61 protein-coding genes, 1 tRNA gene, 3 rRNA genes and 1 other annotated feature (2 of these 66 cut by a window edge) are annotated in these 55541 nt (G+C 54.5%); of the genes, 21 read left to right on the top strand and 44 right to left on the bottom strand.

All coding sequences use genetic code 11. The annotated features are described in order from the left end of the window. From WM95_RS18630 to WM95_RS18550, 17 genes are all read right to left on the bottom strand, one after another. Positions 1-679: the start of a phage tail-collar fiber domain-containing protein gene (locus WM95_RS18630; RefSeq protein ID WP_088544937.1), read on the bottom strand. Its footprint begins 713 nt before the window's first position; 679 of the gene's 1392 nt are visible here — the first part of the coding sequence; it begins with the start codon at positions 677-679; its stop codon lies off the left edge, out of view. Continuing rightward, positions 676-1284: a phage tail protein I gene (locus WM95_RS18625; protein WP_046092422.1), complete on the bottom strand. Its 609-nt coding sequence runs from the start codon at positions 1282-1284 to the stop codon at positions 676-678. Before WM95_RS18625 ends, WM95_RS18630 begins: the two co-directional genes overlap by 4 nt. Next, positions 1277-2185, bottom strand: a complete 909-nt coding sequence (locus tag WM95_RS18620) for a baseplate assembly protein (protein ID WP_088544936.1) — start codon at positions 2183-2185, stop codon at positions 1277-1279. Before WM95_RS18620 ends, WM95_RS18625 begins: the two co-directional genes overlap by 8 nt. Before the next feature lie 6 nt (positions 2186-2191). Next, positions 2192-2539: a GPW/gp25 family protein gene (locus WM95_RS18615; RefSeq protein ID WP_046092420.1), complete on the bottom strand. Its 348-nt coding sequence runs from the start codon at positions 2537-2539 to the stop codon at positions 2192-2194. After that, positions 2536-3177: a phage baseplate assembly protein V gene (locus WM95_RS18610; protein WP_088544935.1), complete on the bottom strand. Its 642-nt coding sequence runs from the start codon at positions 3175-3177 to the stop codon at positions 2536-2538. The genes WM95_RS18615 and WM95_RS18610 overlap by 4 nt, the downstream gene beginning before the upstream one ends. Before the next feature lie 68 nt (positions 3178-3245). Beyond that, positions 3246-3695: a phage virion morphogenesis protein gene (locus WM95_RS18605; RefSeq protein ID WP_088544934.1), complete on the bottom strand. Its 450-nt coding sequence runs from the start codon at positions 3693-3695 to the stop codon at positions 3246-3248. Beyond that, positions 3688-4155: a phage tail protein gene (locus tag WM95_RS18600; protein ID WP_088544933.1), complete on the bottom strand. Its 468-nt coding sequence runs from the start codon at positions 4153-4155 to the stop codon at positions 3688-3690. The genes WM95_RS18605 and WM95_RS18600 overlap by 8 nt, the downstream gene beginning before the upstream one ends. Beyond that, positions 4118-4363: an Rz1-like lysis system protein LysC gene (lysC, locus tag WM95_RS27530; protein WP_229045982.1), complete on the bottom strand. Its 246-nt coding sequence runs from the start codon at positions 4361-4363 to the stop codon at positions 4118-4120. Before lysC ends, WM95_RS18600 begins: the two co-directional genes overlap by 38 nt. Then, positions 4263-4673 carry an Rz-like lysis system protein LysB gene (gene lysB / locus WM95_RS27640; protein ID WP_088544932.1) on the bottom strand — a complete coding sequence of 137 codons (411 nt, stop codon included), beginning with the start codon at positions 4671-4673 and terminating at the stop codon, positions 4263-4265. The genes lysC and lysB overlap by 101 nt, the downstream gene beginning before the upstream one ends. Next, entirely contained in the window at positions 4673-5104 is a 432-nt protein-coding gene (locus WM95_RS18585) for a DNZ54_00345 family protein (RefSeq protein WP_088544931.1), read from the bottom strand. The genes lysB and WM95_RS18585 overlap by 1 nt, the downstream gene beginning before the upstream one ends. Then, positions 5101-5613, bottom strand: coding sequence for a lysozyme (locus tag WM95_RS18580; protein ID WP_088544930.1), 513 nt, complete (start codon positions 5611-5613; stop codon positions 5101-5103). Before WM95_RS18580 ends, WM95_RS18585 begins: the two co-directional genes overlap by 4 nt. After that, positions 5597-5818 carry an HP1 family phage holin gene (locus WM95_RS18575; RefSeq protein ID WP_001437784.1) on the bottom strand — a complete coding sequence of 74 codons (222 nt, stop codon included), beginning with the start codon at positions 5816-5818 and terminating at the stop codon, positions 5597-5599. Before WM95_RS18575 ends, WM95_RS18580 begins: the two co-directional genes overlap by 17 nt. Further along, the gene (locus WM95_RS18570) at positions 5809-6012 is read right to left on the bottom strand and encodes a tail protein X (RefSeq protein WP_088544929.1); all 204 of its coding nucleotides are present in this window, start codon (positions 6010-6012) and stop codon (positions 5809-5811) included. The genes WM95_RS18575 and WM95_RS18570 overlap by 10 nt, the downstream gene beginning before the upstream one ends. Beyond that, complete coding sequence (locus WM95_RS18565; RefSeq protein WP_000214252.1) at positions 6012-6521, bottom strand: head completion/stabilization protein; 510 nt, start codon at positions 6519-6521, stop codon at positions 6012-6014. Before WM95_RS18565 ends, WM95_RS18570 begins: the two co-directional genes overlap by 1 nt. A 93-nt stretch (positions 6522-6614) precedes the next feature. After that, entirely contained in the window at positions 6615-7364 is a 750-nt protein-coding gene (locus WM95_RS18560; RefSeq protein WP_088544928.1) for a phage terminase small subunit, read from the bottom strand. Between the two features lie 4 nt (positions 7365-7368). Beyond that, entirely contained in the window at positions 7369-8436 is a 1068-nt protein-coding gene (locus tag WM95_RS18555) for a phage major capsid protein, P2 family (RefSeq protein ID WP_044068248.1), read from the bottom strand. A gap of 74 nt (positions 8437-8510) precedes the next feature. Continuing rightward, on the bottom strand, positions 8511-9365 hold the full coding sequence (locus tag WM95_RS18550) for a GPO family capsid scaffolding protein (RefSeq protein ID WP_088544927.1): 855 nt from the start codon (positions 9363-9365) through the stop codon (positions 8511-8513). A 165-nt stretch (positions 9366-9530) separates the two neighbouring features. On the opposite strand from WM95_RS18550, the gene WM95_RS18545 reads away from it, so the two are divergent. Both WM95_RS18545 and WM95_RS18540 read left to right on the top strand, forming a co-directional pair. Further along, positions 9531-11300, top strand: coding sequence for a terminase ATPase subunit family protein (locus WM95_RS18545; RefSeq protein ID WP_088544926.1), 1770 nt, complete (start codon positions 9531-9533; stop codon positions 11298-11300). Position 11301: 1 nt separating this feature from the next. After that, positions 11302-12348 carry a phage portal protein gene (locus WM95_RS18540; RefSeq protein ID WP_088544925.1) on the top strand — a complete coding sequence of 349 codons (1047 nt, stop codon included), beginning with the start codon at positions 11302-11304 and terminating at the stop codon, positions 12346-12348. Between the two features lie 477 nt (positions 12349-12825). Here the strand turns inward: WM95_RS18540 and WM95_RS18525 are convergent, their stop codons facing one another. From WM95_RS18525 to WM95_RS18475, 11 genes are all read right to left on the bottom strand, one after another. After that, positions 12826-13059, bottom strand: a complete 234-nt coding sequence (locus tag WM95_RS18525; RefSeq protein ID WP_001222154.1) for a DinI family protein — start codon at positions 13057-13059, stop codon at positions 12826-12828. A 3-nt stretch (positions 13060-13062) separates the two neighbouring features. Beyond that, positions 13063-13245 (bottom strand): hypothetical protein, encoded by a 183-nt coding sequence (locus WM95_RS18520; RefSeq protein ID WP_000232650.1) that lies wholly within the window; start codon positions 13243-13245, stop codon positions 13063-13065. 120 nt (positions 13246-13365) lie between these two features. Next, positions 13366-15582: a replication endonuclease gene (locus WM95_RS18515; RefSeq protein WP_369880868.1), complete on the bottom strand. Its 2217-nt coding sequence runs from the start codon at positions 15580-15582 to the stop codon at positions 13366-13368. Then, positions 15579-16481, bottom strand: a complete 903-nt coding sequence (locus WM95_RS18510; RefSeq protein ID WP_088544922.1) for a DNA cytosine methyltransferase — start codon at positions 16479-16481, stop codon at positions 15579-15581. The genes WM95_RS18515 and WM95_RS18510 overlap by 4 nt, the downstream gene beginning before the upstream one ends. Further along, positions 16478-16750 carry a DUF5405 family protein gene (locus WM95_RS18505; protein WP_088544921.1) on the bottom strand — a complete coding sequence of 91 codons (273 nt, stop codon included), beginning with the start codon at positions 16748-16750 and terminating at the stop codon, positions 16478-16480. The genes WM95_RS18510 and WM95_RS18505 overlap by 4 nt, the downstream gene beginning before the upstream one ends. Then, on the bottom strand, positions 16751-16972 hold the full coding sequence (locus WM95_RS18500; RefSeq protein ID WP_088544920.1) for a TraR/DksA family transcriptional regulator: 222 nt from the start codon (positions 16970-16972) through the stop codon (positions 16751-16753). Further along, positions 16972-17199 (bottom strand): DUF2732 domain-containing protein, encoded by a 228-nt coding sequence (locus WM95_RS18495; protein WP_088544919.1) that lies wholly within the window; start codon positions 17197-17199, stop codon positions 16972-16974. The genes WM95_RS18500 and WM95_RS18495 overlap by 1 nt, the downstream gene beginning before the upstream one ends. A gap of 67 nt (positions 17200-17266) precedes the next feature. Then, complete coding sequence (locus WM95_RS18490; RefSeq protein ID WP_023209089.1) at positions 17267-17605, bottom strand: DUF5347 domain-containing protein; 339 nt, start codon at positions 17603-17605, stop codon at positions 17267-17269. After that, on the bottom strand, positions 17569-17769 hold the full coding sequence (locus WM95_RS18485) for a phage filamentation protein Fil family protein (protein ID WP_088545049.1): 201 nt from the start codon (positions 17767-17769) through the stop codon (positions 17569-17571). Before WM95_RS18485 ends, WM95_RS18490 begins: the two co-directional genes overlap by 37 nt. A gap of 7 nt (positions 17770-17776) precedes the next feature. Then, the gene (locus WM95_RS18480; RefSeq protein ID WP_023333087.1) at positions 17777-18286 is read right to left on the bottom strand and encodes a phage regulatory CII family protein; all 510 of its coding nucleotides are present in this window, start codon (positions 18284-18286) and stop codon (positions 17777-17779) included. Between the two features lie 32 nt (positions 18287-18318). Continuing rightward, on the bottom strand, positions 18319-18690 hold the full coding sequence (locus tag WM95_RS18475) for a Cro/Cl family transcriptional regulator (RefSeq protein ID WP_088544918.1): 372 nt from the start codon (positions 18688-18690) through the stop codon (positions 18319-18321). Between the two features lie 113 nt (positions 18691-18803). On the opposite strand from WM95_RS18475, the gene WM95_RS18470 reads away from it, so the two are divergent. The 5 genes from WM95_RS18470 (at position 18804) to WM95_RS18450 (ending at position 23109) form a co-directional block, all read left to right on the top strand. Then, positions 18804-19646 (top strand): phage repressor protein CI, encoded by an 843-nt coding sequence (locus WM95_RS18470; RefSeq protein WP_088544917.1) that lies wholly within the window; start codon positions 18804-18806, stop codon positions 19644-19646. An 8-nt stretch (positions 19647-19654) separates the two neighbouring features. Beyond that, positions 19655-19993 (top strand): DUF2511 domain-containing protein, encoded by a 339-nt coding sequence (locus tag WM95_RS18465; protein ID WP_088544916.1) that lies wholly within the window; start codon positions 19655-19657, stop codon positions 19991-19993. A 24-nt stretch (positions 19994-20017) separates the two neighbouring features. Beyond that, a complete protein-coding gene (locus WM95_RS18460; RefSeq protein ID WP_088544915.1) occupies positions 20018-21067 on the top strand; it encodes a site-specific integrase in 1050 nt (349 codons plus the stop codon). A gap of 227 nt (positions 21068-21294) precedes the next feature. Then, a complete protein-coding gene (locus WM95_RS18455; RefSeq protein ID WP_063408308.1) occupies positions 21295-21714 on the top strand; it encodes a DUF2946 domain-containing protein in 420 nt (139 codons plus the stop codon). A gap of 24 nt (positions 21715-21738) precedes the next feature. Next, on the top strand, positions 21739-23109 hold the full coding sequence (locus WM95_RS18450; RefSeq protein WP_063408307.1) for a PepSY-associated TM helix domain-containing protein: 1371 nt from the start codon (positions 21739-21741) through the stop codon (positions 23107-23109). 2 nt (positions 23110-23111) lie between these two features. Here WM95_RS18450 and WM95_RS18445 read toward each other — a convergent pair whose 3' ends face one another. The 4 genes from WM95_RS18445 to WM95_RS18430 form a co-directional block, all read right to left on the bottom strand. Next, positions 23112-23597, bottom strand: coding sequence for an OmpA family protein (locus WM95_RS18445; protein ID WP_029741023.1), 486 nt, complete (start codon positions 23595-23597; stop codon positions 23112-23114). A 12-nt stretch (positions 23598-23609) separates the two neighbouring features. Beyond that, entirely contained in the window at positions 23610-24830 is a 1221-nt protein-coding gene (gene dgcN / locus WM95_RS18440) for a diguanylate cyclase DgcN (protein ID WP_063408306.1), read from the bottom strand. Next, positions 24823-25359 (bottom strand): YfiR family protein, encoded by a 537-nt coding sequence (locus tag WM95_RS18435; protein WP_171843737.1) that lies wholly within the window; start codon positions 25357-25359, stop codon positions 24823-24825. Before WM95_RS18435 ends, dgcN begins: the two co-directional genes overlap by 8 nt. Before the next feature lie 152 nt (positions 25360-25511). Next, positions 25512-25886 (bottom strand): DUF2799 domain-containing protein, encoded by a 375-nt coding sequence (locus WM95_RS18430; RefSeq protein ID WP_023308872.1) that lies wholly within the window; start codon positions 25884-25886, stop codon positions 25512-25514. 214 nt (positions 25887-26100) lie between these two features. On the opposite strand from WM95_RS18430, the gene aroF reads away from it, so the two are divergent. From aroF to WM95_RS18415, 3 genes are read left to right on the top strand one after another with little or no spacing between them, the layout of a single operon-like run. Beyond that, on the top strand, positions 26101-27171 hold the full coding sequence (aroF, locus tag WM95_RS18425; protein ID WP_023308871.1) for a 3-deoxy-7-phosphoheptulonate synthase AroF: 1071 nt from the start codon (positions 26101-26103) through the stop codon (positions 27169-27171). Between the two features lie 10 nt (positions 27172-27181). Next, positions 27182-28303, top strand: coding sequence for a bifunctional chorismate mutase/prephenate dehydrogenase (tyrA, locus tag WM95_RS18420; protein ID WP_023308870.1), 1122 nt, complete (start codon positions 27182-27184; stop codon positions 28301-28303). Between the two features lie 60 nt (positions 28304-28363). After that, positions 28364-29236, top strand: a complete 873-nt coding sequence (locus WM95_RS18415; RefSeq protein ID WP_063408305.1) for an SMP-30/gluconolactonase/LRE family protein — start codon at positions 28364-28366, stop codon at positions 29234-29236. On the opposite strand, the gene pheA is transcribed toward WM95_RS18415, so the two are convergent. From pheA to bamD, 4 genes are all read right to left on the bottom strand, one after another. After that, the gene (gene pheA / locus WM95_RS18410) at positions 29233-30393 is read right to left on the bottom strand and encodes a bifunctional chorismate mutase/prephenate dehydratase (protein WP_023308868.1); all 1161 of its coding nucleotides are present in this window, start codon (positions 30391-30393) and stop codon (positions 29233-29235) included. The genes WM95_RS18415 and pheA overlap by 4 nt on opposite strands. 30 nt (positions 30394-30423) lie before the next feature. After that, positions 30424-30549 (bottom strand) — a sequence feature (Phe leader region). Continuing rightward, a complete protein-coding gene (gene pheL / locus WM95_RS27250) occupies positions 30501-30548 on the bottom strand; it encodes a pheA operon leader peptide PheL (protein ID WP_100249759.1) in 48 nt (15 codons plus the stop codon). (Overlaps the previous feature by 48 nt.) A 110-nt stretch (positions 30550-30659) precedes the next feature. After that, positions 30660-31001: a ribosome-associated translation inhibitor RaiA gene (gene raiA, locus WM95_RS18405; protein ID WP_003863162.1), complete on the bottom strand. Its 342-nt coding sequence runs from the start codon at positions 30999-31001 to the stop codon at positions 30660-30662. A gap of 268 nt (positions 31002-31269) precedes the next feature. Beyond that, on the bottom strand, positions 31270-32007 hold the full coding sequence (bamD, locus tag WM95_RS18400; protein WP_023308867.1) for an outer membrane protein assembly factor BamD: 738 nt from the start codon (positions 32005-32007) through the stop codon (positions 31270-31272). Positions 32008-32138: 131 nt separating this feature from the next. Between bamD and rluD the strand changes: the two genes are divergently transcribed. The 8 genes from rluD (at position 32139) to WM95_RS18355 (ending at position 43460) form a co-directional block, all read left to right on the top strand. After that, on the top strand, positions 32139-33119 hold the full coding sequence (gene rluD, locus WM95_RS18395; RefSeq protein WP_023308866.1) for a 23S rRNA pseudouridine(1911/1915/1917) synthase RluD: 981 nt from the start codon (positions 32139-32141) through the stop codon (positions 33117-33119). After that, on the top strand, positions 33116-33847 hold the full coding sequence (yfiH, locus tag WM95_RS18390; protein ID WP_059445711.1) for a purine nucleoside phosphorylase YfiH: 732 nt from the start codon (positions 33116-33118) through the stop codon (positions 33845-33847). Before rluD ends, yfiH begins: the two co-directional genes overlap by 4 nt. Before the next feature lie 129 nt (positions 33848-33976). Then, on the top strand, positions 33977-36550 hold the full coding sequence (clpB, locus tag WM95_RS18385) for an ATP-dependent chaperone ClpB (RefSeq protein ID WP_023308864.1): 2574 nt from the start codon (positions 33977-33979) through the stop codon (positions 36548-36550). Between the two features lie 427 nt (positions 36551-36977). Then, a 16S ribosomal RNA gene (locus WM95_RS18375) occupies positions 36978-38519 on the top strand. Between the two features lie 84 nt (positions 38520-38603). After that, positions 38604-38679: transfer RNA gene (locus tag WM95_RS18370), tRNA-Glu, on the top strand. Between the two features lie 182 nt (positions 38680-38861). Next, a 23S ribosomal RNA gene (locus WM95_RS18365) occupies positions 38862-41766 on the top strand. Positions 41767-41839: 73 nt separating this feature from the next. Further along, positions 41840-41955: ribosomal RNA gene (gene rrf, locus WM95_RS18360) — 5S ribosomal RNA — on the top strand. Together the 16S, 23S and 5S rRNA genes with 1 tRNA gene alongside form the textbook arrangement of a ribosomal RNA operon. 209 nt (positions 41956-42164) lie before the next feature. Continuing rightward, positions 42165-43460, top strand: a complete 1296-nt coding sequence (locus WM95_RS18355) for an MFS transporter (protein ID WP_045355288.1) — start codon at positions 42165-42167, stop codon at positions 43458-43460. Here WM95_RS18355 and WM95_RS18350 read toward each other — a convergent pair. The 5 genes from WM95_RS18350 to trxC form a co-directional block, all read right to left on the bottom strand. Continuing rightward, positions 43457-43780: a YfiM family lipoprotein gene (locus WM95_RS18350; protein WP_045399407.1), complete on the bottom strand. Its 324-nt coding sequence runs from the start codon at positions 43778-43780 to the stop codon at positions 43457-43459. The genes WM95_RS18355 and WM95_RS18350 overlap by 4 nt on opposite strands. Before the next feature lie 45 nt (positions 43781-43825). Continuing rightward, complete coding sequence (gene pssA, locus WM95_RS18345; protein ID WP_023308861.1) at positions 43826-45181, bottom strand: CDP-diacylglycerol--serine O-phosphatidyltransferase; 1356 nt, start codon at positions 45179-45181, stop codon at positions 43826-43828. A gap of 110 nt (positions 45182-45291) precedes the next feature. Next, positions 45292-47955: a bifunctional acetate--CoA ligase family protein/GNAT family N-acetyltransferase gene (locus tag WM95_RS18340; protein ID WP_063408958.1), complete on the bottom strand. Its 2664-nt coding sequence runs from the start codon at positions 47953-47955 to the stop codon at positions 45292-45294. 35 nt (positions 47956-47990) lie between these two features. Next, entirely contained in the window at positions 47991-48689 is a 699-nt protein-coding gene (tapT, locus tag WM95_RS18335) for a tRNA-uridine aminocarboxypropyltransferase (RefSeq protein WP_045355292.1), read from the bottom strand. Between the two features lie 69 nt (positions 48690-48758). After that, a complete protein-coding gene (trxC, locus tag WM95_RS18330; RefSeq protein WP_023308858.1) occupies positions 48759-49178 on the bottom strand; it encodes a thioredoxin TrxC in 420 nt (139 codons plus the stop codon). Positions 49179-49382: 204 nt separating this feature from the next. Between trxC and WM95_RS18320 the strand changes: the two genes are divergently transcribed. After that, the gene (locus tag WM95_RS18320; protein WP_029741125.1) at positions 49383-50513 is read left to right on the top strand and encodes a tRNA/rRNA methyltransferase; all 1131 of its coding nucleotides are present in this window, start codon (positions 49383-49385) and stop codon (positions 50511-50513) included. A gap of 48 nt (positions 50514-50561) precedes the next feature. Here the strand turns inward: WM95_RS18320 and ung are convergent, their stop codons facing one another. Further along, on the bottom strand, positions 50562-51251 hold the full coding sequence (gene ung / locus WM95_RS18315) for a uracil-DNA glycosylase (protein ID WP_023308856.1): 690 nt from the start codon (positions 51249-51251) through the stop codon (positions 50562-50564). Positions 51252-51565: 314 nt separating this feature from the next. On the opposite strand from ung, the gene grcA reads away from it, so the two are divergent. Further along, on the top strand, positions 51566-51949 hold the full coding sequence (gene grcA / locus WM95_RS18310) for an autonomous glycyl radical cofactor GrcA (protein WP_029741127.1): 384 nt from the start codon (positions 51566-51568) through the stop codon (positions 51947-51949). A gap of 50 nt (positions 51950-51999) precedes the next feature. Here grcA and srmB read toward each other — a convergent pair whose 3' ends face one another. Next, complete coding sequence (srmB, locus tag WM95_RS18305) at positions 52000-53328, bottom strand: ATP-dependent RNA helicase SrmB (RefSeq protein ID WP_023308854.1); 1329 nt, start codon at positions 53326-53328, stop codon at positions 52000-52002. Positions 53329-53460: 132 nt separating this feature from the next. On the opposite strand from srmB, the gene trmN reads away from it, so the two are divergent. Beyond that, positions 53461-54198 (top strand): tRNA(1)(Val) (adenine(37)-N(6))-methyltransferase TrmN, encoded by a 738-nt coding sequence (gene trmN / locus WM95_RS18300; RefSeq protein ID WP_063408957.1) that lies wholly within the window; start codon positions 53461-53463, stop codon positions 54196-54198. On the opposite strand, the gene nadB is transcribed toward trmN, so the two are convergent. Further along, positions 54183-55541, bottom strand: the 3' portion of a protein-coding gene (gene nadB / locus WM95_RS18295; protein ID WP_047173867.1) for an L-aspartate oxidase. Its footprint extends 261 nt past the window's final position; the window shows 1359 of its 1620 coding nt (coding positions 262-1620); its start codon lies off the right edge, out of view; it ends in the stop codon at positions 54183-54185. The two genes, trmN and nadB, sit on opposite strands and share 16 nt — an antisense overlap.

Genomic DNA, 55541 nt, shown 5'->3' with positions numbered 1-55541 from the left:
CCTGAAGTGCGATGACCTGACCGTTATTGACGACCCTTGCACCCCATTCCCCGTCTTCTCGAATGACCAGACATTTTTTCATGTCCGGTGTATAGAGTACGGTCTGATTTGGACTCGTAGGATTAACGATATTGAAAAGCCCGATATTCTGTAAAAACTTCTGTTTGTCTGGAATATCTGCGCCGTTCTCACGCTTAGCCAACATGCCAACAACCAGCGAATCAACGTACTCACGCGTTGCCAGTACGACCGACGGGTCAATTTTAAGGGTGATGGACGCCGCGCTCGATACAATCAGAATCATGCGAATGGTCTGCGTGCGGCCGCTTCCCTCCTGTAGTTGTGGCTTATATGTCTCCGGGCAGTTCGCCACGGCAATAAGTACACCTGCATCGTCATATAGACCAATTTCACGGATCCAGAATCCCCCCTCATTCTCAGGAATAATCTGTTCCGCGATGATCTGGTTGGTATTGGCCGGGTCAACGGTCAACAGGTTCAGCGGCGCGATGCGCTTCTGGTTAATGAGCTTCGTCTGCGCCGGGTCAGGGGTCGGCAGCGTACCATTTGCATCACCGACGGCCATCTGCGTCAGGTTGAGTTTGGTACCGAGTGCCGCCGCGTTCGCCAGCCGCGCCGCGCCCTGATTGGTCAGAATGGCAAAATATTTTGCGGTCATGCGTTCACTCTCAGGTTATCAATCAAATGGATGGCCGAGGCCGGGTAATATTCACCGCCGACGATAATTTCCTCGGGGGTGTAGGGGTAAACGGTCAGCGCGTCGCCGTCGTAGCATCCCGCTCCGACATACAGCTCACCGGTTGTACTCAGGCTTATAGCAAGCCCTGTCAGGTGACGACTTGCCGGTTTGGCGTCTTCAATCAGGCGCTCAAGCTCCTGATACATTTCGTCAGTGATACCGCTATCGAGTACGCCGACAACGAGGCGGAATGTTCCTGGCTCTTCGTCGAGCTGCCACCACTCGCGTACCTCAATCAGAAAGCCGAGCGGCTCAACCACTCGACGCAATGCGCTGATGGTGCCTTTGTGCTGATGGACGAAAAATGAGGATGCGCAGACGCTGCGCTTTGTCGCCTCCGTCCACTTCTCATCCCACCTGTCAACCGACAGCGCCCACGCCAGATAAGGCAGCAGGTTTACCGGGCAGGTGCGCCAGTTCCACAGGGTGCGCAACGGTACCGGTACGCGCTGAATCTCAGAGAGTGCGGCAGCGGCGGCAACTTCCAGCGGCGACGAGCCAACGGGTAACAGCCGGTCACTCATCCGAGCCTCCGATAGTTATCTGGTACTCGGTGCAGTTCGACGCCTGCGACTTACTCAGCACAATGTCGGCCTGCGGTGATGCCAGCTCGACACGCTGCACCCCCTCAACATGCAGCGCCGCGTAAATGGCTGACAGACGGATATCACGCCCGAGGCGGTGCTGCGCGCTGATGTAGCTCTGCAGCTTCTGCTCTGATGCCAGCCTGATGGGCTCAGATTCGGGGCCGGGGTAAACGTAGAGCGTCGCGTCAATCTGGTACGGCACAATCTCGGCTGACTGGACGGTCACCCGGTCTGCCACCGGGCGCACATCTTCGGCATTCAGCGCTTTATCAACAATCGCCAGTAAATCAGGGCTGGCGGTGCCGTCACCCTCTCGGGATAACACCGTAATCGTCACGCAGGCTGGCGACGGGCTTGCGACCGAAACGTCAGCGACCCGCCCGTCGGCGCTGCGACCGTGATACTCGTATGCGCCGACCGGCCCCGCCACGCTCAAGCCCTCAAACGCCTGTTGCGTGCGCAGACGCAGGTCAGTATCGGATTCCATAACGGCAGGTGTCGGCGGGATGGTGGTGTCATCCGCCGGGGTGATGGTCAGGCGTTCGGTATTGTTGTTCCCGGCCACGACGTCGAGGTCGTTACCGGCGGAGTAGGCCAGCGTCACCGCCTGCGCGGCTTCGTTCACCCGCTGACGCCAGATAACTTCACGGTAGGCGTTTTCCTGCAGCAGCTTAACAATCGGCTCTGACTCAAGTGTGAGCGTCCGGGCAATGGCCTCCTGCTGGTCTTCGGGATAGAGCGAAATCAGCGTCGCAATGCGTTCCGCAAGGATAGTTTCATAGTCCAGTTCCTCAACCACATCGGGAACGGGTAACTGACTCAGGTCAACGGTTGCCATAGTGATTTAACTCAGTGAAACAGTGGTTGAAACTGACGCACCGGTATCGGTGCGCATCCCGGTAATATCGACATACATCTCGCCAGCGTCACCAGTCTCAAAGCTGATGGATGTAAGCCTGATGCGCGGCTCCCACTTCTGGATAGCCGAATAGCACGCCACCATAATTTGCAGCCTGAGCGCCGGGTTTTGCGGCATATCAATAAGCGCTGAAAGAAGCGAGCCATATTCACGACGCATCACCCGCGAGCCTACCGGCGTCAGCAGAATGTCGCGCATGCTCTGGCTGATGTGTTCAGTGTCGCTGATACCGAGGCCGGTATTTCGGTTCATACCCTGATAACGCACTGTCATTGAATCCCCTTCGTCCAGCTTCCGCCGCTCTGCACATTGCCGTGGTCATGGTCATCAACCTGCACACCGTTAGAGGTTAATTTCCCGCCAGAATGCTCGATGTTGCCGCTCATCTTGCCGCCTTTCTTCACCTCAAGCGTCGCCGTCGTCAGCTTATTGGTGCAAATCACCTCCGGGGTGTCGAGGGTGATACTGGTCGAGGCTTTCACCAGTACCAGCGGTACGGTTGCAGTGATGGACTCCGATGCCGTCACGTCGGCAGTTTTGATACCGCTGACCGTCAGCGCGCCGGTCTCGGGCTCGTACTCAATGACCGCACCATCAGGGAAAGCCACATGCCACGCATCCGCCGAGGCAGACGGGGCGGGGTTATCGTCGGAGAAAATACCCGGCAGCACGAAAGCGGTATCAAGCTCGCCACCGATTGCCAGCAGCAGAACCTGCTCACCGACCGAGGGAGCCCACCACGTCCGCGAACGACCGGCGCGGGTGGTCAGCCAGTTCAGCCATGTAGTCTGGATCCCGCCGCTTTGTACGCGGCACAGCCCCTGCACGGTATCAACCTCAGTCACCACACCTGAGCGGATGAGGTTGCGAATCGCACGCGCGAGCTCCTGTATCGTGGATAACGTATTCATAGTGCAAGGATGCCTCTGGTCTGGAACCGCGCCAATTCGCGCAGCTCCGGTGGTGGTTCACACAATATTTATTTGCCGAGGTGCCTGATAATGACGTCTTCAATCATCTGCTCATCGTCGCGGGTAAAACCGAGCAGCGGGCGCGCCTCGTACTGCACATCCCGGCTGTTGCGGTTTGGCCGGTCTTTGAGACCGTACTGATGCACCCGCGCCATGCGCTGCACCTTGCCGGTAAACTCCACCACCGCCGCACTGTCGCTGCCTTTGGCTTTCATAAAGCGACTGGTGCGCAGTTTGGCGAACATTTCGCGCTTAATACGGCCTTTCTTGCTCCTCACCGGCTGGCGCTTACGCGCGGCATACGTGGTGCCGTCGGGTGCCTGCTGGCGCTTGATGCGCTGTTGCTGACTGGTACGCAGCTTTTTCGCAACCTCAGCCGCCATTTGCCGACGTGCCGCCGGTGACAGGCTGGCAATCAGACCGGCAAGGCGTTCCTGCAGCGCGGTTAATTCACTCATCCCACTTACTCACCAGTTCGCCTTTAACGTACAGCTCGACCGGGCGCGTCACCGGCTCAGGCAGCGGCGGCTCAGGGGCATAGCTGACATGCAGCGCGCCGTCGACCTCTTTGACGAGCGTGCGCTCGGTGAGCCTCAGGCTGATACTGATATCGAGCGAATCGTCGTTATTGATATCAATAATCCAGGTGAATCCTTTTTCCCGCCCGTCGTCGGTGGTCATAATGTCCGGCTGATGTTCACGCAGCCACGCCTGCACCGGCACGAATATCAAATCAAGGTCACCGGTGAAGTCGGTCACCACCACGTTAAGCACGTACACTTTTTCAAACGACAGCGAGCTCGCCAGTCGGGAATCGGTATGTCCGTTGTCGGCAAACAGGCGCAGCATATCTGGGTTGTTTCGGAGCTGCGGCACGGCGTTAATCAGCGCTTTGCGCAGGCTTTTGTGCTTCTGCATCGAGTTCATCCTGACAGTGTTTGACGGTTTTGACCTGCAGCGCGCAGGCGGTCAACGCGCCCTCAAGGCGGCGGATATCCGCGCTCAGGTCGCCATTGGTTTTCGGGTCACTTCCCGGCATCGGGCAAAGGCTCACCCTCGGGCATCCGCTCACCACAATCACCGGCGCTGGCGCAGGTGGCGCGGGTGTGCAGCCGACGCACAACATCAGGCAGAGCAGCGTTATACCAGCGGCGAAAGGCTTCATTTTCATTAAGTAACCTCGTTATCGTCTGCTCACGGCGGCTGGCCTCTGCGCTAGCCTTTGCGAGCTGTTCGCGCAGTGCCACCTGCGCAGATTCATTACGTCTGGCAAGCTGACCGGCAACACTGAGCTGATTTTTCAGCATGCCAATCGTCGTCTTTTGTTCGCTCGCGACGCGGTTTGCTGTCTCAAAGGAGCGGGATAAATTGCCGTTCTCATGGCGCAACCACAGCAGCCCAAGCACAGCCAGCACCAGCGCAGAGGCCAGAAACATCACAATGACTCTGGACACAGACCAGCCCCCTCAATGCGCTGGCGGTAAGTCTCGCGAACGGCCTTAAAGGTCAGCATACAAATCAGGTAAATCAGCGCCGTAAGGATCCAGCCAGCCCCAAGCAGACAGCCCGTGGTAACAGAGAAAATAATGAGAGACCATGCCCGACGCCCCTGAGAGGGCTTGCGGCAAAAGACGGCGCGGAATACCTTCATCAGGTCTGGATTGACGGGAATACTTTTGCCCGTATTTCGCAGCCAGTGCTCATAAGCAACCACCCCGGCGAGGCTCGCCGTAATGCAGATAAAACTGCCAAACAGCGCCCATGCGGCAACAAAGTTAACGGCGGCGCTTTGCGGCGATCCCAGCCCCCAAAGCAGTACCAGTGCCAGCAGGGCATCGAACATCAGGGAACGTAAATATTTTTTCATTGAGTTACTCCTTTCATGCAATACGCCAGTTCCCGCGCGCGGCGGTTTTCCAGCCCTTTGTTTTTAGTGCCATTGACGTACACCCAGCGGGTAAGCTGGTCGCATGCCTGCCACCACTGATGACGCTTGATGTAAGAGACCAGCGTCGAGCGACAGGCCGCGCCGGTGCCGACGTTAAAAGAGAAACTGACCAGCGCGTCGTAAACCGGCTGCGGCATGGTGACCGGCACGCAGACCGCGAGACGGCGCTCGGTGTTCAGCACGTCGGCGACCAGATTTGCCGCCGCTTGGCGCTCGGTGATATCGTGTTTCGGTACCACCCCGGCAGTGTGGCCGATGCCTGACGTCCACACGCCCGCGCTGCACTGGTAAGGTGTCAGGCGACATCCTTCAAGGTCGGCAATCAGCGCCAGACCATCAGGCGAGGTATTCAGCAGACGAAAATCAGGCATCAGTGCCGCCAGCGCCAGCACTGCGGCCACACTGCAACGTTTAACGATTGAGCTCACGGGTCACCCCTTTGTCGATTCCCATTTCGGTCAGGTAACGAAAGGTTTTGCGCCGGTACCAGAAATTCACCGCCGCCGTAAAAATGGCGCACAGACTACCCACATACAGCGCCAGTTTTTCGGGTGACATTGCCCCGAAATACGCCAGACCCACGGCCAGCCAGTAGGCGATAAACGTGGTAATTTTTTCCATACTCAGTCCCATAGGTTCAGGGTCTCCGCCGTGGGTGAGGTTTCAACGTCGGGCAGGTCAATCGCCGTGCCATGCGGCAGAATGACGCCCAGCTCAGACAGACCGGGGTTGGCCTGCAGCACCGACTCAACCACGCCCTCAGTGCGCCCGTAATACCGGGCGCAAAGCGCGTCGAGGGTGTCGCCCTGCATCGCGTAGACTTTCATCAGAGCTGACCCACTATGCAGCGCGGCTTATCCTGCAGGCGCGAGACCGACCAGCGCATATCCCGCCACAGGTCATCAATGGTGGTTTCGACGCTGTCGGCTTTTTTGTCACCCTTGCCGGTGGCCTCAACGCCGCGATAACGCTCATACAGGGTGGCGGTCGCCATCGCCGTCACGGCGCTGAGGTAGTGGAAAACGCGCACATTCTCGCCGTCGATTTCCTCAGCGTCAGGCACGTCGGCCAGTGTCTTAAACCCGGCGGCAATCTGGCGCAGCCGGTAGTCGTAAAGCTCCGCATTGGTTTCCGCCATGCCGGTCTTGATGGCGTTGCGCAGGCGCGCATCGGAAACCGTCTGCTCAAGGCGCATGAGCTCGCGCACCCGCTTCGGATCCACATCAGGAAAAAAGAACGTATTTTTAATCACTGCGTCGCCCGTCTCCGGTGCGGGAATCACCACGCCCGGTACGTCCTGCGGTTCGTCGGGCTGATTCAGTATTACTGTCGTCATGACAACCTCATTAGGTTGGGCGGTGGACGCCGGTCGCCGTCAGGGTCAAAACCCGCTTTGACCGGCGTGCCGCCCGGCTCGGGGAGCGTTCAGTTAACCGGCGGTTTTTACCGCCTTTGGTGGACGCCCGCGCTTTGCCGCCGGTCTGGCGACAGGTTTGCGCGTGCGCGGTTTAGTCGTTTTACGGGGTGCTGCCTCTGGCTTTGGCTTCAATGCCCGCTCCAGTCGCTCAATCTCTTTGCGCACACCGGCATTGCGGTCGAGCTGCATCGCGCGCTGAAACTGCGCCAGCGCTTCGGCGCTCTGACCGGCATCGCGCAGGGTCAGGCCGGTCACCTTATGCAGGCGGGCGCGCACCATATCGGGAACGTCAGCACCGTCGGTCAGACTGAGGGTGGTCAGCAGTAATGCGAGGTCGACAGGCTCACCGGCATCGCGCAGGCGTAGTGCCGCAAGCGCCACCTCCTCAACCAGCATGTAAGGCGTGGTGCGGCGATGGTCTGAGGTGAGGCCGTATTTCAGCGCGTAGGGCGCAATTTCCAGCGCGCCAGCAACGTCACCGGCATCGAGACGCCACAGCATGACGGTCATCAGAATGTCATCCTGCGCGCCACGGCCATCAGCCAGCACACCGGCAACCCACGGCGCATAGAACGGCAGCAGCTCGCGCTTTTTCGCGGCTTTCAGTTCGTTTGAACGAATGGTTTTTAACGTGCGGCGGTCATCGGCCAGCTTTACCAGCATCTGCTCGTAGGCGGTTGCGTGGCGCAGCGGGGCTTGTTCCCGCTGCGCGGCTTGAGAGGCCGAGACCCGCATCATGTGACGCTGTGCGGGGCTCGTCATGGTCTTACTCTCCGCTTTCCGGTGCTGCAGGTGCGGTGAAATCGCCCAGGGTGATGTTTTCCAGCAGGCACCCGGCAGCATACGCCTCGACCACATAGTCGATGTTCATCGACTCGTAGTTTTCCACGCGGTCTTTCTTCGGATTCTCATCAATGCTGCGGCGGTGGCTCTCATCCATGAAGTAGATAGAGAGGTTTTCCAGCGTGGTCACGAATACCGCATTCGCCGGGAAGTACGGCACGCGCACGGCTGGCAGGTTGCCGATGCGCTTCTGGCTGATGATGATATCCGCCGCGAGCGACTCGGTGTTTTCCTGCTGTTTGTTGACCAGCGGGAAATATTTGTCAGCCAGCAGTTTACGGCCAACGATGGCAACGAGTTTCGGGTCATCCTGATAAATCTCGTCAATCAGGGTGTTGGTACCGTCCATCACCAGCGCGTCGAGGTTCTCATAGTCGCCGTTCTTACCGACGCGAATCACCGCCGAAACGACCTTACCGTCAGCGTCGGTGATGTTGCTCATCACGCGCGCCGGGGCTTCGTTGCGGTACTTCTGCAGCCAGCCGACAGCCACATCCTGCAGCATCGGGTTTTTGCTGCGGTCTGAGGTATCAGCGCGGGTGGTACCGTTGAACCCGGCCATGATGAAATCGAGCGCCTGACGCTGGACGATGGCGTCGCGGATGCGGCGCTGGAAGTCCTGAAAACGCGCCCACAGGTCGAGGCGTTTGTAGGTCAGATGGAAGTCAAAGTTAATCTGATTGCACTCGTACTTGTTGGACTCAAGCGCGGTGAAATCTGCGGTCTGGCGCTCCTTGTCGCCCGAGGTGTCGGTCGTGCTGGCGATGGTGCCGGTCACACCAACGCCGATTTTCTCACCCTTCATTTCTGCGACCGGCAGAATATTAATCGTCTGCAGAAACGCGGATGACGCCTGCACGGTGTTCATCAGCGTTTGCGTGACGGACGGCTCGACGGTGAATTTTTTGCTGACGTCATCAACGCTGATGCCGTTCAGTTTGGCGAGCTGGGTCAGATAGGCATTGAACTTAAAACGGGTTTCCTGACGCATAGTATTTCCTGTTTGAATTAATCGGTTAGTCACAGCATCGGGCGGGGTGCCGCCCGGTCTCGGTCTGCGGTTTATCAGCAGTCGGTCAGCAGCTCATCGCCGCCACCGCCGCTGGCTTTTGTGCGTCGCGGCTGGCTGAAACTTTCGGTTTTGTCGAGGGTGGTTTTCAGGGCGGAAAATGCCTGGCTGGTTTCTTCAACCTTGCCGGTCAGCTCCTGTTTGAAGGCGGCAAACGCGGTTTCCATAGCGGAAAGGCGCTCATCCTGTTTGTTCAGGTTGGTCTGCACATGCTCGCTGACGGTGGTCACCGCTTCATGCACATCATTCAGGCGTGCATCGTCACTGACCTGCTTACGGCTGAAAATGGCTTTCACCTTATCGGCCAGGCTGTTGAGCACCGTGTCGGGAACGTCTTCAAATTCCAGCTCGGCCAGCGTGGCGGCGGAAAAGACGTTTTCAGGATTGGCCTTAAAGCGCTGCAGCGGGTTGTGCTTCGCGTTGCGGCAGAATTCGAGGTATTCAGTGCCGAGGCTCGCCGGGTCATCGGTGACAGCAAGGCCGACGAGGTAGCATTTGCCGGTATTGGCAAAATTCGGCTGAATTTCCATTGAGGTGTAGACCTTCTGCGCGGCTTTATTCATCGCAATAAGGTCATCGGTCGGGGTGATTTTAGCGAACAACGCCCATTTGCCGTTAAGCGCAGAATCGTCGTCAATCTTCTCGGCTTTCAGCTCGGCCACATCGCCATAACGTTTGAATATGCCATCAGGCAGCAGGCCGCGCAGGTGTTCGAGGTTGATGCGGCAACCGTAGACGCGCGGGTCGTAGGTTTCGGCCATTTCCTGAATATCGCTGGCGCTGATAATGCGCCCGTCGCAGGTATCACCCTCGACGCCGATGCGGAACCACTTTGAGACTTTTTTTGCCATTGTCAGGAGTCCTGAGGTTGGGGTTACTGGTCACCGCCAGTTTCCAGACTCAGGCCACACCAGACCACCAATGACGACTGGACAACCGCCCACACAACAGCACCTTAGCGAATCACCGACAGCCATTAAGTAGCCTTGCCCTGAATCCACTACGGCGAGGCATCAATGACCATTTCCACCGATACAACCTTGTTGCATGACCCGCGACGGCAGGCATCACTGCTTTACTGGCAGGGCTTTTCCGTGCCACAGATTGCCGAAATGCTGCAGGTCAAGCGCCCGACCGTGCAGAGCTGGAAGCAGCGCGACGGCTGGGACGGCATCGCACCGATTTCCCGCGTCGAAAGCAGCCTTGAGGCGCGCCTGATACAGCTCATCGCCAAGCCGCAAAAATCAGGCGGCGACTTCAAAGAGATTGACCTGCTCGGGCGGCAGATTGAGCGACTGGCGCGCGTTAACCGCTACAGCCAGACCGGCAACGAGGTCGACCTAAACCCCAATGTCGCCAACCGCAACAAAGGCGAGCGTAAGAAGCCGAAAAAGAACTTTTTCAGCGACGAGGCTATCGGGAAACTGGAGGAACTATTTTTCGACCAGTCTTTCGAGTACCAGTTGCAGTGGTACCGCGCAGGGCTGGCGCACCGTATTCGCGACATCCTCAAATCCCGCCAGATTGGCGCGACGTTCTATTTCTCCCGCGAGGCGCTGCTGCGCGCACTCAAGACCGGCCATAACCAGATTTTTCTGTCGGCCAGTAAAACGCAGGCTTACGTGTTCCGTGAATACATCATCCAGTTTGCGCGGCTGGTCGACGTTGACCTGACCGGCGACCCGATTGTCATCGGCAACAACGGCGCAAAGCTGATTTTTCTCGGCACTAATTCCAACACCGCGCAGAGCCATAACGGCGACCTGTATGTCGATGAAATATTCTGGATCCCGAATTTTCAGAAGCTTCGTAAAGTCGCGTCGGGCATGGCCTCGCAGAAGCACCTGCGCTCGACCTACTTTTCGACACCTTCCACGCTGGCGCACGGCGCTTATCCCTTCTGGTCTGGCGAGCTGTTCAACAAGGGGCGCAGCCGTATTGCCGACCGCATCGAAATCGACATCAGTCACGGCGCGCTCGCCGGTGGTCAGCTCTGCGACGATGGCCAGTGGCGGCAGATTGTCACTATTGAGGACGCCCTTGCCGGTGGCTGCACCCTGTTCGACCTCGACCAGCTCAAACGCGAAAACAGCGATGAGGACTTTAAGAACCTGTTTATGTGCGAGTTTGTCGACGATAAAGCGTCGGTATTCCCGTTCGAGGAGCTGCAGCGCTGCATGGTCGACGTGATGGAAGAATGGGAGGACTTTGCCCCGTTCGCCGACCATCCGTTCGGCTCGCGTCCTGTCTGGATTGGCTACGACCCGTCGCACACTGGCGACAGCGCCGGGTGCGTCGTGCTCGCGCCGCCGGTGGTTTCGGGTGGCAAGTTCCGCATGCTGGAGCGCCACCAGTGGAAGGGCATGGACTTTGCCGCACAGGCAGAGGGCATCCGTAAGCTGACCGAAAAATATAACGTCGAATACATCGGCATTGACGCAACCGGCCTCGGCCTCGGCGTATTCCAGTTGGTGCGCTCATTCTACCCGGCGGCACGGGGCATCCGTTACACCCCCGAAATGAAAACCGCGATGGTGCTCAAGGCAAAAGACACCATTCGACGGGGCTGTCTGGAGTACGACGCCGGGGCAACCGACGTCACGCAGTCGTTTATGTCGATTCGCAAAACCATGACCAGCAGCGGGCGCAGCGCCACCTACGAGGCCAGCCGCACCGAGGAAGCCAGTCACGCCGATATCGCATGGGCAACCATGCACGCCCTGTTAAACGAACCGCTTTCCGCCGGTAGCGGCATGCAGCCTAAATCTATTCTGGAGTTCAACTAAAATGGGTAAGCAAAAATCCCGTAAAGCCGCTGCGCAGAAGACCAGCAAGCCACAACAACTGACCGCCAGCGCACCGCCAAAAACAACAGCGTTCACCTTTGGCGAGCCAGTGCCGGTACTCGATAAGCGCGATATTCTGGATTACGTCGAGTGCATCAGTAACGGCAAATGGTACGAGCCGCCGGTCAGTTTCTCCGGGCTGGCAAAGAGTCTGCGCTCTGCTGTACATCACAGTTCACCGATTTACGTTAAGCGCAACGTGCTCGCGAGCACCTACATTCCGCACCCGCTGCTGTCTCGTCAGGATTTCAGCCGCTTTGCGCTCGACTATCTGGTATTCGGCAACGCCTTTCTTGAGCAGCGCCACAGCGTCACCGGCCAGTTAATCAAGCTGCTTGCCTCACCGGCCAAATATACCCGGCGCGGGGTCGACGATTCGATATTCTGGTTTGTGGAAAATTTCACGCTGCCGCATGAGTTCGCGCCTGATACCGTGTTTCACCTGCTGGAGCCCGATATTAATCAGGAGATTTACGGCCTGCCCGAATATCTCAGCGCGCTTAATTCCGCCTGGCTGAATGAATCCGCGACGCTGTTCCGCCGCAAGTATTACCAAAACGGCGCGCACGCGGGTTACATCATGTATGTGACCGACCCGGCGCAGAGCGCGACCGACGTCGAATCGCTGCGCGAGGCGATGCGTAACTCGAAAGGGCTCGGCAACTTTAAGAACCTGTTTTTCTACGCCCCCGGCGGAAAACCGGACGGCATCAAAATCGTGCCACTGAGCGAGGTCGCCACAAAGGATGACTTTTTCAACATCAAGAAAGCCAGCGCCGCCGACCTGATGGACGCGCACCGCGTGCCGTTCCAGCTTATGGGCGGCAAGCCCGAGAATATCGGCTCACTCGGCGACGTTGAGAAGGTCGCAAAGGTATTCGTGCGTAACGAGCTGTCGCCGCTACAGGACAGGTTCAGGGAGGTAAACGACTGGCTCGGCATGGAAGTCATCAGGTTCAAAGAGTACACGCTCGACAACCCGGAATAACTCCCCCTCAAGCCGCCAGCAAGGCGGCTTTTTCACGCCCCGCCACCATCACGCCCCAGACGCGCCACACGCGCACGACCACACCAGACCACCAACGAACCGACAACGACCACAACCGCGCCATCACGACGCGCTCAGACGATAATTTTTATCATTACGCACCACCGCTGGCGCGCAATGCTTTCCCCGCCACGCCTGCCCGCTTTATGGGTCGGTTTTAATGCAGTTGCATGACCACTCTGGATCCGCGCCAGCACTGGCGGCGCACGGCCAGAACGGGCAACCCCGGCGCATGCAAAACAATGCACCTGTTGCATGCAGGGCTAAAAAACGGGAAATTCGCCGAAAATGGCATAAAAAAACCGGCTTTAATCGTGCCGGTCTGGGGCGGTTGCTCAGGGGCAGGCTAACGCCTCGCGGGGCTCGTTGTTCAACCCCGCCAGCACTGAAAGCGAGTTTCAGCACCGGCGGCGTTTATTAATGCAGCCAGCTATCGTCCTCCCATACCTGCTGCATGATTTCCATTACTCGTTTTTTATCTTCGTCCAGTTTTAAACCGCTTAGCTCAACGCCATTTGCAGAACCTTTGCGAATGCGGATAGCTGTCTTTGGGTAGATAGGTTGAAGATTTCGGTACAGCTCAGCCTCAAGTGCATCCAACGTTGCCTGACTAATTTTTTGCTCTTTATCCAACGTGATATTGATTCTCATAATCTAATCAGCCTTATAAAAAATATCATCTTCGGTTTCGTTATTTTCGCTGTTTGCTAAGTCTGCAATGAGAGTGAGCGCGAGCTTTAAGTCTGACGGCTTGCAGTTTGCAATTAGAGATACCTCGGCAATAAATTGCACACAAGCCCACTTTTGCTGCGTTCGGCTGAAATGTTCGCCAACCATGAAATCCCTCCCATAGGGTTACTGTATATTTATACAGTAGCACGTATTGGCAAAAGATGGGAAGAAAAAAAACGAATAGGGCGATTGCCGTATGTACATGATATGGATGAGTATTAACGGTTATTTTTTCGATGCCATTTCCGCTAAAACCGCAACCCGCCTAAGGATTTTACTGGCTTGCACCTGATGTGAAGGGGCAGCGGCGAAGATTTCACCTTTTGACGTTCCGCGCACCCATCGACCGTTAAAGCAACTTTTACCACCGGCCATCAGGTGCAGGGCTTCGCCCCGGCTGATAGTTATGCCGGTTGTCAGATGTATCTCGTCGATAGTTTTCGCTATAGCTGCGCTTTGCTCATCCGTTCCGTGGATGAATTTTCGCCGTATTGCTGGTTTTTGCTTCCTGAGTCTGTTGGTCAGCTCTCGTCTTTCGCGCCGACTCAGTGGTTTTGATAAATCCAGTATCGGTGGATCGCTTTCGCTTCCCGTACAGTTATTGACAGAACTCCGAGAGGGCGCAGGAGCGCCCTTAACGTCAACGGCCAAATCAACGGCACGCTTCGGCACAATTTTCCATTGCGTAAGCCGGGTTAAAATCGGGGAGCCAGCACCGACAGCGGAATCGTACACGCCACGGATGCAGACGGTTTCCTCACCATACTGGTTAAACTCGGCGCGCGGTTCATACAGCGTGCGCACCTGCAAATCATCGCGACGGACAAACGGCCCACCCTGCGCATTAACGTAACCAGCCCAGTCACCGGCGTCAGCGGCATCATGGACGGCGGCAAACTCAACGCTCAGACCGTGTGCGGTCTCGGTATCAGCGAGACGACGTAACTCACGGTAGACCGTCACCGGCGCACCGCCGATAAACTGAAACTGACGGATGTGCCAGCGTGCCGCCCAGGCTGAAACGGCGGGGGCTGTCTCTTTCAGCAACTCACCGCTTTCGTCATCGGTTTCACCATCGAGAGCATAGCCGTCGATATTTTTCGAAATGTATTTAGCAACATAACCGGTAGCGCTGCCCTTTTCAGGGTCAATGGCCTCGGCATGAAAGCGGGCTTTTTTAGCCTTATCGCTTCTCAATTCGTGGTGGTCTTCTTCCCATGCGTAATTACGGATGATTGGGCGCACACGTTCGACATCTTCCGGCAGCATAAACATGAGCATGTGCCAGTGAGGCGTACCGTCGTGATGAGGCTCGGCAACGCGTATGCCGAAAATGCGTATTTCTTCCCGGTGCAGCTTGGCGCGGATGCGCGCCCAAAGGCCGGTTAGATAGCTCTGCGTGTCCGATGGGCTGGCACCGTTCCATTTGCTGTTACGGTAGCCTGCTTTGGTGGTGGCGTGATATTTAGACGGTGCTGTCAGGGTGTAAAACTCCCCGACATAGCCGAGCTCATTGCAGATATTTTCAAACCCACGGATGCGGGTCATCAGCTCACAGCGGCGTATTGCAGGGTTGGCGACCGAACCGTCGTATTTTTCAATCAGGCTGATGCGGTTGCCGTCTTCGTCTTCGAGATCCAGCCCCTTGAGAAATTCACGCGTACGGCGCTTTTGCTCGCGCCAGTCTGTCACACAGTTTTTACTCGCGTAGGCGTGCTTTTTCTTGCTGACGTTGCCGACGGCAATTTGCAGATGTTCGCGCCATGCAGCCGCAACGCGACGTAGACGACCACGCCACCACACATCATTAAACATGCGGGTGATAGCAGGGGCGATTTCATCCTCACCGACATATTTCTTTGTCACTCGCTCCCAATGCGGCGGGGTAACGTTGAATTGCAGGGAAATAATCCCAGCGCGCATGTACCAGGTGTACAGCGTTTTGAGCTCGCTAAATCCGGTGTCATCAATATCAGCCAGTTCAGCACGAATGAAATTAGCAATATCAGCGGCCAGCAGGTCAATATCGGCGCGCGACATATCAGGGAGGCGGTTATATCTGGCGACCATATTAACCATGCGTGACGCCAGATATTGCATAAGCTGGGTATCAAAATGACCACCAAAAACAGCGGTTGATACATTGCTGTTGATACCCGCGCATTCGTATTTTTTTGCGACCAGTTCAAGACGTGGCAATGCCTTTTTGCAGAAGCTGATTAAAAAGGCATTGGCTCGTTGACTGCCCTGATTTTGCTCCAGCACCGCAGCGGTGCGATAAACGTCAAAGCGCACGCACTCAGGCTGGAGAGAAAGCACTTTTCTCGCATGCAGCAAAGCCGCGAACATACGGTCGCGGCGATACTGTTGCTCATAGGTAAGATATGGGCTGGCTATTGCCGGTCGAGGCGCATTCCACGGGAAAGCATACTCAAACTTCACGATGATTTCCCACAGCTATCAAGGAATGCACCGATAAACTCAGCGGCAACCTGAGGGACTATAGCGTTACCATAACCGCGCAGTCGTCCCACTCTGGCGGGAATCCCATTAGCCACCGGGAATGAGCCGGGTTCAATCTGGCGCGCTTTTCCGTCGGTACAGCTAATCCATTCGGCATTACTCCAGAAACTGCCGGCAGAATTGCCAAACGAACCGCACCGCCCAGCGTGGTTCCCCTTGATGTCCCAATTGTTTTCCCCGCCCCCCTTACCTGAGGGTTGTCCTGAGTTGTCACTGTTGGCCACCCGGTAAGATGCAGGGCTTGCCCCGTTAGAGTCTCCATCCCGCGAGATGTTGGCGGCTGATAATTCACATTTGTTGTCGGCGTGTACCACACACCGTGAAGCGCCGAAAAAGAGTCGCTTTCTTTCGTGCGGAGCACCGACGCTTGCCGCTGGCAATACTGCCGCCCCGCAGGCGTATTTTTCTCTTTCCAGCTCATCGAATAAATCATCGAGCCAGTGTTTTCCAATCGCTGCCGCAACTTGTTCACCAAAGAGGACTGGAGGACTGCACTCAGCGATAAGACGCATGAATGTTGGGGCAAGATGGCGTTCGTCGCTTTTTCCGAGCTTCTTACCTGCGTCACTGAAGGGCTGACATGGTGGGCTACCAGTCCACACGATGGCGGTGTCGGGGACACCTGCGAGTCGCAAAGCATATGACCAGCCGCCGATTCCTGCAAAGAAATGACATTGGGTAAAGCCCTTGAGGTCTCCCGGTGTAACATCCGTTATGCTCCTTTCATCAACTACGCCCGGGGCAATTAACCCGGCATCAATCAGATTACGCAGCCATTGCGCTGCAAATGGGTCAAACTCGTTGTAATAAGCAGTCACGCTTTTCCCTCAAATGCTGAAATGCACAAGTGGCCGATGCGTTCAATTTCATCAGCCATGCCTGTGAGCGATTTAATTTCCGAGTTTTGTATATGATGATGAATCAGACCGGAAATAAGCTGGTTAACCTTCGGGTAATAGCCGATGGTGTCTAACCATTCCTCGCCAGCTTTCTTCCCTGATTGAGCGACTTTCTTTTCATTCAGGATGAATTGATATTGGTCGCTGGTAATAACCCACTTGTCGCCAACTTCGATACGAATACCCATTTAAACACCTCTGTAATGTTTTGATTTGAGCTCTGCTATTTGCTGACAGGTCACGCAAAAGGCCACACCCGGAATTGCAGCGCGACGTGCTTCCGGGATTGGTGCGTCGCATTCTTCGCAGAGGAAACGAGAGGGCGCAGCGATGCGGCTGCGTGCGGTGTTGATATGGCGCTCGCGGTCTTCCTGCTCACGCTGTTGTGCTAAATCCATTGCGTCAGCCATTAATGCAGCTCCTGTGATTCGTTCTCAAAACGAGTGGCTTCACGGCGCAGCAGTTCTGCAGCTTCGGTGCCGCTCATTCCCTCTTTGGTGATATGGATAGCCAGCGCCTCAAGACGCATGGAAACGGCCAGAGCTCGGTCTTTACGCTCTTCTTTTTTGGCATCGGTCAGCAGTACGGCCAGTGCATCGCTATCGGTGTGAAAGCTGCGGGTTTCGGTATTACGCATAATTGACTCTCCTGATTTCGGGCAATAAGAAGCCCGGCGGGTTTACGCCATTAAATTTCTGTTTGGATTAATTCGGCATGGTTAGCCGTTTTGGAAATAAGCTCACCACTGCACGAAAATGATTCATCGCTGTAATCAATGCTTTTTTCTCGTCAGTAGTCAGCTCACTTAATTCGAGCTCATGACGAGCCGCCGGTATTTTTGCCAGAAAGAAAATAGCGGCCAGCGCCCGAGTATTTTCTTCAAATTGTGGATCGCGTTTATCGCGCATATCATCGACAAATCGCTCAACCTCTTTCCAGCTATCACCCCAATATCTCGCACGTAATTCAGCTACGTGGTTGAGACCAGCCAGACGCGCACCAGCCTTTAGCGGAACATTCGCAGAAATAGCTTCGATAGCCATGATTCCCCCTGTTTTTGGGTGGACAGTCCAGCCAGTAAATCAGCCTGTGAGCGGCTCGGGTGCCAGCGCTTGCCGTCCTTACCAATAATCCAGCCGTGGCCGCAGTGCATGCCGGGGCTTTGCTTAACAAGCAGAGACGCGAATGACGGTTCATTTTTCAGCATGAGCACCTCAAATTAGACCGAATGACGCGCCAATACCGCTCATGGTATCGACAACACTCGTCATTGCTGGATTGGTCTGCAAACGCGCATGCAGCGCCAGCGCCGACAAAGACAACATGCGAATACCAGAGTTAACGCTTTCAATCATGGTGTGCTTACGGGCAGAGGTCAGTCGCTCATCAGAGACCGCGCCGCTCGCTAGTTCTCCCAGTTCACGCATAGCACGCATGACGTAAGACTGCAGCTTGTCTTTCGCCAGTTCATTGACCGGTACACATGGCAGGCAATGAATCTGCGCCAGAAAACCATCAACTAAGGCTGAGTCTTCGGTCAGGTCAGTCAGCAGCCATAACTCAGGCGGGGTGAGCTGGTGAGGCTGTTCCGGGTTGAGTTTGTTGCGTAACGTCTGAACGTTCATTCCCGCACGCTCGGCCAGCTTCGCCATGTTGTGACGTTGAGCGAAAGCACGACACGCATCGTCATAGTGGGGATGTTTGGAAATCTGAAAATCAAACATGGTTAAGTTCCCTCTAACTTGCATAATCAAATTCAGTTAAGAGCGGTGCGCTGGTCGATGTAGCGACAATCAATCGCTTGTTGAGTCAGTTTGTCGCGCCATGCTTTTACGTTTACGAGGGTGCGGCTTCGTTTACCGGCTTCCTCTTTGTTGGAAAAGTCTTTGGTCGGAGCTTTAAGAAGAATGCCCTCATCAAGCCATTTCCAGACCAGACGCTCGCTAACGCCGCGGGTGGCGGCAAAGTCTTTCACTGTCATGGTGTCTGACATAGCAGAGCGAATCATTGTCTGCAGGGCTGGCAGCATTGCTGTAACGATGGCGTCAAACTGAGTCGGGTCTAACAGCACAGTTTGATTTTGTGAGTTTTGCGAGTCGTGCGTCGAGATTGATTTTGCATCTGACATATCGCATTATCTCCTGTTGTTTGAAATGTAGTGCAGTGGTGTGCATCTTGGTCGATGAACGCCACTTTAAATCGAAAATGAGTTCCTGTAAATCGATTTTGAGTGACAAATGAATGAATGATGAAGATTTGAATACGCAAGATGTGATTGAGCGGATAAGTTCGGCGTATGGTGTCAGCACGCAAAAGGCTTTGGCGGAAGTGCTTGGCGTCCCGTCAAACAGCGTCAGCACTTGGGTTCAACGAAATAGCTTTCCCGGTAAAGCTATCATTCAGTGCTCATTAGATACTGGGGCCGATTTAAACTGGCTGCTGACTGGTCAAATTGCCAATTTGAATTTGCAAGATTCTTCGCCGCTGAAAGGCAAGGCACTTTATGACGAGATTTTAGCGAGTGGTGGAAAACCTGTTTTAAGACGCATCCTTGATGCATATGGTTTTACAATGCAAAAGGAGCTTGGGGATTTGTTGGATATATCCTCAGGCACTATTAGTACCTGGGTCAGACGAGATTTCTTCCCAGGTGACGTGGTTGTTACTTGTGCGCTTGATACCGGCGTATCGCTGGAATGGTTAGCGACCGGAAAGGGAAAGATGCGAGAAAGTAAGGAGGCTAGTTTTTCGGACATTTCAACGATAAAAAAATCTCGCCTTGAATCTGGTGAGCTTAAGGACGCTGGCGCATGGCATCCAGACCCTTCGATGATACCTTCTGATTCCGAGGAGTTGATTTTTGTCGAAGGTGTTGGTGCCTCTTGGCTGGTCGACCGTTCTGCTTCGAATATAAGTAACGGTCGCTGGTTAATTGATATTGACGGCGCTCTTGATGTTTTTGATGTAATTCGTCTTCCCGGAGGAAAAGTCAGGTTGTCTAATAAGTCTGCTGAGTTTGAATGCAATATTTCAGACATCAAGCCTGCCGGGTCTGTAGTTCTCACATTGGAAAAACACGTTTAAGGGAATCTATGAAACGTAAACTTTTTTTAGCTCTGCTTCTGACCATTTCTTTTGGTGCTTCATCCGCTGAAAAAACACAAGATTTAGATGGTGCTAAGTTTGGCAAAGATTGGCCGTTAACCTTTGAAAAGGCAAAAATATCATGCGTTAACCGTGCTTATGCTTTTGTTTATGACATCAAAACTGATGATAGATATCCACTGAATGGCATGGCAAGAGATGCCGTTAAATCAGGAAAGATGGAAGGTTCTAACTTGGATGATGTTTGGAAGGATAACCCTGATTATGAAGGAGTTAAAATTTCAATCTCACCATTGATAGATGCCGCTACAGAACTTTGTAATTAATTCTCTTTTAGCCTCGGTGTCGCAATGACTGTAACTAAACAAAAAAGTGGAAAATGGTTGTGTGAACTCTATCCAAACGGTCGAGAAGGACGGCGTATACGTCGACAATTCAATACCAAAGGTGAGGCCGAGGCATTCGAAGCATTTACCAAAAATGAGAGTGAAGATAAGCCGTGGCTCGGCAAGAAAGAAGACCGCCGGCGCTTAAGCGAGATTATTCAACTTTGGCATAATCTACACGGTCAGGCCTTGGTCGCCAGTAAGTCGCGGTTGGCAAAGCTACAAATTGTTTGTAATGGCTTGGGCGACCCTATTGCATCCCGCTTTACCGCTAAAGATTGGGCTCATTACCGAGACCGCCGACTCCGTGGTGAAATAGACAACGGATATCATAAAGACCCGGCGAAATGGGTCGCCAAACCAATAACCGTGAATCGTGAGCAGCAATATCTTATAGCTGTGTTTAATGAGCTGCGGCGGTTAGGGGAGTGGAGTTTACCCAACCCACTGGAAGGGGTTCGCGTATTCAAAGAAGCTGAGAAAGAAATGTCCTGGCTAACTCTTTCTCAAATCCCTGAGCTGTTTCGAGCCTGCGAGCAATATGGCAAAGAGGATCTAACGATGATTGTCAAAGTCTGTCTTGCCACCGGCGCAAGATGGGGGGAGGCCGAGAGGTTGACGCGGCCGCAACTCTCTCCCTGCAAACTGACATTCACAAAAACAAAAGGCAAGAAGAACCGCACCGTTCCCATTCCTAAATGGTTGTATGACGAGTTGGCTGAGCGTCAGGGCAGAATGTTTAAACCCTGCTATCAGGAATTTAAAAAGATGCTCAAACTCACGAATATCGAACTGACGGAAGGACAGAAGACGCACGTTCTACGACATACTTTTGGTGCACATTTTATGATGAACGGCGGAAACATACTGGTACTGCAAAAAATCCTAGGGCATTCCAACATTCGCGAAACAATGAGATACGCGCACTTTGCTCCTGACCATTTAGAGCAAGCAGTCTCTCTCAATCCTCTTTCTCTGTATGTTGGCGATAAAATGGCGGCAAAGGTTGCATAACACTACAATTCGCTGCATTAAAAATTAACTTAACTAGTTGTTTTTTATGGTAAGTGTATGTTTTTGAAAGGGTGTTATTAGGAGCGTCTGAACTAAGATTCGCTTAAGCGACATCCTGTTAGAAAGGGCTGGCCGAAAGGCTGGCCTTTTTTTATCCCTGCGCATTTCTCACGTTAACCCTTTTGTCATAAATCATTTACAATGCTTGCCTCTTGAATGGAGGGGAAGTGGATAACGTACTGCATCAGCCTAACCGGAAACACGCAGCGGCATTGACCGCGCTGTTTGCGATCCTGCTGATCGTGGTAGCGCCGCTTATCTCCGTTTCCTTGCAGAAAGATCCCATGAGCGCCATGCCGGGCATGCATCATGACATGAGCATGATGTCGATGGACGAGCATCACGGCGATATGCCGCACACGATGCCTGTCGACCATGCGGAAGCCTGTGGCTACTGCGTGCTGTTAGCGCATGTCCCTGGCGTGATGCTGGCGCTCATCGTCCTGCTCAGCGTGGTGCTGCAGAGGCTTCGCGTTAAGCCGCCGCGCCAGGCGGTCAGTCACTGGCACTTTTTCCCCTGGCTTTACCCTGATACCCGCGCGCCGCCGCGGCAGTCTGCTTTTTCCCTTGAAAAAATAAATCGATAACTTACTGCCTTAAAAAGGAAAAGTATGACTACCTGCACTCCGCGCGCGGCATGGGGAAACCTGCTGCGTCGCCTCCATTTCTACGTCGGGCTTTTTGTTGGTCCGTTTATCTTCTTTGCCGCGCTGACCGGTACGCTATATGTGGCGACTCCACAGCTGGAGAATGCGCTCTACCGGCACGCGCTCCACACGGATTCCGTAGGCGAGCTGCAGCCGCTGGCGGAGCAAATCGCCGTGGCGGAAAAAACCGTTGGCTCAGATTTGCAATTGCACGCCGTGCGTCCGGGGCTGGCTGAAGGCGAAACTACCCGCGTAATGTTTGCTGACCCGACGCTTGGGCCATCGGAGAACCGGGCTATTTTTATTGATCCGGTAAGCCTGGCGGTGCTGGGAGATATGACGGTATACGGCACCAGCGGGATTTTACCGCTGCGTCAGACCATCGATTATCTGCATACCTCTCTGATGCTGGGCGACGTGGGCCGGCTCTACAGCGAGCTTGCCGCCTCCTGGATGTGGGTTGCCGCGTTGGGCGGTATTGCCCTGTGGTTTTATACCCGACCCAAACGGCGGATCAACAATCGCTTCCAGAATCGTCGTCGCCTGCACGTGACGCTGGGCTGGAGTCTGCTGGGTGGAATGTTGCTGTTCTCTGCAACCGGCCTGACATGGTCTCAATGGGCAGGCGGGAACGTCGATAAGCTGCGGGCAGAGATGAACTGGCTCACCCCGCAGGTGAACACGACGCTTTCCGGCCAACAGGAGATCGTGGATGAGCATGCCGAACACCGGGGCCATCACGGCGGAATGATGATGCCGGAAATGGCGATGGATCTGACGCAGTTTGACGGAGTATTAAGCGCGGCCCGTAACGCAGGAATTGATGCCAAGAGGCTGGAGATCCGCCCGGCAAAAACGGCGGATAGCGCCTGGACCGTGACGGAAATCGATCGCAGCTGGCCGACTCAGGTGGACGCCGTTGCGGTTGATCCTTCGACGATGCAGGTCCTGGACAGAACCCGTTTCGAGGATTTCCCGTTAATGGCAAAACTGACCCGCTGGGGCGTGGATTTCCATATGGGGATCTTATTCGGGCTGGTGAATCAGCTGCTGCTGGTGGCGTTCGGCCTCGCCCTGTGCGCGCTCATCATTTGGGGTTACCGGATGTGGTGGATGCGTCGTCCGGCACGGTCGGCAGTGAGTCCGGTACAGACGCTTTGTCAGAGCTGGCTGGCGCTGTCAGGATGGGGAAGAGGGGTTACGGTGGTAATCAGCATACTGCTGGGGCTGGCCTTGCCGGTCATGGGCATGAGTCTGGCGCTGTTTGTTCTGGTGGACTGGCTGCGCTGGCGAGCGGCAACCCGGGTGACGCTCGCCGAATCCTCCGCTAAATAACCCTATGGCGTGCTGATCACCACTGCGACGCGGCGGTTTTCAGCGCGCCCTTGCGGGGTACTGTTGCTCGCAACCGGGTATTTTTGACCTAACCCCCGCGTGGTGAGATTGCTGCGCGGGATATTTGCGCCCTTCGCCCAGGCATCGGCCACGGCATTGGCGCGTTTTAACGACAGCGCTTCGTTGTAGCTTTCTTCACCGTAATTATCCGTGTGACCGTCCATTCGCGCGTGGTTCAGGCCGGTTTCCGCCAGGCGAGAGGCCATGGACTGGATCTGCGTTTCACTTTCCGGGCGCAGTCTGGCGTCATTTTTATCAAACAGGATGGTGTCCGACATGCCAAGCGACCAGTCACCGTTCAGTTCGTTAAAACCGTAAGACTTCATCGCCGAAATTTGCTCAGGAGTAAATTTACCTTCCGGCGGCGACTGACAGCCTGCCAGAACCAGTGAGGCCAGAACTATCGGCGCGAAGTAACGTTTTAACATAGTGTATCCCTTCTAACTTGTTGTTTTCGTACGCTGGTTTTTCACCTGGTACATGTTGCGGTCAGCCCTCTCCAGTAATGCTTCCACGGAAGCATTTTCCCACGCCAGAGCAAAGCCAATGCTGAGTGACATCGATGCTTTTTGTCCGTTATGAAGATCAAACGGACGGATAAACTGCTGCGATAGCGCAGCACAAATATGTTGAACCTCAAGTTCAGAGTGCACGCCGTACAGCACCATGGCAAATTCGTCCCCGCCAAGGCGGTATGCCTGGTGACGTTTGTCGCCAAACTCCATCATCCTGCTGGCGACTTCAATCAGCACGCAGTCTCCTGCCGCATGTCCCCAGGTGTCGTTAATAAACTTAAAATTATCACCGTCGAGGAAGAGCAGGGCCGAGTTCGTTTTGGCAGAAGGGTCGTTCATTAAGGCCGCAATGCTGTTACGAAACGCCGCGCGGTTGGCAAGACCGGTGAGCGGGTCGTGCATGGCGGTACGCAGCAGCTGGGCGTTTTTCGCCTGGAGCTTGAGTTGCCACTCCTCCATCTCATCCAGAAGGCTGTTGAAGTCCTCACCAAACTGGTGAAACTCTTCGATACGGCCGTCTTTCACCCGGCGGGAGAAGTTACGGTTAGTACGAACGTCATGCACCACGTCGGTAATGTTCTGCAGGGCCGTGACCATCCCGTGATGCAAAGACTGGGTAATGATGAGCGCGACCACGGCGGCAAAGAGAATGCAGCCGGTCAGTACGGCAAACGACATCCAGATGAAATGGCCGATCAGGCTGTCACGCGCGGTAAGGCGAATTTCGCCGATCGTTGCGCCGTTATGCATGATGGGCTGCGCAACCGGTACGGGGAAAAGCCAGCGGCTGACCAGTGCGCCCAGCGTATCGTTGTTGTCCGCCGGGTTCCACGACCAGTAGGCAAACCGCTTTTTATGCGCGTTAATAACCTCGGCCACGGCAAACTGGCCCTGTTTGCCCAGGGCGGCCAGCGTTTCGTTGGCCGCCAGCGAGTCGTTGAACACCAGCGACGCTTCCAGGCTGTGGCTCATTGTTGCGCCGGTTAATTCGAGATTCTTTTGCGCGTATTGTTTTAACGTCACGACGGAAGCAAAACAGAGCAGCAGCCATATTAACGTCATCGTGATGATGACGCTTATCATGCTGTTTCGCCTCAACGTTCTTTTAAACGTCGGACGTGGCGTTGAAGTGAAATCTTTATCCATGCTGCTTATTCCGTGCAAGCATTAATACATCCGGATTGACTCTTACGCCACTGCGCGTCAATGCATCCAGGTTGACGGCGAACCGTACCTGGCCGCGATCGATTATCAGGCAAAAGGCACTGCCAATTACACATTCCGGATTTTGCTCTGAGATTAATAGCAACGCTCTGCCCTGATATTGACTTATTAATTCAAGTTGTTTTGCCGGTGATTCAGACCCGAAATAGATCGCATCGCACGTCGCGGCCAGGGCTTCCTGATCGTTACGTACAATAACGGGAGTATAAGGTAACTCGCTATGCCCCTCATCGCCGCTGAGGGCGTGCGTATAGTGAGAAGTGGCGTAGACGCAGAGTTTAGGCTGCCCGGAAAGTGACGGCCATCGCGTATAGCTCACAATGCCTGAGACAATCGAGCGTACCGATTTATCCGTTTCCGTAAGCGTGCCTGCCGCCGCAGGGCCCACCATAAGGAACAGCGTTAGCACCAGAGTGAGTCGGAAAAAAGAGATCAAGAATAAATTTCTCACCAGAATCCGCCACATCGCTCTGGAAATAGATGTCCTTAAGAGTTGCGGGCAGAATACCATTGTTTATCAGGGCCGTCATTATGTCAGAAATAGCATGAGGCCGACCTAAGCTAAATCCTACTGTTGTTTATTTTCCGGTGGATGAAATTAGATTAATTCAGTCTGCTGGAGCGCATACTTTCATCCATCCCTTGCTGCCATGACGCACGCAGTTTGGCCGCATTTTCGGCTGTATCGCAACTGGCAGGGAAAGATTTGCCGGCTAATCCCCAGGCGTGAATAAACCCTTCTTCGCAGACTTTTTTCTGACCGTCAGCATAGCCGCGAAGATATTCGCTACGATCAACGTGTGTGTCGTTAAAACTATCGGCCAGGGCCTGGTTATCTTTAACCGGCAGGCCATTCATGGCGTCTTCTTTACCTGCATCAAACCAGGATGGGCTGGTCCAGTCGGGCTGGAAGGTATAAGGATTGATCTGACAGCCGGTTAAAAACAGCGACAACAGCGCGAGAGCAATTGAACGCATAGCCATTCTCCTTTTTTCTTCAGCATAGCCTGGCTAAAGAAAACCTGTCTGTAATTTAAAGTTTACGTTTTTATCGGCTTATTTTTGCAATAAATTGGTATGTGTAAAGTAAAGTTTACGTATTTTGGATTGAAATGTTTACTTTTTATGGTATCGTGGTTTCACCTCATTGAGGAAAATAACTATCGCAAACGAGCTTTACAGGATCGCCATCATGCAAAAAGACGCGCTGAACAACGTACATATCACTGACGAACAGGTGTTAATCACTCCGGATCAACTGAAAGCGGAATTTCCGCTGAGCGTCGCGCAGGAGGCTCAGATCGAGCACTCTCGCCAGACCATTTCTGACATTATCGCCGGCCGCGATCCGCGCCTGCTGGTGGTATGCGGTCCTTGCTCCATTCACGATCCTGAAACCGCCATAGAATATGCTCGTCGATTTAAAGCGTTAGCGGAGGAGGTCAGCGATAGCCTCTATCTGGTGATGCGCGTCTATTTTGAGAAGCCACGTACGACCGTCGGCTGGAAAGGGTTGATTAACGATCCGCACATGGATGGCTCGTTTGATGTGGAAGCAGGCCTGAAGATTGCGCGTCGCCTGCTGGTGGAGCTGGTCAGCATGGGGCTGCCGCTGGCAACCGAAGCGCTGGACCCGAACAGCCCGCAGTACCTGGGCGATCTGTTCAGCTGGTCGGCGATTGGTGCGCGTACCACAGAATCGCAAACCCACCGCGAGATGGCGTCTGGCCTGTCGATGCCGGTTGGCTTTAAAAACGGTACCGATGGCAGCCTGGCGACGGCAATCAACGCCATGCGCGCTGCTGCGATGCCGCACCGTTTTGTCGGTATCAACCAGGCGGGCCAGGTATGCCTCCTGCAAACGCAGGGCAACCCGGACGGCCATGTGATCCTGCGCGGCGGGAAAGCACCTAACTACAGCCCGGCGGACGTGGCGCAGTGTGAAAAAGAGATGGAGCAGGCGGGACTGCGCCCGGCACTGATGGTAGATTGCAGCCATGGTAATTCAAATAAAGATTACCGTCGCCAGCCTGCGGTTGCGGAATCCGTGATCGCACAGATCAAAGATGGCAACCGTTCGATTATTGGTCTGATGATTGAGAGCAACATTCATGAAGGCAATCAGTCATCGGAACAACCGCGTAGCGCAATGAAGCACGGCGTCTCCGTGACGGATGCCTGCATCAGCTGGGAAACCACCGATGCGCTGCTGCGTGAGATCCACAAAGATTTGAACGGCCAGCTGGCGACGCGTCTGGCTTAAGAGGTTAGTTATGGTTGCTGAATTGACCGCACTGCGCGATCAAATTGATGAAGTGGATAAGGCGCTGCTGGACCTGCTGGCGCGCCGCATGGCGCTGGTTGCCGAAGTCGGTGAGGTGAAAAGCAAATACGGCCTGCCGATTTACGTCCCGGAGCGCGAAGCCTCAATGCTGGCCTCCCGTCGTAAAGAGGCGCAGGCGCTGGGCGTTTCTCCGGACTTGATTGAAGATGTTCTGCGTCGCGTGATGCGGGAATCCTATTCCAGCGAAAACGACAAAGGCTTTAAAACCCTCTGCCCGTCCCTGCGGCCGGTGGTGATTGTCGGCGGTGCGGGACAGATGGGGCGTCTGTTTGAAAAAATGCTGACGCTTTCTGGGTATCAGGTGCGCATTCTGGAAAAAGAGGACTGGGCGCAGGCACCGGAACTCATGAAGGATGCCGGGATGGTTATCGTCAGCGTGCCGATCCACGTGACGGAGCAGATCGTCGGAAAGCTTCCTCCTTTACCGAAAGACTGTATCCTGGTGGATCTGGCCTCCGTCAAAAATGGTCCGCTGCAGGCGATGCTGGCTGCGCATACCGGCCCGGTTCTGGGTCTGCACCCGATGTTTGGACCGGACAGCGGCAGCCTGGCTAAGCAGGTGGTGGTTTACTGCGACGGTCGTCAGCCGGAAGCCTATCAGTGGTTCCTGGAACAGATTCAGGTATGGGGCGCGCGACTGCACCGCATCAGCGCGGTCGAGCACGATCAGAACATGGCGTTCATTCAGGCGCTGCGCCACTTTGCGACGTTTGCCTACGGTCTGCATCTGGCGGAAGAGAACGTGCAGCTTGAACAACTGCTGGCGCTCTCTTCACCTATCTATCGTCTGGAGCTGGCGATGGTTGGGCGCCTGTTTGCTCAGGACCCGCAGCTTTACGCGGACATTATTATGTCCTCCGAGAACAACCTGGCGCTCATCAAGCGCTACTATCAGCGGTTTGGTGAAGCCATTACGCTGCTGGAGCACGGAGACAAGCAGGCGTTTATCGACAGCTTCCGCAAGGTCGAGCACTGGTTTGGCGATTACGCGCAGCGTTTCCAGAGTGAAAGCCGGACGCTGTTGCGCCAGGCAAATGACAGTCGCCAGTAATGCGATGATGTATATACTGAAAGCCAGCATCGCTGGCTTTTTTCATTTTGGGGAACTGTCATGGCCGAACCGCAGCTGCTGTTGAATTACACCGGGCATTTGCCTGAATGCCCGACGTGGAGCGCCGACGAACACGCGCTCTACTGGGCCGATATTCTGGAAGGAGAGATCCACCGCTATCATCTGCCGACGGCAGAACATACCGTGCTCTCATTCCATGAGGAGGTGGGTTGTTTCGCGCTGCGAGAGCAGGGTGGTTTTATCGTTGCGATGCGAACGGGTATCTGGCTGACCGATAAACACGGCCTGCTGCGCCGCAAGGTGTGCGATAACCCCTCTAACCCGCAGCTCGCACGTTTTAACGACGGCGGCACCGATTCTCTGGGGCGATTCTATGCGGGCACGTTTTGGGGGCCGGGAGATTACAACGGTGCCCTGCTGATGCGCATCGACAACGACCTGACGCCGAAAGTGATCCAGTGCGATATTCACGGCCACAACGGCTTAGCGTTTAGCCCGGATAATCAATGGATGTTTACCTCAGACACGCCAAATGGCGTTATTTACCGAACGCCGCTTGATGAGCAGGGCGAACCCGGCAGGCGCGAGGTGTTTCGTCAGTTTAAAGAGGGCGAAGGGATACCGGACGGCGCGGCCATGGATGTGGAAGGCTGCTACTGGAGCGCGCTGTTTGACGGCTGGCGTATTGCGCGTTTTTCTCCGCAAGGGGAGCAGCTGGAAGAATACCGCATGCCGGTGCGTTGCCCGACGATGGTCTGCTTTGGCGGCGATGACATGAAAACGCTGTTTATTACCACCACGCGGGAAAATATGGATGCGGACGAGGTGGCGAAGTATCCGCTCTCCGGAGCCATCTTCACCCTGCCGGTGAGCGTGGCAGGGAAGAAGAAAAGCCGGTTTATCGAACGTTAAGCCGGGTCAACCGGGACCACGTTCTCGCTCGGATAGCAGCCCAGCACTTTCATGGAGCGCGTGATCTCGCCCAGTTCGCGCAGGGCTTTCTGCATGGAAGCAGATTCCAGGTTGGCCTGGATATCAAGATAAAACATCTCTTCCCATGGGTTACCGTGGATTGGGCGTGATTCCAGCCTGGTCATGATCAGGTTGTGATTACGTAGCACCAGCAGGGCTTCAACCAGCGCACCGGCCTGTTGGCCGGTCGCCATCAGCAGCGTGGTTTTGGCCGGCACCTGGTCAGACACATTGATTGCCTTGCGTGCCAGCACCACGAAACGGGTGATATTTTGCGTCTGGTTTGCCAGGTTGCGTTCCAGCACCTGTAAACCATACAGCGCCCCGCCTGCTTCGCTGCCGAGCGCGGCGACGGTTGGGGAGTTAGCCTGCGCCACTTTTTCCATCGCCGCCGAGGTGCTTTCGGTGTACTCAATTTTCCAGTTCGGATAGCGGTTCAGGAACTGGCTGCACTGCTGGAACGGCTGTGGATGACTGTAGACCGTTTCGATCTTGCTCAGGTCCGTTGAGCCGGCGACCAGCACGCAGTGATCGATAGGGATCGTCAGCTCGCCAACCAGCGACAAGCTGGTGTGCTGCAGCAAATCGTAGACGTCGTTGATGGCACCGGAGCTGGTGTTTTCAATCGGTACGACGGCGTAATCTGCCTGGCCGGTCTCAACCTGATTAAATATGTCGGCAAACTTCGCGCAGCCGCTCTCAATAAATTCTTCGAAATGGCGTGCGGCATACTGACGGGCGGCCAGGTGAGAATAAGAGCCTTTCGGACCGAGGAAGGCGATACGCGCAGAGTGCGGATTGGTTTTGTTCAGATGCTGCTGGAGTAACGCTTGCTGAGTGAGAACGGAGTCTTCGATGATGAGCTGGAACAACCGGGTGATGTAGTGGGCATCGAGGTGATGCGCTTTGCCGAGCTGAATGAGACGTTCCAGCAGATCGCGCTCGCGGTCGATATCTCGTACCGGGCGATGGGAGTCCAGCTTGGCTTTGCCCACTTCAACGGCAAGCGCGCGGCGTTCGGCCAGCAGCGCCAGCAGTTTCTCATCCAGCGCGCTGATTTTTACTCGCAGATCCAGTAACGGGTTTTCCGGTGTCATAGTGTTGTCTGTCTCATTTTATCGTTATCAATAAAAAAGGCCCCCCGGTGTGGGAGGCCTTGTTGTTCGTCTTCGCATTCTTTATCACACGACGAAACGCCTCCCGTTCAGGGGAAGGTAAAAAAGAATGCGAAGAAGAACGGCGTAAGTTTCATAAAGTCATCCTGTGATTGATACCGTTAAAGTACCCGCACTGTTTTCACCCTGTCAATAAAAAACAAAAAACGCGCCCGAAGGCGCGTTGGAGGTACACTCAATTTAAAGGATTACTCTTCTTCAACTTCTTCCGCGAAGCTGGCGTCTTTCACCGATGTTGCGGCGCGACGGGCTTCACCTTTGTGTTGCACTTTATTGAGCTGCCGTTCCAGCTTGTTGATCAAATCGTTAATAGCGGTGTACATATCCTCGTGTTTTGCGCTGGCGACCAGATGGCCGTTTGGAGTATTGATAGTTGCGTCAGCGATGAAACCCTGAGGCTCCTTGGACAGGATGATATGTGGATTAATCAAATGAGTTTGCCATTTATCCAGTTTGGCGAGACGGTCTGCGACGTGCTGGCGGATTGCCGGAGTAATTTCCATTTGTTTACTGGTAATGTTCATTGTCATAAATTTTACCTCTTGTCTTTCCGTCTTGGTGATTCCAGCATACCCGACCTAATGTCAAAATGTGTGATTTAGATCACGTTATTTTGTCGGTTTTTGTCAGGGAATCTTTTTTGTGAGGCTGGGCAGGAAGAAGTGAGATTTACCTTGTCGAAGGTAAAAATTGGGGCCATAGTTGACTGGATGTGTTGGGGCTTAAGCGCTTCAGCGACGCGCTAAAATGAATAAAAAAACGGCAGCCTTCGAGCTGCCGTTTTGCATTGAGGCAATATCAGGTGTTGCTGCTGTTCGCGGCGATGATTTTCGCCACTTTTTCAGCCTGAGCGGTCATCTGCATCTGACGGTAAGCATTTTCCATCAGCTTCAGGCCATCGCGCGTTGCCTGAGTATCCGGATAATCACGCAGCATACCTTCTACGCGGTTAACCACGGCAACCCATGCGCCACGACGGGTATAGTATTCCGCTACAGAGTATTCATATTTCGCCAGACGATCTTTCAGGAACACCAGACGTTTGGTGGCGTCAGTCACGTACTGACTGTTCGGATAGCCGCGCACCAGTTTGGAGAAGTCATTGAAGGCATCACGCGCATGCTGCGGGTCACGGTCGGAACGATCCACGCCGAAGAAGCCCTGCAGCGCACTGTCGTCCAGCGCCATGTTGGTGAGGCCGCGCATGTACATCACGTAGTCGATGTTAGGATGAGTCGGGTTCAGACGCATGAAACGATCGATGGTTGCCTGAGCCAGCGGCAGATCGGCATTTTTATAGTATGCGTAGATGAGATCTAACTGTACCTGCTGCGAATACGGACCAAATGGATAGCGATTATCCAACGCTTCCAGTTGCGTTATCGCCTGTTTCCAGTTACCGTCCTGCAACTTTTGTTGTGCAGTCGCATAGATTTCATTCGGCGGATTGTCAGGGACCTGTTCATTTGAACCGGAGCAGCCCACCAAAGCCAGGCTCAACGTGGCCGCTGCCACCAGATATTTCATGCGCGTCATGACGTTTTGACTTTCCTCAAATGTTTGTCCGGGAGAAACTCTGTTCCTGCTCCCGATTAAGACCAGCTACAATAGCACACTATATTAAACGGCAAAGCCGTAAAACCCAACGTTAAACGAAGAAGCAGTTTATGGCACAACGAGTAGAACTCACCGCAACAGTCTCCGAAAATCAGCTCGGTCAACGCTTAGATCAGGCTTTGGCCGAATTGTTCCCTGATTATTCGCGTTCACGCATAAAAGAATGGATCCTTGACCAGCGCGTGCTGGTAAACGGCAAGATCTGGGACAAACCAAAAGAGAAAGTGTTAGGTGGGGAAGCTGTCGCCATCAATGCTGAAATCGAAGAGGAAATCCGCTTCGAGCCGCAGGATATCCCACTGGACATCGTCTATGAAGATGATGACATTCTGGTGATCAACAAGCCGCGCGACCTGGTTGTTCACCCGGGGGCGGGAAACCCTGACGGTACGGTACTTAACGCACTTCTCCATTATTATCCGCCGATCGCGGATGTCCCGCGCGCGGGCATCGTGCACCGTCTGGATAAAGACACCACCGGTTTGATGGTGGTGGCGAAGACCGTTCCAGCTCAGACCCGTCTGGTGGAATCGCTGCAGCTGCGCGAAATCACCCGCGAGTATGAAGCGGTAGCCATTGGGCATATGACCTCTGGCGGAACGGTGGAAGAGCCAATCAGCCGTCACCCAACTAAACGTACCCATATGTCGGTGCATCCGATGGGTAAACCGGCGGTGACGCACTATCGCATTATGGAGCACTTCCGTATTCATACGCGCCTGCGTCTGCGTCTGGAAACCGGACGTACTCACCAGATCCGCGTGCATATGGCCCACATTACCCATCCGCTGGTAGGGGATCAGGTCTACGGTGGCCGCCCGCGTCCACCTAAAGGCGCATCGGATGAGTTCATCAGCGTATTGCGTAAATTCGATCGTCAGGCGCTGCACGCGACCATGCTGCGTCTTTACCACCCTATCACCGGTATTCAGATGGAGTGGCATGCGCCTATCCCGCAGGATATGGTGGATCTTATCGACGCTATGCGTGCTGATTTCGAAGAACATAAGGATCAAGTGGACTGGTTATGACCAAACTGATTGTCCCGGAGTGGCCATTGCCTGCTGGCGTGGCCGCCTGTAGTTCAACCCGTATTGGCGGTGTTAGCCAGGGCGCGTGGGAGTCTTTGAACCTCGGTGCGCACTGTGGCGACAACCTGGAACATGTTGAAGAGAACCGCAGACGTTTGTTTGCTGCGGGGAACTTGCCGTCAAAACCGGTCTGGCTGGAACAGGTTCATGGTAACGCGGTGCTGAAGTTGACGGGAGAACCCTATGCTTCTAAACGCGCTGATGCCTCTTACAGTAATACTCCGGGAACCGTTTGTGCCGTGATGACCGCCGATTGTCTGCCGGTTCTGTTCTGTAACCGTGCAGGTTCCGAGGTGGCAGCAGCACACGCGGGCTGGCGTGGTCTATGTGAAGGCGTGCTCGAAGAAACTGTCGCCTGCTTTAGCGATGAGCCAGCCAATATTATGGCCTGGCTTGGCCCGGCCATTGGTCCTCGCGCTTTTGAAGTAGGGCCAGAGGTTCGCGAAGCCTTTATGGAAAAAGATCCGCAAGCGGTTGAAGCCTTCCTGCCTTCGGGAGATAAATATCTGGCCGATATTTACCAGCTCGCCCGTCAACGTCTGAATAACGTTGGCGTGACGCAGATCTTCGGCGGCGATCGCTGCACATTCACCGAAAAGGGTGATTTTTTCTCCTATCGTCGCGACAAGACCACGGGGCGTATGGCAAGTTTCATTTGGCTGATATAACCTAAAGAATCAAGACGATCCGGTACGTGCCGTTTTCTTTTCACATAATTCAGGTCATTAACCTTGAATAATTGAGGGATGACCTCATTTAATCTCCAGTAGCAAATTTGACCTGTTATGGGAGGAGTTATGCGTCTGGATCGTCTTACTAATAAATTCCAGCTTGCTCTCGCCGATGCCCAGTCCCTCGCACTGGGGCACGACAACCAGTTTATCGAACCTCTTCATTTAATGAGCGCCTTGCTGAATCAGGAAGGGGGATCGGTACGTCCTTTATTAACGTCCGCTGGCATTAATGCTGGCCAGTTACGCACCGCTATCGATCAGGCGCTGAGCCGTTTACCGCAGGTAGAAGGTACCGGCGGCGACGTTCAGCCGTCTCAGGATCTGGTGCGCGTGCTGAATCTTTGCGACAAGCTGGCGCAAAAACGTGGGGACAACTTTATTTCGTCAGAGCTGTTTGTTCTGGCGGCGCTTGAATCACGCGGTACCTTGACCGACCTGCTGAAATCTGCCGGTGCGACCACCGCCAATGTGACTCAGGCGATTGAGAAAATGCGCGGAGGTGAAAGCGTGAACGATCAGGGAGCCGAAGACCAACGTCAGGCTTTGAAGAAATTTACGGTCGATCTGACCGAGCGTGCTGAACAGGGCAAACTTGACCCGGTTATCGGCCGTGATGAAGAAATTCGCCGTACGATTCAGGTACTGCAGCGTCGTACCAAGAACAACCCGGTGCTGATTGGTGAACCGGGTGTCGGTAAAACCGCCATTGTTGAAGGGCTGGCGCAGCGTATCGTCAACGGAGAAGTGCCGGAAGGCCTGAAAGGCCGCCGCGTACTGGCGCTGGATATGGGCGCGCTGGTGGCCGGTGCGAAATACCGCGGCGAGTTCGAAGAGCGTCTCAAAGGGGTGCTTAACGATCTGGCGAAGCAGGAAGGCAACGTTATCCTGTTTATCGACGAACTGCACACTATGGTCGGTGCGGGTAAAGCGGACGGCGCGATGGATGCCGGGAACATGCTGAAACCTGCGCTGGCGCGTGGTGAACTTCACTGCGTTGGTGCCACCACGCTTGACGAGTATCGTCAGTACATTGAGAAAGATGCTGCGCTGGAACGTCGCTTCCAGAAAGTGTTTGTTGCTGAGCCAAGCGTTGAAGATACCATCGCGATCCTGCGTGGTCTGAAAGAGCGCTATGAACTGCACCACCACGTGCAGATCACTGACCCGGCTATCGTTGCGGCGGCGACGCTTTCACATCGTTATATCGCCGATCGCCAGCTGCCGGATAAAGCGATCGACCTTATTGATGAAGCGGCTTCGAGCATTCGTATGCAGATTGACTCGAAACCGGAAGAGCTGGACCGACTCGACCGACGCATCATTCAGCTCAAGCTGGAACAGCAGGCGCTGAAGAAAGAGTCTGATGAAGCCAGTAAGAAACGCCTGGATATGCTCAATGAAGAACTGGACGATAAAGAGCGCCAGTACTCTGAGCTGGAAGAAGAGTGGAAAGCCGAGAAAGCATCCCTTTCCGGCACTCAGACCATTAAAGCTGAACTTGAACAGGCAAAAATTGCCATTGAGCAGGCTCGCCGTGTCGGCGATCTGGCGCGGATGTCTGAACTGCAGTACGGCAAAATTCCTGAGCTGGAAAAACAGCTTGAGATAGCGACGCAGTCAGAAGGGAAAACGATGCGTCTGTTACGTAATAAAGTGACGGATGCAGAAATCGCGGAAGTGCTTGCTCGCTGGACCGGTATTCCGGTGGCGCGCATGCTGGAAGGCGAGCGTGAAAAACTGCTGCGCATGGAGCAAGATCTCCATAATCGGGTGATTGGCCAGAACGAAGCGGTTGAAGCGGTTTCGAACGCTATTCGCCGTAGCCGAGCGGGGCTGTCCGATCCAAACCGTCCGATTGGTTCGTTCCTGTTCCTGGGGCCGACGGGAGTCGGTAAAACCGAGCTGTGTAAAGCGCTGGCTAACTTTATGTTCGACAGCGACGATGCGATGGTGCGTATCGACATGTCTGAGTTTATGGAGAAACACTCCGTCTCACGTCTGGTCGGTGCGCCTCCGGGATACGTAGGTTATGAAGAAGGTGGTTATCTGACGGAAGCAGTTCGCCGTCGCCCTTATTCCGTCATCCTGCTGGATGAAGTGGAAAAAGCGCACCCGGATGTGTTCAACATTCTGCTTCAGGTCCTGGACGATGGTCGTCTGACCGACGGGCAGGGGAGAACGGTCGACTTCCGTAATACGGTTGTCATCATGACCTCGAACCTGGGTTCCGATTTGATTCAGGAACGTTTCGGTGAACTGGACTATAGCCATATGAAGGATCTGGTGCTCGGTGTGGTCAGCCATAACTTCCGTCCTGAGTTCATCAACCGTATTGATGAAGTTGTGGTATTCCATCCTCTGGGTGAGAAACATATTGCGTCGATTGCACAGATCCAGCTGCAGCGTCTGTACAAACGTCTGGAAGAGCGTGGGTATGAAATTCACATCTCCGACGAGGCCCTGAAGCTGCTGAGTGAGAATGGTTACGATCCGGTGTACGGTGCGCGTCCATTAAAACGTGCTATCCAGCAGCAGATCGAAAACCCGCTGGCGCAGCAGATCCTCTCCGGAGAGTTGATTCCGGGCAAAGTTATCCGTCTGGAAGCCAACGACGATCGCATTGTGGCAGTGCAGTAAGTCACAAAACGCAAAAACGAGCCGCTTGCGGCTCGTTTTTGTTTAAAAACCAGGCGAAAATTGAGGTCTGGAGTAAATATTGCCTGGAAAGTGAGCGGTTAGTAAATAATTTTCACTTTACCCTTGCGGCTTCGGAATAACTCCCTATAATGCGCCTCCACTGACACGGAACAACGGCACACACGCCGCCGGGTCAGCAGAGAAAAGCGAAATTAATCGCTTGACTCTGAAGCGGGAAAGCGTAATATGCACACCCCGCGCCGCAGCGAAAACGAAGCGGCACTGCTCTTTAACAATTTATCAGACAATCTGTGTGGGCACTCAAAGTGACATGGATTCTTAACGTCGCAAGACGAAAAATGAATACCAAGTCTCTGAGTGAACATACGTAATTCATTACGAAGTTTAATTCACGAGCATCAAACTTAAATTGAAGAGTTTGATCATGGCTCAGATTGAACGCTGGCGGCAGGCCTAACACATGCAAGTCGAGCGGCAGCGGAAAGTAGCTTGCTACTTTGCCGGCGAGCGGCGGACGGGTGAGTAATGTCTGGGAAACTGCCTGATGGAGGGGGATAACTACTGGAAACGGTAGCTAATACCGCATAACGTCGCAAGACCAAAGAGGGGGACCTTCGGGCCTCTTGCCATCAGATGTGCCCAGATGGGATTAGCTAGTAGGTGGGGTAATGGCTCACCTAGGCGACGATCCCTAGCTGGTCTGAGAGGATGACCAGCCACACTGGAACTGAGACACGGTCCAGACTCCTACGGGAGGCAGCAGTGGGGAATATTGCACAATGGGCGCAAGCCTGATGCAGCCATGCCGCGTGTATGAAGAAGGCCTTCGGGTTGTAAAGTACTTTCAGCGGGGAGGAAGGTGCTGAGGTTAATAACCTCAGCAATTGACGTTACCCGCAGAAGAAGCACCGGCTAACTCCGTGCCAGCAGCCGCGGTAATACGGAGGGTGCAAGCGTTAATCGGAATTACTGGGCGTAAAGCGCACGCAGGCGGTCTGTCAAGTCGGATGTGAAATCCCCGGGCTCAACCTGGGAACTGCATTCGAAACTGGCAGGCTAGAGTCTTGTAGAGGGGGGTAGAATTCCAGGTGTAGCGGTGAAATGCGTAGAGATCTGGAGGAATACCGGTGGCGAAGGCGGCCCCCTGGACAAAGACTGACGCTCAGGTGCGAAAGCGTGGGGAGCAAACAGGATTAGATACCCTGGTAGTCCACGCCGTAAACGATGTCGACTTGGAGGTTGTGCCCTTGAGGCGTGGCTTCCGGAGCTAACGCGTTAAGTCGACCGCCTGGGGAGTACGGCCGCAAGGTTAAAACTCAAATGAATTGACGGGGGCCCGCACAAGCGGTGGAGCATGTGGTTTAATTCGATGCAACGCGAAGAACCTTACCTACTCTTGACATCCAGAGAACTTAGCAGAGATGCTTTGGTGCCTTCGGGAACTCTGAGACAGGTGCTGCATGGCTGTCGTCAGCTCGTGTTGTGAAATGTTGGGTTAAGTCCCGCAACGAGCGCAACCCTTATCCTTTGTTGCCAGCGGTCCGGCCGGGAACTCAAAGGAGACTGCCAGTGATAAACTGGAGGAAGGTGGGGATGACGTCAAGTCATCATGGCCCTTACGAGTAGGGCTACACACGTGCTACAATGGCGCATACAAAGAGAAGCGACCTCGCGAGAGCAAGCGGACCTCATAAAGTGCGTCGTAGTCCGGATTGGAGTCTGCAACTCGACTCCATGAAGTCGGAATCGCTAGTAATCGTAGATCAGAATGCTACGGTGAATACGTTCCCGGGCCTTGTACACACCGCCCGTCACACCATGGGAGTGGGTTGCAAAAGAAGTAGGTAGCTTAACCTTCGGGAGGGCGCTTACCACTTTGTGATTCATGACTGGGGTGAAGTCGTAACAAGGTAACCGTAGGGGAACCTGCGGTTGGATCACCTCCTTACCTTAAAGAACCTGCCTTTGTAGTGTCCACACAGATTGTCTGATGAAAAGTAAATAGCAAGGCGTCTTGCGATTGAGACTTTACGTCCCCTTCGTCTAGAGGCCCAGGACACCGCCCTTTCACGGCGGTAACAGGGGTTCGAATCCCCTAGGGGACGCCACTTGCTGGTTCGTGAGTGAAAGTCACCGGCCGTCATATCTCAAAACTCATCTTCGGGTGACGTTTGAGATATTTGCTCTTTAAAAATCTGGATCAAGCTGAAAATTGAAACGACACATCTTAATGATGTGTTCGAGTCTCTCAAATTTTCGCAATCAGAAGTGAAACATCTTCGGGTTGTGAGGTTAAGCGACTAAGCGTACACGGTGGATGCCCTGGCAGTCAGAGGCGATGAAGGACGTGCTAATCTGCGAAAAGCGCCGGCGAGGTGATATGAACCTTTGACCCGGCGATGTCCGAATGGGGAAACCCAGTGCAATTCGTTGCACTATCGTTAACTGAATACATAGGTTAACGAGGCGAACCGGGGGAACTGAAACATCTAAGTACCCCGAGGAAAAGAAATCAACCGAGATTCCCCCAGTAGCGGCGAGCGAACGGGGAGCAGCCCAGAGTCTGAATCAGCTTGTGTGTTAGTGGAAGCGTCTGGAAAGTCGCACGGTACAGGGTGACAGTCCCGTACACGAAAGCACACAGGTTGTGAACTCGAAGAGTAGGGCGGGACACGTGGTATCCTGTCTGAATATGGGGGGACCATCCTCCAAGGCTAAATACTCCTGACTGACCGATAGTGAACCAGTACCGTGAGGGAAAGGCGAAAAGAACCCCGGCGAGGGGAGTGAAAAAGAACCTGAAACCGTGTACGTACAAGCAGTGGGAGCACCTTCGTGGTGTGACTGCGTACCTTTTGTATAATGGGTCAGCGACTTATATTCTGTAGCAAGGTTAACCGTATAGGGGAGCCGAAGGGAAACCGAGTCTTAACTGGGCGTTAAGTTGCAGGGTATAGACCCGAAACCCGGTGATCTAGCCATGGGCAGGTTGAAGGTTGGGTAACACTAACTGGAGGACCGAACCGACTAATGTTGAAAAATTAGCGGATGACTTGTGGCTGGGGGTGAAAGGCCAATCAAACCGGGAGATAGCTGGTTCTCCCCGAAAGCTATTTAGGTAGCGCCTCGTGAACTCATCTTCGGGGGTAGAGCACTGTTTCGGCTAGGGGGCCATCCCGGCTTACCAACCCGATGCAAACTACGAATACCGAAGAATGTTATCACGGGAGACACACGGCGGGTGCTAACGTCCGTCGTGAAGAGGGAAACAACCCAGACCGCCAGCTAAGGTCCCAAAGTCATGGTTAAGTGGGAAACGATGTGGGAAGGCACAGACAGCCAGGATGTTGGCTTAGAAGCAGCCATCATTTAAAGAAAGCGTAATAGCTCACTGGTCGAGTCGGCCTGCGCGGAAGATGTAACGGGGCTAAACCATGCACCGAAGCTGCGGCAGCGACGCGTATGCGTTGTTGGGTAGGGGAGCGTTCTGTAAGCCGTTGAAGGTGTGCTGTGAGGCATGCTGGAGGTATCAGAAGTGCGAATGCTGACATAAGTAACGATAAAGCGGGTGAAAAGCCCGCTCGCCGGAAGATCAAGGGTTCCTGTCCAACGTTAATCGGGGCAGGGTGAGTCGACCCCTAAGGCGAGGCCGAAAGGCGTAGTCGATGGGAAACAGGTTAATATTCCTGTACTTGGTGTTACTGCGAAGGGGGGACGGAGAAGGCTATGTTAGCCGGGCGACGGTTGTCCCGGTTTAAGCATGTAGGCGGAGGTTCCAGGTAAATCCGGTACCTTTTAACGCTGAGGTGTGATGACGAGGCACTACGGTGCTGAAGTAACAAATGCCCTGCTTCCAGGAAAAGCCTCTAAGCATCAGGTAACACGAAATCGTACCCCAAACCGACACAGGTGGTCAGGTAGAGAATACCAAGGCGCTTGAGAGAACTCGGGTGAAGGAACTAGGCAAAATGGTGCCGTAACTTCGGGAGAAGGCACGCTGATATGTAGGTGAAGCCCCTGCGGGTGGAGCTGAAATCAGTCGAAGATACCAGCTGGCTGCAACTGTTTATTAAAAACACAGCACTGTGCAAACACGAAAGTGGACGTATACGGTGTGACGCCTGCCCGGTGCCGGAAGGTTAATTGATGGGGTTAGCGGCAACGCGAAGCTCTTGATCGAAGCCCCGGTAAACGGCGGCCGTAACTATAACGGTCCTAAGGTAGCGAAATTCCTTGTCGGGTAAGTTCCGACCTGCACGAATGGCGTAATGATGGCCAGGCTGTCTCCACCCGAGACTCAGTGAAATTGAACTCGCTGTGAAGATGCAGTGTACCCGCGGCAAGACGGAAAGACCCCGTGAACCTTTACTATAGCTTGACACTGAACACTGGTCCTTGATGTGTAGGATAGGTGGGAGGCTTTGAAGCGTGGACGCCAGTCTGCGTGGAGCCGTCCTTGAAATACCACCCTTTAATGGCTGGTGTTCTAACGTAGACCCGTAATCCGGGTTGCGGACAGTGTCTGGTGGGTAGTTTGACTGGGGCGGTCTCCTCCCAAAGAGTAACGGAGGAGCACGAAGGTTAGCTAATCCTGGTCGGACATCAGGAGGTTAGTGCAATGGCATAAGCTAGCTTGACTGCGAGAGTGACGGCTCGAGCAGGTGCGAAAGCAGGTCATAGTGATCCGGTGGTTCTGAATGGAAGGGCCATCGCTCAACGGATAAAAGGTACTCCGGGGATAACAGGCTGATACCGCCCAAGAGTTCATATCGACGGCGGTGTTTGGCACCTCGATGTCGGCTCATCACATCCTGGGGCTGAAGTAGGTCCCAAGGGTATGGCTGTTCGCCATTTAAAGTGGTACGCGAGCTGGGTTTAGAACGTCGTGAGACAGTTCGGTCCCTATCTGCCGTGGGCGCTGGAGAATTGAGGGGGGCTGCTCCTAGTACGAGAGGACCGGAGTGGACGCATCACTGGTGTTCGGGTTGTCATGCCAATGGCACTGCCCGGTAGCTAAATGCGGAAAAGATAAGTGCTGAAAGCATCTAAGCACGAAACTTGCCCCGAGATGAGTTCTCCCTGACCCTTTAAGGGTCCTGAAGGAACGTTGAAGACGACGACGTTGATAGGTCGGGTGTGTAAGCGCAGCGATGCGTTGAGCTAACCGATACTAATGAACCGTGAGGCTTAACCTTACAACGCCGAAGCTGTTTCGGCGAAGAGACAGAACATTCAAATTTCAGCCTGATACAGATTTAACAGAATTTGCCTGGCGGCTTTAGCGCGGTGGTCCCACCTGACCCCATGCCGAACTCAGAAGTGAAACGCCGTAGCGCCGATGGTAGTGTGGGGTCTCCCCATGTGAGAGTAGGGAACTGCCAGGCACCAAATAGAAGAACCCCGCACCGTGAGGTGCGGGGTTTTTTGCTTTGTGCTTATCCTCTCTGGCCTTCCTCTTAATCCCTTATCCTGCTAATGGAATGTGTGATCCCTGTCGCAATGTTATTTATAACAAAATTATAACATTTCATTTACGAGGTAATTGAGTCTCCTGACTCAATACGCCGCTGTTTATGGCAGGAGCATAATCACAATGACAGAAAGCATTACATCAAACGGGACGCTGGCTAACAGTGATACCCGAAGAAGGGTATGGGCAATAGTCAGCGCCTCTTCAGGGAATCTGGTTGAATGGTTCGACTTTTACGTCTACTCATTCTGTTCACTCTACTTCGCACATATTTTTTTCCCATCTGGCAACACCACAACGCAGCTGCTACAAACGGCGGGGGTTTTTGCCGCAGGGTTTTTAATGCGGCCCATCGGGGGCTGGTTGTTCGGTCGCATTGCGGATCGTCGTGGCCGTAAGACTTCTATGCTGATCTCGGTGTGCATGATGTGCTTTGGTTCTCTGGTGATCGCCTGCTTACCGGGATATGAATCGATAGGTACCTGGGCACCGGCGCTACTTTTACTGGCCCGCTTATTTCAGGGATTATCGGTGGGCGGAGAATACGGTACCAGTGCGACCTACATGAGTGAGATTGCACTGGAAGGCCGTAAAGGTTTTTACGCCTCATTCCAGTATGTCACGCTGATTGGTGGTCAACTGCTGGCCATTCTTGTGGTGGTGATCCTGCAGCAAATCCTGACGGACGAACAACTTCACGCCTGGGGATGGCGAATTCCTTTCGCGATGGGCGCAGTACTGGCGGTTGTCGCACTTTGGCTACGCCGTCAGTTAGATGAAACCTCTCAGAAGGAAGTCAGAACGCTGAAGGAGGCTGGAACATTCAAAGGGTTATGGCGTAACCGCAAAGCTTTCCTGATGGTGCTGGGCTTCACCGCGGGCGGCTCTCTTAGTTTCTACACGTTCACCACCTATATGCAAAAGTACCTGGTGAACACCACCGGTATGCACGCCAACGTCGCCAGCGTGGTCATGACCGTGGCGCTATTTGTCTTTATGCTCATACAACCTATTATCGGTGCGCTCTCGGATAAAATCGGTCGACGAACGTCGATGCTGATTTTTGGCGGGCTGTCGGCGTTATGTACCGTACCTATTCTGTCTGCCCTTCAGCACGTGACTTCGCCGTATGCCGCGTTTGCGCTGGTGATGCTGGCGATGGTGATTGTCAGTTTCTATACCTCTATTAGCGGAATACTGAAAGCCGAAATGTTCCCGGCGCAGGTACGTGCTTTAGGGGTAGGGCTCTCTTATGCGGTAGCTAATGCGTTGTTTGGCGGATCGGCGGAGTACGTTGCGTTATCGCTTAAATCATGGGGAAGTGAAACGACATTCTTCTGGTACGTAACGATAATGGGCGCACTGGCCTTTGTTGTTTCCCTGATGCTGCATCGCAAAGGGAAAGGCATTCGACTTTAATAGCGCGCCATCTGCCACACGGCATAGCCGGTCGTTGCGCCGGCGACATCCCAGGCGAAATCTTTCCAGCTCCAGCCGCTCCCTGCGGGGCGGCTATCCCACAGTTCTTTTGATGCTCCAAGACTGACTGAGAACATCAACCCAATTGCCGCACTGCGATCCCGGCTGTATCCCTGATGCTGCGCATATTCATTACCGGCTGCAGACAACATCGCGGAAGCGAGGAAATGCTGGGCTTTATCCTGTCCAGACCAGTTATCGTTGGCCACATGGCTACAGCCACTCAGAAAAAGGACGCTCAGTAACAGAGGAATACGCATCAACGGGCTCCATAAAAAAGCCCTGCGGGTGGCAGGGCCTGGACATTACAGAATACGGCTGATAAGTCGGTCGATACGAATACGACGCAAGCGGCGGATAAGCTTGCGGACTTTCACCGGGTAATCGGCAATGCTCTGCAGTTCGCGGTAATGATTCACCACAGTGGTATGTGTGCGAATCAGCTCCAGCTCACGTTCACGTTTTGCGGCTAACTCATGCTGCGGGTCATGGATTAGGATAGCGTTTTCCAGATCCAGTCGCCACGCGCGTGGGTTCAGGTTGTTACCGGTCAGCAGCATCCACTCATCGTCGACCCACATTCCTTTCAGATGGTAAGTGTTGTCTTCATCTTTCCAGAGACGCACAACCAGCTGGTCAGTGTTTACGTAATACTGTAAACGGCTCAGGAAACGGCGCAGGTTAATCTCGTAGAGATAAGGCAGCGCACCGATGATTTTGAACGGCTGATCTTCAGGAATGAAGAAGTCGTTTGCAGTTTTATCGCCAACGATGATTTCCACTTTTTTACCGTCGCGCAGCAGCTGAATGATATTACGCACCAGCACGGCAGGAAGGTTGAAGTACGGCGTACAGATGGTAAGTTTCTGCTCTGCACACGGCATCAGATGGAAGATCGTTTTGTTAAGCAGGCTTGATTTGCCGAGCCCTACCAGCGGTGTAACGGATAACTCTTCGTTGTTCGCATCGCCCTGGAAATGATAGACCGCATCACGCAGCTCCTGACGGAAGGCGCGAACATCGTTTTTGATTTCCGGGCTTTTAGGACGCTCGGGATCGTCAAGGCGATTAACACCACGGCCATGGACCAGATTTTTATCAACCCAGTTAAACATGATATCGGCCATCTGCGGATTACGGATCAGATGGTAGCGGTCGTAGCGATATTTATCGAGCTGATGAAGGTAAACATCATTCAGACTTGCACCGCTGTACAGCACGCTGTCATCAATGATGAACCCCTTGAAATGAAGGACGCCGAGCGCTTCACGGGTATTTACCGGGACGCCATAAACAGGCACATCAACGCCAGGATTTTCCTGCGCCGTACGGCAATACCAGTCGGCATTAGTGTTTGAGGCGGCAGCGCCAATACGGCCACGCTGAGCGCGATGCCAGTCTACCAGCACGCGAACATCAAGTTCTGGTCGCTGACGTTTGGCTTCATAGAGCGCGTTCAGGATCCCGCGCCCGCCTTCATCCTGTTCAAGATAGAGCGCCACAATGCAAATGCGTCGCGTGGCGCTGGCAATCTTTTCCAGAAGCGTCTCCCGAAAATGAGCGGGAGCGTAAAAGAACTCTACATCATCAACTGACTGAGAAATCTTCGGTAGTTGAGCAAGGTGTTGTTGATGTTTATTACGCTTAAATTTTGACAACATCACAGTGCGTTTCTTCTCTGTTCATTGAAGGGTTGTCTGTACCATGCAAACAACATAAGCGGACAATGATACCACCAGTCCCGTCCAAAGTGGGTAACATTTCCAGTAGCTTACTCGCGTTTGTCTGCTGATCTCAGACTGAGGGACAAGGCCACAATACCTTCGTCCAGCTGAATATCAACGTCAAACCCAAGTTTTCGCGCCAGGGTCACCATACCGCGATTGTTAGGCATAGTAATGCCATTAAGGCGTAACAATCCGTGATCTCGCGTATAACTGATGAGTTTTTCCAGCAGCCGTCTCCCCAGACCCAGGCCTTTAAGATCGGAGCGCACCAGCACCGCAAACTCCGCATCGACGTTATCCGGGTCAGAAATCGCACGCGTGACGCCGAGGATCTCATCCCCCTTATCGGCGCGACGAACGGCAACAAACGCCATTTCTCGATCGTAGTCGATCTGGGTCATATTGGCTAAATCATCGTGGGTAAATTCGTTGATTTCGCTAAAATAGCGATAATAAAGATCCTCTTTCGTGACCTGAGAGATAAAGGCCCGCAGCTGGGGCTCATCTTCCGGCAGAATAGGGCGGAACAAGGCGCGTTCTCCATTCTTCATCTCAACCCACTCCTCCAGCTGCAGGGGATACGGGCGGATCGCCAGACGGCTCTCTCTGTCTCCTTCGAATGGTGCGATATCCAGGGTCACGTCCAGCGCCGTAAACTCATTGCCCGAGGCGAGCAGCGGATGAATGTCCAGCCGCTGGATTTCGGCACAATCCACAATCAGGTTAGAGACCTGCACCAGGAACTGGCTTAACCCGGCAATATCAAGCGGGCGCAGCGCACTCCGGCCACGGATCTTTTTACTTTTGATCGCCTGGATGATCAGATACCGCGCCAGGTTCATGTTCAGCGGCGGTAACGCCACCACGGCCTGCTCCTCCGGGCGCCACTCAACGCCACCTTCCCCCAGCATGATGAGCGGTCCGAAGACGGGATCGTGTTCAACCACCACCCGTAATTCCTGGGCTCCTGCGCGGTTGGCCATGCTTTGCACCAGCAATCCGTGGATCCTTGCCTGCGGCCAGGCCATTTTTACCCGGTCGAAAATAGCATCAGCTGCCTGCTGCACCTCAGTCGCCGTACGCAGGTATAACATAACCCCCTGAACATCAGACTTATGCGGGATATCCGGAGAACGCAGCTTCAGGGCCACCGGATAGCCAATCTGTTCGGCTATGTGCACGGCCTCTGCGCTGTCGCTGGCGATCCAGGTCGGCAGGGTTTGCATCCCGTAGCTACCCAGAATGGGCTGGACCTCATGCGTATCAAGCGAGGTCGCGCCTTCTTCAATGGCCTGCTGCAACAGCCGGTGAACGTCGACGGTGTTCGCCGTCAGATTCCCCGGCAAAGCCGGCGTCTCACGCAGCTGTTTCTGGTTGCGGCGATATTCCACCATATGCATAAATGCGGTGATGGTGCCTTCCGGCGTGCGGTAGGTTGGCAGCCCGGCCTCGCTGAACAAGCGCCGTGCCTCCTGAGAGGAAAACTCACCGCACCAGTTGGTGAGCAGGGTAACATATTTACCGCGTGGATGGTTGCGCACGGTATCAATAAGCGCGCGCGCGCTTTCACTGCCCGGCGCGACCGCGCTGGGGGAGTGGATAATCATCAGCGCATCGAAATCCTGGCTATCCAGCAAAATGGATATCGCCCTGATATAGCGGTCGCTGCTGGCGTCATCGCGCAAATCAAGCGGATTGCCGGGCGTCACGCTGGTCGGAAGCGCTTCTTTCAGGCGCTGCAGCGTCTCTTCACTCAGCGTTGCCAGCTTGCCGAAGCGCCGCCACAGCTCGTCCAGCGCGAGCGCGGCAGGGGCCGCACCGTTACTGACAATCATTAGCTTCTCACCGCGCAACGGGCGCATATGGCTTAACGTCTCAACGGCGGAAAAAAGCTCGTGCGTATCCTGTACCCGCAGCAACCCCGCGCGCTGAATGGCGGCGTCCCAGGCGGGATCCATGCCGGAATGAGAATGCAGCAGACGCTGTGCCGCAGGGCTGCGTCCGCTTTTGATCACCAGGATCGGCTTATTGCGCGAAGCGCTTCGCGAAGCCGAGACAAAACGACGCGCGTCGCTGAGGTGCTCAAGATAAAGCAGGATCGCACTGGTTTTGCCGTCACGCGCCAGAAAATCCAGTAGCTCATCAACGTCGATATCCAGGCTGTCGCCCAGGGCAATGAAGTAGGAGAATCCCATTTCACGCTGCTGCGCCCAATCGAGGATGGTGTTCGATACCGCAGCCGACTGCGAGATAAACGCCAGTTTGCCTTTGCGGATTGGAACCGGGGAGAAACTGGCATTCAGCCCCTGCCAGGGGGCGAGCAGGCCCAGACTGTTTGGCCCGAGAATGCGCATTTGATAGCGGCTGGCGCAGGCCAGAAGCTCGGCTTTCTGTTCAGGCGGAGACGAGAGAATAATGCAGGTTTTACACCCTTTCTTGCCGAGCGATTCCAGCAGCTCGGGGTTGCGCTTCGCGTTCGTACAGAGTACGGCAAGATCCGGCACGAAAGGCAGGCTCTGTACATCAGGCCATGCAAGCACTCCCTGAACCGCCTTATACGCCGGTGTGACGGGCATGACGGGGCCATTAAATCCCCCGGCCAGCAGATTGCGCATCATCAGATAGCCAGCACGATCCGGTTTCATTGATGCGCCGATAACGGCAATGGATTTAGGACGAAGTAGCGCTTCTAACCCTCGCTGGCTCATGCAGGCCTCCTGTGAATGCAAGCGACCTGATGATTTTAAACGCTTTCTGGCTCGGGCGCTGTGACGCTGCCCTTATGAACGGTTTTTCCCGCCAGATAGCGCTCCCGGAAGCATGAGAAATGGTTGCCCAGAGCCCCAGCCGCAGCGGTATCTCCCGCTAAATCCAGAAGCGCAATTGCCACTTCGGCGGTGCAGTATTGCCCGTCAGCATGCGCTTCACGCAGGCGGTAGGCGGAGACGCGGGAAAGATCGACAGAAATGACCGGCAGCGCGTCGAGATAGGGGCTTTTGCGAAACATTTTTCGCGCTTCGGTCCATGTACCGTCCAGCATGATAAACAGAGGTGGTTTACCGGACGGCGGCGCAGAAAGAACCTGACGCTGTTCTCCCGCGTAGGACGCCGGGAATACCACCATTGGCTGGTAGTCGGGGTTTGTAACTAAATCGAGCAGCGCCTGAGGGGGTTCTGTACGAGACCACTGAAACGCGGCGGTATCCGGCAGAATATCGGCAATAAGACGCCCCGTATTGCTGGGTTTCATCGGCTCGGTATCGAACATGACCAGACAAAAACGGCTTTGTGCCGTACTCGGTGCCAGCGTCTCGCACAGACAAACCTTCAGCGGCAGCAGGCAGCGCTGACAGCGGCGAATACGGTTGCCTCGGGCGAGGAACGGTCGGGTGGCGCGCGCAAGGCGTTCGGCGCGTAATTTAAGAACGGCGTTATCAGTCATGGGCGAAATGCAGGAAAAACGCTATTTTCGCAGAGGCGGGAGCGGGGCACAAGACGTGCCCCGAGAATGTTACAGAGACTCGTTTAACCAGCTTTCAAAAGGCGCTTTTGGAACCGCGCCGTTGAGCATATCGATCACTTCACCATTTTTAAAAATCATAATGGTCGGTATGCTGCGAATACGAAAACGGGCGCTCAGTTCGGGTTCGGCTTCGGTATTGACCTTAACGAACCGCATTTTTCCGCTGCGCTCTTCGGCCACATCTTCGAAGATCGGCGCGAAGCTACGGCATGGGCCGCACCATGGCGCCCAGAAATCGATCACGACAGGAAGATCGTCCTTGAGGAGTTTGTCCAGCGTAGCACCCGTCGCGTTAATGACATCGCCATCAAATAATTCATGGCCACAACGTCCGCATTTCGCACCATCCTCCATCCGATCGTCCGGAATGCGATTAAGAGCCTGACAGTTGGCACATACGGTATTCATAACTAACCTCTGATAGAGCCGTGGGACAGCGGCACAACGCCGATAATGTTTCTAATATGTTACATATTATCAATGAGCCTGTTTGAAACAACAATGCGTTTTATTCAATGAGAACAATAGTCACAGGCTTTTGTACGAAATTATGGCTATGCGCTGGCACATCGGGTAATCTGCGCGCTTCGCGCAGCGCTGGTGGAGAAAAGCATGAACGACGAAATGAAAAACAAAAGCGGCAAGGTCAAAGTGATGTATGTCCGCAGTGATGATGACTCTGATAAACGCACCCAAAATCCGCGTACCGGAAAAGGTGGCGGGCGTCCGGCGTCTTCTCGTGCAGACGGTGGCCGTCGCCCCGCCCGCGATGACAGAAATAACCGCGGTGATGACCGCAAACGTGACGATCGCAAACGCGATGACCGTCCGCGTTCCGACCGCCCACGCAGTGACCGTCCACGCGACGATCGTCCGCGCGATGACTTCTCACGTGATAACGCCTCCCCGTGGCGCACCGTTTCTCGCGCCCCTGGCGATGAGACGCCGGAAAAAGCCGATCACGGCGGTATCAGCGGTAAAAGCTTTATCGACCCGGAAGTGCTGCGCCGTCAGCGTGCGGAAGAGACCCGCGTGTATGGCGAGAACGCATGCCAGGCGCTGTTCCTGAGCCGTCCTGAGTGTATCGTCCGCGCCTGGTTTATCCAGAGCGTGACCCCGCGCTTCAAAGAAGCGCTGCGCTGGATGGCTGCGAACCGTAAAGCCTACCACGTGGTTGATGATGCTGAGCTGACCAAAGCGTCCGGTACTGAACACCACGGCGGCGTCTGCTTCCTGATCAAAAAGCGTAACGGCACGACCGTGCAGCAGTGGGTCAGCCAGGCGGATGCCGATGACTGCGTGCTGGCCCTGGAAGATGTGGGCAACCCGCACAACCTGGGCGCAATGATGCGCAGCTGCGCGCACTTTGGCGTGAAAGGCGTGCTGTTGCAGGATGCCGCGCTGCTGGAATCCGGCGCCGCGATCCGTACTGCGGAAGGCGGAGCCGAGCACGTACAGCCGATCACCGGCGACAGCGTGCTGGACGCCCTCGAGCAGTTCCGTAAAGCGGGTTATTCCATCGTGACTACCTCGAGCCATGCCGGTACGCCGCTGTTTAAAGCGACGCTGCCGCGCAAAATGGTGCTGGTGCTGGGTCAGGAACGTGATGGTCTGTCTGACGCGGCGCTCTCCAGTGCGGATCTGAGCGTCTCTATCGACGGAACAGGCAATGTGGAAAGTCTGAACGTATCCGTTGCGACCGGCGTACTGCTGGCCGAATGGTGGCGCCAGAATAAGGCATAATCCATTGTGCTTTTTGTATGCCCGGTGAACCGGGCATACAAACTCAAACTACTCGCTCTCTGCCGGTAATACAGGCATCCAGTCAATTGGCTTTTCGCCACGTTTTTCCAGCCATTCATTCGCCAGAACAAAATGATTACTGCCAAAGAAACCGCGATGCGCAGACAGCGGTGACGGGTGCGGTGCTTTCAGCACGTGATGACGCTGACGGTCAATAATCGCCCCTTTCTTCTGCGCGTGAGAACCCCAGAGTAAAAACACCACCCCTTCACGATGCTCGTTGATAAGGCTGATGACTTTATCGGTAAACGTCTCCCAGCCCAGACTGGCGTGCGAGTGCGCCTGACCCGCCCGTACGGTAAGCACCGTATTCAGCAACAGCACGCCCTGGCGCGCCCAGCTTTCCAGGTAACCGTGGTTTGGCCGGGTAAAACCGGGCACGGTTGCTTCAAGCTCTTTATACATGTTGAGCAGAGAAGGGGGTATAGCCACGCCCGGACGAACGGAAAACGCCAGCCCATGCGCCTGCCCGGGGCCGTGATAGGGATCCTGACCCAGAATGACCACTTTCACATCGCTCAGTTCGGTGTAGCGAAAGGCGTTGAACACGTCTTTCTGCGGCGGGTAAATCGTCTGTCCGGACTGACGCTCAGCGGCAACGGTGCTGAGCGTATTGATAAAATAAGGCTGCTGCTTTTCTTCTGCCAGCACGTCATGCCAGGTTAAAGGTGTCGTCATCTCGCTCTCCTGCGAATCTCAATCTCTGACTAGCTTACCTGTTTCACTCCGGTGAGCAAAATTACGCGCTGAAATACGTGCTAAGTGGCTAAATTTATTTTGAAAAGATGCAGGGTAAGTTGAATTGGTAAAACTGTGAAATTGATCTGAAACAATAAATTCAAACCACACTCTTTATGTGGTTGGTGTTTTTGTTGATTTAAATCAATAAATCACCGGGGTGTGAATGTTATATATACACACAAGAAACAATGGTTTTACCAATTGGCCGCAAGAGGCCGACACCAGTTAATGTAGCCTAAGGGAGGCAACACATGATTACAGGTATCCAGATTACTAAAGCTGCAAATGACGATCTGCTCAATTCTTTCTGGCTGCTGGACAGCGAGAAGAACGAAGCGCGCTGCGTCGTTGCGAAAGCGGGTTTTGCTGAAGATGAAATCGTACCGGTAAACAAACTGGGCGAAATTGAGTACCGTGAAGTTCCTATGGAAGTGCAGCCTGAAGTGCGCGTGGAAGGGGGTCAGCATCTGAACGTTAACGTGCTGCGCCGCGAAACGCTGATGGATGCCGTTGAGCACCCAGAAAAATACCCACAGCTGACCATCCGCGTGTCTGGCTATGCGGTTCGCTTTAACTCACTGACTCCAGAACAGCAGCGCGACGTTATCGCCCGTACCTTTACTGAAAGCCTGTAACGGCTTCAGCAGGGGGGAATAAAAAAGCCGGGGATTTCCCCGGCTTTTTTTTACTCTTCAGTTTTCGTCTCTGGTGCGGCAGAGCTTGGCTTACGGCGCTTACCAATATTTTTGGTATCGCGGTGGCGCTGCTTCACGCGCGGTTTCTCTTTTTCTTTCTCTTTTCTCTCAGCACGTTTTGCGAGCGCTTTCTTGGACGGTTTACCCGTCATCTTTTCACTCGGCGCACGCGTGGTCGGGCGGAGTTCGTCAATCACGCGTGCTTTCAGCGGCTCGTCAACATAGCGGCCAATTTTCTGCAGCAGCAGGTAGTCATGCGCTTCGACCAGTGAAATCGCAATGCCTTTGCGGCCCGCGCGGCCGGTACGACCAATACGGTGCAGGTAGGTATCGCCGCTGCGCGGCATATCGAAGTTAATAACGTGGCTGACGTCAGGGATGTCGATCCCGCGAGCGGCAACGTCAGTTGCAACCAGCACGTTAACGCGACCATCGGTCAGTCGCTTAATCCCTTCGGTACGCTTGATCTGCGCCATCTCGCCTTCAAGATAGCAGTTGTTGATCCCGGCGTTACGGAGCATTTCAGCCAGCTCGTGCACGCGCTCGCGCTTGCGCACAAATACGATTGTGCGCAGAGCATCTTCCTGTTTGAGCAGGTGTTTCAGCAATTCGACCTTGTGCTCAAGGTTATCCGCGCGGTAGTACCACTGGTGGATCTTCTTACGCTCACGGGTGGACGGCGTCGCCGAGACTTCCACCGGATCTTCCAGCAGACGCTCTGCGAAGTCTTTGATCGCTTCCCCTTCGAGGGTGGCAGAGAACAGCATCGTCTGGTTACGCCAGCGCGTCTCGCCAGCAATGTGCTCGATATCCTGAGCGAAGCCCATGTCCAGCATGCGGTCGGCTTCATCGAGGATCAGCGTTTCAACCGCGCGGCAGTCGAAGTTCTCTTCTTTAATGTACTGCAGCAGGCGGCCCGTCGTCGCAACGACGATGTCCTGGTTTTCGCTGAACACTTCGGCGTGGTTCATGTACGCAACGCCACCGGTGATGGTAGCGATATCCAGATGAGTATTTGCCGCGAGTTCACGCGCGTGATCGGCAACCTGCATTGCCAGTTCGCGCGTAGGCGTCAGGATCAAAATACGCGGCGGGCCAGATTTTTTACGCGGAAAGTCGAGCAGATGCTGCAACACAGGCAGCAAATAGGCTGCTGTCTTCCCCGTGCCGGTTGGCGCAGAACCGAGCACATCGCGGCCCTCAAGCGCAGGCGGAATGGCCGCTGCCTGAATGGCGGTCGGGCGTGTAAAGCCTTTGCTCTCAAGTGCATTGAGCAGGCTTTCATCGAGTTCAAGTTCGGAAAAAGTCGTTACAGTCATGTTCTACCTCTGTGTGGGGCGCTGATTATAGACGTTACGGCTGTAATCTTCATCTGTTTGTATGGATATCGCTTTTCGGTCACTTCGCTTTCCCCTATGCTACTCCAGTTTCACTTAGAAGGTTGCTCTGACATGTCTCAACTCAAAGCGCAGCTGCGCCGCGATGGTTTTACGTTTAAACAGTTTTTTGTCGCTCACGATCGCTGTGCCATGAAGGTCGGTACAGACGGTATTTTACTGGGAGCGTGGGCGCCTGTCGCAGGTGTTAAGCGTATTCTTGATATCGGTACCGGTAGCGGGCTGGTGGCGCTGATGCTGGCGCAGCGTACGGAAGAACATGTCATCATTGATGCCGTCGAACTGGATGCGCAGGCCGCAGAGCAGGCGAGTGACAATATGGCCGAATCTCCCTGGGCAGCCCGAATGAAAGTGGAATGCGCAGATGTGCTCGCCTGGGCGCCTGAACAAACCGCGCGTTACGATCTGATCGTCAGCAACCCTCCCTACTACAAACCCGGCGTTGAGTGCGGGACACCCGAGCGTGAACAGGCGCGTTATACCGGCTCCCTCGATCATAAAGCGCTGCTCACCAGTGCGGCAGAACTCATCTCCGAAGAAGGTTTTTTCTGTGTGGTCCTGCCTGAGAGTACCGGCAACACGTTTATCGGCATCGCGCAGGAGATCGGCTGGACGTTACGTCTGCGTACCGATATTTCGGATACGGAAGGACGACTGCCGCACCGCGTGCTGCTGGCGCTCTCGCCAAAAGAGGGTGAATGCTTTAATGACCGGATGGTGATCCGTGGGCCAGACCAGCGTTATTCCGAAGATTACACTGCTCTGACCCAGGCGTTTTATCTGTTTATGTAAACCTGCGGGGCGAGTATCGACGGGCCGGACTCAGCAAGCTGATCCGGGTAGTCCAGGGTATAGTGCAGCCCGCGGCTCTCTTTACGCATCATCGCGCAGCGGACAATCAGCTCGGCCACCTGCACCAGATTGCGCAGCTCCAGCAGGTTATTGGATACGCGGAAGTTGGCATAATACTCATCAATTTCCTGCTGCAGCATGGTGATGCGGCGCAAGGCGCGTTCCAGGCGTTTCGTGGTGCGCACAATCCCCACGTAGTCCCACATAAATAGCCGTAGCTCATGCCAGTTATGCTGGATCACGACCAGCTCGTCCGGATTATCCACGCGGCTTTCATCCCAGGCTGGCAGGTGCTCTGTCTCGCGGGCGTAAGGCATGCGCTTTGTTATATCTTCCGCCGCCGACCAGCCGTACACCAGACACTCAAGCAGCGAGTTAGAGGCCATACGGTTCGCGCCGTGAAGTCCGGTATAGCTGACCTCACCGATAGCATACAGACCGTCTACGTCAGTACGCCCATGGTCGTCAACCATCACGCCACCGCAGGTATAGTGCGCCGCTGGCACAATGGGCACCGGGTCGCGCGTTAAATCAATGCCAAGGTTGAGCAGCTTCTCGTAAATCATCGGGAAATGCTGGCGAATGAACTCTGCTGGCTTATGGCTGATATCGAGATACATGCAGTCCACGCCAAGACGCTTCATTTCATGATCGATGGCGCGGGCAACGATGTCACGCGGGGCCAGTTCACCCCGGGCGTCAAAGTCGGGCATAAAGCGGGAGCCGTCAGGGCGTTTCAGATAAGCGCCTTCACCGCGCAGGGCTTCCGTCAGCAGGAAGTTGCGCGCCTGGGGATGGAACAGGGCGGTGGGGTGAAACTGATTAAATTCGAGATTCGCCACCCGGCAGCCAGCGCGCCAGGCCATCGCGATACCGTCGCCGGAGGCAATGTCCGGGTTCGTGGTGTATTGATACACCTTGGAGGCGCCGCCCGTCGCCAGCACCACAGCCTTCGCCTGACAGGTCTCCACCTTCTCTTTATTGCGGTTCCAGACCCAGGCGCCCACCACGCGACGCGTGCCGGGCAGGCCAATCTTGTCAGAAATGATCAGGTCAACGGCGTTGCTTCGCTCGAGAACCCGAATATTAGGATGGCTCAGCGCTTTGCTGACCAGCGTGGTTTCTACTTCTTTGCCGGTGGCATCCGCTGCGTGCAGGATGCGGCGGTGGCTATGGCCGCCTTCGCGAGTCAGGTGGTAGCTCTCTTCACCGTTGGGTTGAACCTGAGTATCGAACAAGACGCCCTGGTCGATGAGCCACTGAACGCAGTGACGGGCATTGCT

Source organism: Enterobacter cloacae complex sp. ECNIH7 (assembly GCF_002208095.1).
Lineage (GTDB): Bacteria > Pseudomonadota > Gammaproteobacteria > Enterobacterales > Enterobacteriaceae > Enterobacter > Enterobacter cloacae_M.
The sequence above is the reverse complement of the archived record's forward strand: the minus strand, read 5'-3'. Positions and strand labels throughout refer to the sequence as shown.

Excerpts from the sequence above, each read along its gene's own strand:
- srmB (WP_023308854.1), bottom strand. The coding sequence starts at position 53,328 with ATGACTGTAACGACTTTTTCCGAACTTGAACTCGATGAAAGCCTGCTC.
- WM95_RS18575 (WP_001437784.1), bottom strand. The coding sequence starts at position 5,818 with ATGGGACTGAGTATGGAAAAAATTACCACGTTTATCGCCTACTGGCTG.
- WM95_RS18475 (WP_088544918.1), bottom strand. The coding sequence starts at position 18,690 with ATGTCAGATGCAAAATCAATCTCGACGCACGACTCGCAAAACTCACAA.
- WM95_RS18485 (WP_088545049.1), bottom strand. The coding sequence starts at position 17,769 with ATGCTGAAAAATGAACCGTCATTCGCGTCTCTGCTTGTTAAGCAAAGC.
- WM95_RS18415 (WP_063408305.1), top strand. The coding sequence starts at position 28,364 with ATGGCCGAACCGCAGCTGCTGTTGAATTACACCGGGCATTTGCCTGAA.
- WM95_RS18320 (WP_029741125.1), top strand. The coding sequence starts at position 49,383 with ATGAACGACGAAATGAAAAACAAAAGCGGCAAGGTCAAAGTGATGTAT.
- WM95_RS18470 (WP_088544917.1), top strand. The coding sequence starts at position 18,804 with ATGAATGATGAAGATTTGAATACGCAAGATGTGATTGAGCGGATAAGT.
- pheA (WP_023308868.1), bottom strand. The coding sequence starts at position 30,393 with ATGACACCGGAAAACCCGTTACTGGATCTGCGAGTAAAAATCAGCGCG.
- WM95_RS18525 (WP_001222154.1), bottom strand. The coding sequence starts at position 13,059 with ATGAGAATCAATATCACGTTGGATAAAGAGCAAAAAATTAGTCAGGCA.
- WM95_RS18625 (WP_046092422.1), bottom strand. The coding sequence starts at position 1,284 with ATGAGTGACCGGCTGTTACCCGTTGGCTCGTCGCCGCTGGAAGTTGCC.
- WM95_RS18610 (WP_088544935.1), bottom strand. The coding sequence starts at position 3,177 with ATGAATACGTTATCCACGATACAGGAGCTCGCGCGTGCGATTCGCAAC.
- WM95_RS18355 (WP_045355288.1), top strand. The coding sequence starts at position 42,165 with ATGACAGAAAGCATTACATCAAACGGGACGCTGGCTAACAGTGATACC.
- ung (WP_023308856.1), bottom strand. The coding sequence starts at position 51,251 with ATGACGACACCTTTAACCTGGCATGACGTGCTGGCAGAAGAAAAGCAG.
- WM95_RS18520 (WP_000232650.1), bottom strand. The coding sequence starts at position 13,245 with ATGGTTGGCGAACATTTCAGCCGAACGCAGCAAAAGTGGGCTTGTGTG.
- WM95_RS18550 (WP_088544927.1), bottom strand. The coding sequence starts at position 9,365 with ATGGCAAAAAAAGTCTCAAAGTGGTTCCGCATCGGCGTCGAGGGTGAT.
- WM95_RS18340 (WP_063408958.1), bottom strand. The coding sequence starts at position 47,955 with ATGAGCCAGCGAGGGTTAGAAGCGCTACTTCGTCCTAAATCCATTGCC.
- pssA (WP_023308861.1), bottom strand. The coding sequence starts at position 45,181 with ATGTTGTCAAAATTTAAGCGTAATAAACATCAACAACACCTTGCTCAA.
- tapT (WP_045355292.1), bottom strand. The coding sequence starts at position 48,689 with ATGACTGATAACGCCGTTCTTAAATTACGCGCCGAACGCCTTGCGCGC.
- bamD (WP_023308867.1), bottom strand. The coding sequence starts at position 32,007 with ATGACGCGCATGAAATATCTGGTGGCAGCGGCCACGTTGAGCCTGGCT.
- WM95_RS18350 (WP_045399407.1), bottom strand. The coding sequence starts at position 43,780 with ATGCGTATTCCTCTGTTACTGAGCGTCCTTTTTCTGAGTGGCTGTAGC.
- WM95_RS18430 (WP_023308872.1), bottom strand. The coding sequence starts at position 25,886 with ATGCGTTCAATTGCTCTCGCGCTGTTGTCGCTGTTTTTAACCGGCTGT.
- dgcN (WP_063408306.1), bottom strand. The coding sequence starts at position 24,830 with ATGGATAAAGATTTCACTTCAACGCCACGTCCGACGTTTAAAAGAACG.
- WM95_RS18555 (WP_044068248.1), bottom strand. The coding sequence starts at position 8,436 with ATGCGTCAGGAAACCCGTTTTAAGTTCAATGCCTATCTGACCCAGCTC.
- WM95_RS18620 (WP_088544936.1), bottom strand. The coding sequence starts at position 2,185 with ATGGCAACCGTTGACCTGAGTCAGTTACCCGTTCCCGATGTGGTTGAG.
- WM95_RS18615 (WP_046092420.1), bottom strand. The coding sequence starts at position 2,539 with ATGACAGTGCGTTATCAGGGTATGAACCGAAATACCGGCCTCGGTATC.
- clpB (WP_023308864.1), top strand. The coding sequence starts at position 33,977 with ATGCGTCTGGATCGTCTTACTAATAAATTCCAGCTTGCTCTCGCCGAT.
- WM95_RS18500 (WP_088544920.1), bottom strand. The coding sequence starts at position 16,972 with ATGGCTGACGCAATGGATTTAGCACAACAGCGTGAGCAGGAAGACCGC.
- WM95_RS18570 (WP_088544929.1), bottom strand. The coding sequence starts at position 6,012 with ATGAAAGTCTACGCGATGCAGGGCGACACCCTCGACGCGCTTTGCGCC.
- lysB (WP_088544932.1), bottom strand. The coding sequence starts at position 4,673 with ATGTTTCTGGCCTCTGCGCTGGTGCTGGCTGTGCTTGGGCTGCTGTGG.
- WM95_RS18605 (WP_088544934.1), bottom strand. The coding sequence starts at position 3,695 with ATGAGTGAATTAACCGCGCTGCAGGAACGCCTTGCCGGTCTGATTGCC.
- WM95_RS18565 (WP_000214252.1), bottom strand. The coding sequence starts at position 6,521 with ATGACGACAGTAATACTGAATCAGCCCGACGAACCGCAGGACGTACCG.
- WM95_RS18585 (WP_088544931.1), bottom strand. The coding sequence starts at position 5,104 with ATGAAAAAATATTTACGTTCCCTGATGTTCGATGCCCTGCTGGCACTG.
- tyrA (WP_023308870.1), top strand. The coding sequence starts at position 27,182 with ATGGTTGCTGAATTGACCGCACTGCGCGATCAAATTGATGAAGTGGAT.
- WM95_RS18560 (WP_088544928.1), bottom strand. The coding sequence starts at position 7,364 with ATGACGAGCCCCGCACAGCGTCACATGATGCGGGTCTCGGCCTCTCAA.
- WM95_RS18495 (WP_088544919.1), bottom strand. The coding sequence starts at position 17,199 with ATGCGTAATACCGAAACCCGCAGCTTTCACACCGATAGCGATGCACTG.
- WM95_RS18445 (WP_029741023.1), bottom strand. The coding sequence starts at position 23,597 with ATGTTAAAACGTTACTTCGCGCCGATAGTTCTGGCCTCACTGGTTCTG.
- lysC (WP_229045982.1), bottom strand. The coding sequence starts at position 4,363 with ATGTTGTGCGTCGGCTGCACACCCGCGCCACCTGCGCCAGCGCCGGTG.
- WM95_RS18600 (WP_088544933.1), bottom strand. The coding sequence starts at position 4,155 with ATGCAGAAGCACAAAAGCCTGCGCAAAGCGCTGATTAACGCCGTGCCG.
- aroF (WP_023308871.1), top strand. The coding sequence starts at position 26,101 with ATGCAAAAAGACGCGCTGAACAACGTACATATCACTGACGAACAGGTG.
- WM95_RS18490 (WP_023209089.1), bottom strand. The coding sequence starts at position 17,605 with ATGGCTATCGAAGCTATTTCTGCGAATGTTCCGCTAAAGGCTGGTGCG.
- rluD (WP_023308866.1), top strand. The coding sequence starts at position 32,139 with ATGGCACAACGAGTAGAACTCACCGCAACAGTCTCCGAAAATCAGCTC.
- WM95_RS18505 (WP_088544921.1), bottom strand. The coding sequence starts at position 16,750 with ATGGGTATTCGTATCGAAGTTGGCGACAAGTGGGTTATTACCAGCGAC.
- WM95_RS18450 (WP_063408307.1), top strand. The coding sequence starts at position 21,739 with ATGACTACCTGCACTCCGCGCGCGGCATGGGGAAACCTGCTGCGTCGC.
- yfiH (WP_059445711.1), top strand. The coding sequence starts at position 33,116 with ATGACCAAACTGATTGTCCCGGAGTGGCCATTGCCTGCTGGCGTGGCC.
- trxC (WP_023308858.1), bottom strand. The coding sequence starts at position 49,178 with ATGAATACCGTATGTGCCAACTGTCAGGCTCTTAATCGCATTCCGGAC.
- WM95_RS18465 (WP_088544916.1), top strand. The coding sequence starts at position 19,655 with ATGAAACGTAAACTTTTTTTAGCTCTGCTTCTGACCATTTCTTTTGGT.
- WM95_RS18540 (WP_088544925.1), top strand. The coding sequence starts at position 11,302 with ATGGGTAAGCAAAAATCCCGTAAAGCCGCTGCGCAGAAGACCAGCAAG.
- trmN (WP_063408957.1), top strand. The coding sequence starts at position 53,461 with ATGTCTCAACTCAAAGCGCAGCTGCGCCGCGATGGTTTTACGTTTAAA.
- WM95_RS18460 (WP_088544915.1), top strand. The coding sequence starts at position 20,018 with ATGACTGTAACTAAACAAAAAAGTGGAAAATGGTTGTGTGAACTCTAT.
- WM95_RS18480 (WP_023333087.1), bottom strand. The coding sequence starts at position 18,286 with ATGTTTGATTTTCAGATTTCCAAACATCCCCACTATGACGATGCGTGT.
- raiA (WP_003863162.1), bottom strand. The coding sequence starts at position 31,001 with ATGACAATGAACATTACCAGTAAACAAATGGAAATTACTCCGGCAATC.
- WM95_RS18545 (WP_088544926.1), top strand. The coding sequence starts at position 9,531 with ATGACCATTTCCACCGATACAACCTTGTTGCATGACCCGCGACGGCAG.
- grcA (WP_029741127.1), top strand. The coding sequence starts at position 51,566 with ATGATTACAGGTATCCAGATTACTAAAGCTGCAAATGACGATCTGCTC.